Source organism: Camelimonas fluminis (genome assembly GCF_014656355.1).
In the GTDB taxonomy this organism is placed as follows: Bacteria; Pseudomonadota; Alphaproteobacteria; order Rhizobiales; family Beijerinckiaceae; genus Camelimonas; species Camelimonas fluminis.
In genome coordinates this window covers 1-54,132 of the sequence record NZ_BNCG01000006.1, presented here as the reverse complement: position 1 = coordinate 54,132, position 54,132 = coordinate 1, and the positions used below count along the sequence as shown (strand labels likewise).

General features: G+C 67.2%; 43 protein-coding genes. 20 read left to right on the top strand and 23 right to left on the bottom strand.

Annotated features, from left to right (window positions below; genetic code table 11):
• The coding region (locus IE243_RS09370) for an AMP-binding protein (RefSeq protein WP_191319092.1) at positions 1-1,102 on the top strand (1,102 nt) is incomplete at its 5' end.
• Positions 1,103-1,632: 530 nt separating this feature from the next.
• Positions 1,633-2,943: an MFS transporter gene (locus tag IE243_RS09365; RefSeq protein WP_191319091.1), complete on the top strand. Its 1,311-nt coding sequence runs from the start codon at positions 1,633-1,635 to the stop codon at positions 2,941-2,943.
• Between the two features lie 274 nt (positions 2,944-3,217).
• Here the strand turns inward: IE243_RS09365 and IE243_RS09360 are convergent, their stop codons facing one another.
• The 8 genes from IE243_RS09360 to IE243_RS09325 form a co-directional block, all read right to left on the bottom strand.
• On the bottom strand, positions 3,218-4,234 hold the full coding sequence (locus IE243_RS09360) for a cyclase family protein (RefSeq protein WP_244643017.1): 1,017 nt from the start codon (positions 4,232-4,234) through the stop codon (positions 3,218-3,220).
• A 413-nt stretch (positions 4,235-4,647) separates the two neighbouring features.
• The gene (locus IE243_RS09355; RefSeq protein ID WP_373301633.1) at positions 4,648-5,973 is read right to left on the bottom strand and encodes an MFS family transporter; all 1,326 of its coding nucleotides are present in this window, start codon (positions 5,971-5,973) and stop codon (positions 4,648-4,650) included.
• Between the two features lie 276 nt (positions 5,974-6,249).
• On the bottom strand, positions 6,250-7,107 hold the full coding sequence (locus IE243_RS09350) for an ABC transporter ATP-binding protein (protein ID WP_191319198.1): 858 nt from the start codon (positions 7,105-7,107) through the stop codon (positions 6,250-6,252).
• A gap of 205 nt (positions 7,108-7,312) precedes the next feature.
• Positions 7,313-8,641 (bottom strand): ABC transporter substrate-binding protein, encoded by a 1,329-nt coding sequence (locus IE243_RS09345; RefSeq protein ID WP_191319197.1) that lies wholly within the window; start codon positions 8,639-8,641, stop codon positions 7,313-7,315.
• Between the two features lie 110 nt (positions 8,642-8,751).
• A complete protein-coding gene (locus IE243_RS09340) occupies positions 8,752-9,828 on the bottom strand; it encodes a branched-chain amino acid ABC transporter permease (RefSeq protein ID WP_191319090.1) in 1,077 nt (358 codons plus the stop codon).
• 11 nt (positions 9,829-9,839) lie between these two features.
• Complete coding sequence (locus tag IE243_RS09335) at positions 9,840-10,790, bottom strand: branched-chain amino acid ABC transporter permease (protein ID WP_191319089.1); 951 nt, start codon at positions 10,788-10,790, stop codon at positions 9,840-9,842.
• Between the two features lie 111 nt (positions 10,791-10,901).
• Positions 10,902-11,717, bottom strand: coding sequence for an ABC transporter ATP-binding protein (locus IE243_RS09330; RefSeq protein WP_191319196.1), 816 nt, complete (start codon positions 11,715-11,717; stop codon positions 10,902-10,904).
• Between the two features lie 26 nt (positions 11,718-11,743).
• Positions 11,744-13,678, bottom strand: a complete 1,935-nt coding sequence (locus IE243_RS09325; protein ID WP_191319195.1) for an AMP-dependent synthetase/ligase — start codon at positions 13,676-13,678, stop codon at positions 11,744-11,746.
• 451 nt (positions 13,679-14,129) lie between these two features.
• On the opposite strand from IE243_RS09325, the gene IE243_RS09320 reads away from it, so the two are divergent.
• Positions 14,130-14,801, top strand: coding sequence for a DUF1007 family protein (locus IE243_RS09320; protein ID WP_191319088.1), 672 nt, complete (start codon positions 14,130-14,132; stop codon positions 14,799-14,801).
• Positions 14,802-14,825: 24 nt separating this feature from the next.
• The gene (locus IE243_RS09315) at positions 14,826-15,863 is read left to right on the top strand and encodes a nickel/cobalt transporter (RefSeq protein WP_191319087.1); all 1,038 of its coding nucleotides are present in this window, start codon (positions 14,826-14,828) and stop codon (positions 15,861-15,863) included.
• A gap of 177 nt (positions 15,864-16,040) precedes the next feature.
• On the opposite strand, the gene IE243_RS09310 is transcribed toward IE243_RS09315, so the two are convergent.
• Entirely contained in the window at positions 16,041-17,234 is a 1,194-nt protein-coding gene (locus tag IE243_RS09310; protein WP_191319086.1) for an amidase, read from the bottom strand.
• A 495-nt stretch (positions 17,235-17,729) separates the two neighbouring features.
• Between IE243_RS09310 and IE243_RS09305 the strand changes: the two genes are divergently transcribed.
• The gene (locus IE243_RS09305; RefSeq protein ID WP_191319085.1) at positions 17,730-17,987 is read left to right on the top strand and encodes a hypothetical protein; all 258 of its coding nucleotides are present in this window, start codon (positions 17,730-17,732) and stop codon (positions 17,985-17,987) included.
• A 209-nt stretch (positions 17,988-18,196) separates the two neighbouring features.
• On the opposite strand, the gene IE243_RS09300 is transcribed toward IE243_RS09305, so the two are convergent.
• The 5 genes from IE243_RS09300 to IE243_RS09280 form a co-directional block, all read right to left on the bottom strand.
• Positions 18,197-19,153: a 2-hydroxyacid dehydrogenase gene (locus IE243_RS09300; RefSeq protein WP_191319084.1), complete on the bottom strand. Its 957-nt coding sequence runs from the start codon at positions 19,151-19,153 to the stop codon at positions 18,197-18,199.
• A 186-nt stretch (positions 19,154-19,339) separates the two neighbouring features.
• Complete coding sequence (locus tag IE243_RS09295; protein ID WP_244643016.1) at positions 19,340-20,065, bottom strand: MarR family winged helix-turn-helix transcriptional regulator; 726 nt, start codon at positions 20,063-20,065, stop codon at positions 19,340-19,342.
• Between the two features lie 323 nt (positions 20,066-20,388).
• Positions 20,389-21,180 (bottom strand): ABC transporter permease, encoded by a 792-nt coding sequence (locus tag IE243_RS09290; protein ID WP_191319083.1) that lies wholly within the window; start codon positions 21,178-21,180, stop codon positions 20,389-20,391.
• Positions 21,177-21,917: an ABC transporter ATP-binding protein gene (locus tag IE243_RS09285; RefSeq protein WP_191319193.1), complete on the bottom strand. Its 741-nt coding sequence runs from the start codon at positions 21,915-21,917 to the stop codon at positions 21,177-21,179. The genes IE243_RS09290 and IE243_RS09285 overlap by 4 nt, the downstream gene beginning before the upstream one ends.
• 34 nt (positions 21,918-21,951) lie before the next feature.
• A complete protein-coding gene (locus tag IE243_RS09280; RefSeq protein ID WP_191319192.1) occupies positions 21,952-22,938 on the bottom strand; it encodes an ABC transporter substrate-binding protein in 987 nt (328 codons plus the stop codon).
• Between the two features lie 318 nt (positions 22,939-23,256).
• On the opposite strand from IE243_RS09280, the gene IE243_RS09275 reads away from it, so the two are divergent.
• On the top strand, positions 23,257-24,084 hold the full coding sequence (locus IE243_RS09275) for a creatininase family protein (RefSeq protein WP_191319191.1): 828 nt from the start codon (positions 23,257-23,259) through the stop codon (positions 24,082-24,084).
• A gap of 77 nt (positions 24,085-24,161) precedes the next feature.
• Here IE243_RS09275 and IE243_RS09270 read toward each other — a convergent pair whose 3' ends face one another.
• Together IE243_RS09270 and IE243_RS09265 are read right to left on the bottom strand one after the other, a co-directional pair.
• Positions 24,162-24,758 carry a GNAT family N-acetyltransferase gene (locus IE243_RS09270; protein WP_191319082.1) on the bottom strand — a complete coding sequence of 199 codons (597 nt, stop codon included), beginning with the start codon at positions 24,756-24,758 and terminating at the stop codon, positions 24,162-24,164.
• A 189-nt stretch (positions 24,759-24,947) separates the two neighbouring features.
• The gene (locus IE243_RS09265; protein WP_191319081.1) at positions 24,948-26,096 is read right to left on the bottom strand and encodes a type III PLP-dependent enzyme; all 1,149 of its coding nucleotides are present in this window, start codon (positions 26,094-26,096) and stop codon (positions 24,948-24,950) included.
• An 865-nt stretch (positions 26,097-26,961) separates the two neighbouring features.
• Between IE243_RS09265 and IE243_RS09260 the strand changes: the two genes are divergently transcribed.
• Positions 26,962-28,602, top strand: a complete 1,641-nt coding sequence (locus tag IE243_RS09260) for an OpgD/OpgG family glucan biosynthesis protein (RefSeq protein WP_244643015.1) — start codon at positions 26,962-26,964, stop codon at positions 28,600-28,602.
• Between the two features lie 96 nt (positions 28,603-28,698).
• Positions 28,699-30,126 (top strand): MFS transporter, encoded by a 1,428-nt coding sequence (locus IE243_RS09255; protein ID WP_191319080.1) that lies wholly within the window; start codon positions 28,699-28,701, stop codon positions 30,124-30,126.
• 220 nt (positions 30,127-30,346) lie between these two features.
• Here IE243_RS09255 and IE243_RS09250 read toward each other — a convergent pair whose 3' ends face one another.
• Positions 30,347-30,928, bottom strand: coding sequence for a TetR/AcrR family transcriptional regulator (locus IE243_RS09250; protein ID WP_244643014.1), 582 nt, complete (start codon positions 30,926-30,928; stop codon positions 30,347-30,349).
• Positions 30,929-31,012: 84 nt separating this feature from the next.
• On the opposite strand from IE243_RS09250, the gene IE243_RS09245 reads away from it, so the two are divergent.
• Complete coding sequence (locus IE243_RS09245; RefSeq protein ID WP_191319078.1) at positions 31,013-31,468, top strand: VOC family protein; 456 nt, start codon at positions 31,013-31,015, stop codon at positions 31,466-31,468.
• Positions 31,469-31,633: 165 nt separating this feature from the next.
• A complete protein-coding gene (locus tag IE243_RS09240) occupies positions 31,634-33,412 on the top strand; it encodes an ABC transporter ATP-binding protein (RefSeq protein WP_191319077.1) in 1,779 nt (592 codons plus the stop codon).
• 3 nt (positions 33,413-33,415) lie between these two features.
• On the opposite strand, the gene IE243_RS09235 is transcribed toward IE243_RS09240, so the two are convergent.
• The 3 genes from IE243_RS09235 to IE243_RS09225 all read right to left on the bottom strand — a co-directional run bounded on the left by IE243_RS09235 (position 33,416) and on the right by IE243_RS09225 (position 36,112).
• Positions 33,416-34,273, bottom strand: a complete 858-nt coding sequence (locus IE243_RS09235; RefSeq protein ID WP_191319076.1) for a MetQ/NlpA family ABC transporter substrate-binding protein — start codon at positions 34,271-34,273, stop codon at positions 33,416-33,418.
• 74 nt (positions 34,274-34,347) lie between these two features.
• Positions 34,348-35,013 (bottom strand): methionine ABC transporter permease, encoded by a 666-nt coding sequence (locus tag IE243_RS09230; protein ID WP_191319075.1) that lies wholly within the window; start codon positions 35,011-35,013, stop codon positions 34,348-34,350.
• On the bottom strand, positions 35,003-36,112 hold the full coding sequence (locus tag IE243_RS09225; protein WP_373301631.1) for a methionine ABC transporter ATP-binding protein: 1,110 nt from the start codon (positions 36,110-36,112) through the stop codon (positions 35,003-35,005). The genes IE243_RS09230 and IE243_RS09225 overlap by 11 nt, the downstream gene beginning before the upstream one ends.
• Before the next feature lie 554 nt (positions 36,113-36,666).
• On the opposite strand from IE243_RS09225, the gene IE243_RS23755 reads away from it, so the two are divergent.
• From IE243_RS23755 to bluB, 5 genes are all read left to right on the top strand, one after another.
• Positions 36,667-36,798, top strand: a complete 132-nt coding sequence (locus IE243_RS23755) for a hypothetical protein (protein ID WP_280514585.1) — start codon at positions 36,667-36,669, stop codon at positions 36,796-36,798.
• Between the two features lie 73 nt (positions 36,799-36,871).
• Positions 36,872-38,383, top strand: coding sequence for an efflux transporter outer membrane subunit (locus tag IE243_RS09220; protein WP_210319822.1), 1,512 nt, complete (start codon positions 36,872-36,874; stop codon positions 38,381-38,383).
• 11 nt (positions 38,384-38,394) lie between these two features.
• The gene (locus IE243_RS09215) at positions 38,395-39,651 is read left to right on the top strand and encodes an efflux RND transporter periplasmic adaptor subunit (RefSeq protein ID WP_191319189.1); all 1,257 of its coding nucleotides are present in this window, start codon (positions 38,395-38,397) and stop codon (positions 39,649-39,651) included.
• Position 39,652: 1 nt separating this feature from the next.
• Positions 39,653-41,659 (top strand): MacB family efflux pump subunit, encoded by a 2,007-nt coding sequence (locus IE243_RS09210; protein WP_191319072.1) that lies wholly within the window; start codon positions 39,653-39,655, stop codon positions 41,657-41,659.
• Between the two features lie 38 nt (positions 41,660-41,697).
• The gene (gene bluB / locus IE243_RS09205; RefSeq protein ID WP_191319071.1) at positions 41,698-42,498 is read left to right on the top strand and encodes a 5,6-dimethylbenzimidazole synthase; all 801 of its coding nucleotides are present in this window, start codon (positions 41,698-41,700) and stop codon (positions 42,496-42,498) included.
• A 350-nt stretch (positions 42,499-42,848) separates the two neighbouring features.
• Here the strand turns inward: bluB and IE243_RS23750 are convergent, their stop codons facing one another.
• The 3 genes from IE243_RS23750 to IE243_RS09195 are packed head-to-tail and all read right to left on the bottom strand — an operon-like array spanning position 42,849 to position 44,172.
• Entirely contained in the window at positions 42,849-43,322 is a 474-nt protein-coding gene (locus IE243_RS23750) for a MetQ/NlpA family ABC transporter substrate-binding protein (RefSeq protein ID WP_280514584.1), read from the bottom strand.
• A complete protein-coding gene (locus IE243_RS23745; RefSeq protein WP_280514583.1) occupies positions 43,283-43,717 on the bottom strand; it encodes a MetQ/NlpA family ABC transporter substrate-binding protein in 435 nt (144 codons plus the stop codon). Before IE243_RS23745 ends, IE243_RS23750 begins: the two co-directional genes overlap by 40 nt.
• Positions 43,717-44,172 (bottom strand): hypothetical protein, encoded by a 456-nt coding sequence (locus tag IE243_RS09195; protein WP_191319070.1) that lies wholly within the window; start codon positions 44,170-44,172, stop codon positions 43,717-43,719. Before IE243_RS09195 ends, IE243_RS23745 begins: the two co-directional genes overlap by 1 nt.
• A gap of 234 nt (positions 44,173-44,406) precedes the next feature.
• Between IE243_RS09195 and leuA the strand changes: the two genes are divergently transcribed.
• The 5 genes from leuA to IE243_RS09175 all read left to right on the top strand — a co-directional run bounded on the left by leuA (position 44,407) and on the right by IE243_RS09175 (position 53,919).
• A complete protein-coding gene (leuA, locus tag IE243_RS09190; RefSeq protein ID WP_191319069.1) occupies positions 44,407-46,080 on the top strand; it encodes a 2-isopropylmalate synthase in 1,674 nt (557 codons plus the stop codon).
• A 296-nt stretch (positions 46,081-46,376) separates the two neighbouring features.
• Complete coding sequence (gene ada, locus IE243_RS09185) at positions 46,377-47,465, top strand: bifunctional DNA-binding transcriptional regulator/O6-methylguanine-DNA methyltransferase Ada (protein WP_191319188.1); 1,089 nt, start codon at positions 46,377-46,379, stop codon at positions 47,463-47,465.
• A 373-nt stretch (positions 47,466-47,838) separates the two neighbouring features.
• Positions 47,839-48,735: an ImuA family protein gene (locus tag IE243_RS23140; RefSeq protein WP_210319821.1), complete on the top strand. Its 897-nt coding sequence runs from the start codon at positions 47,839-47,841 to the stop codon at positions 48,733-48,735.
• The gene (locus IE243_RS09180) at positions 48,698-50,509 is read left to right on the top strand and encodes a Y-family DNA polymerase (protein WP_244643013.1); all 1,812 of its coding nucleotides are present in this window, start codon (positions 48,698-48,700) and stop codon (positions 50,507-50,509) included. The genes IE243_RS23140 and IE243_RS09180 overlap by 38 nt, the downstream gene beginning before the upstream one ends.
• Positions 50,506-53,919, top strand: a complete 3,414-nt coding sequence (locus tag IE243_RS09175; RefSeq protein ID WP_191319067.1) for an error-prone DNA polymerase — start codon at positions 50,506-50,508, stop codon at positions 53,917-53,919. The genes IE243_RS09180 and IE243_RS09175 overlap by 4 nt, the downstream gene beginning before the upstream one ends.
• Positions 53,920-54,132 lie beyond the last annotated feature (213 nt).

The following is a 54,132-nucleotide window of genomic DNA, read 5'->3' as shown; positions in this document are numbered from 1 at the left end:
GGTGGAGGCGCCTGTGGCGCGCTACTGGAAGGCCATGACCTCCGGCGGCTCCACCGGCCGTCCCAAGGTGATTGTCGACCACATGCCGGCGATCCACGACACCGTGGCGATCCCGCCGCTGGTTCATCAGGATGCGCGCCTGCTCAATCCGGGGCCGCTGTATCACAATGCGCCATTCATCATTTCCCACAGCGCCCTGCTTGGCGGCGGCCTGCTGGTCGGCATGCAGAAGTTCGACGCCGAAGAGGCCCTGCGCCTGATCGCCGAACACCGCATCGACTGGGTGAATTTCGTGCCGACGATGATGAGCCGCATCTGGTCGCTGCCGGAAGACGTCCGCAAGCGCTACGATGTCTCCAGCCTGAAGACCGTGTTCCACATGGCGGCGCCCATGCCGCAATGGCTGAAGGAGGCATGGATCGACTGGCTTGGCGCGGAAAAGATCTATGAGCTTTATGGCGGCACCGAGCGCCAGGCCTCTACCGTCATTCCTGGCACGGAATGGGTGAAGCGCAAGGGCTCGGTGGGTCGCGTCGAGAACGGTCAGGCCAAGGTGGTCGATGAGGCCGGCAATGAATTGCCGCGCGGCGAGGTCGGCGAAATCTTCCTGAAGGCCGCCGACGGTCCCGGAACCACCTACCACTACATCGGCGCTGACGCGAAGCGCGACGCCGGGGGCTGGGAGTCGCTCGGCGACATCGGCCACATGGATGAGGAAGGCTACATCTGGCTGGCTGACCGGCGCTCGGACATGATCCTGCGCGGCGGCGCCAACACCTATCCGGCCGAGGTCGAGGCGGCGCTGATCGCCAATCCGGATATTCGCAGCTGCGCCGTCGTTGGCCTGCCCGATCCGGATCTCGGCGCGCGCATCCACGCCATCATCGAGATCGCGCCGGAAACCTCAGCCGACGCCCTGCTGGCGGGGCTGCCGGCGTTCCTCAGCGAGCGCCTGAGCAAGCCCAAGCATCCGGAAAGCTACGAATTCACCAACGCCACCGTCCGCGATGACGCCGGCAAGGTGCGCCGCACCATGCTGCGCGACGAGCGCATCCGCTGGATGGAGGAAGGCCGCGATTTCCGGATTCCGGCGCCGCGCTAGCATTGCCAGGGCGGCGGACACAGCTTCGCCCGAAGACAGTACGGCTAAACTCTCAAAATGATGCGGGCGCCCCCATGGGGCGCCCGTTTTCATGTCGGCGGCGCGCGTTTGCCGGACGCCGGCGCCCCCGGTTGGGCGTCGCCAGGCATGTCTGCCATGCCATGAACGGGACCCTGCTGCGGCGAAAGCAGTATTGCAGCCGCGAGGCCAGACATTTACGCAGCGTTACGAACAGGTTTCCAGCAATCCGTGATGTTGCGGGCGCCGGCCTTTCAGGTTGAAGCAACGGTCTGCTTTCCAGCCCTGATCAGGCCGGCTTTCCACCCGGAGGCTGTCGCGGGCAAATCGTCAGCGACAATCTGGAGCACGGCCGGCTTTACCGCCGGCGATCTGCAACGGCGACCTGTAAAATCAAATCAGCCGGCGCCGGGCTGGCGCGCGTGTTTCATGCGCGTCGGCCTTGTTCCGGCTTCGCGTCGCCAGGGAGAGCCATCTCCAGACGCGGCGACCTCACCGCCGGAGCCCATCGCGTGTCCAGCTCAACAACACCCCTGCCCGCCGGCAATTCCCCGGCGCGGGTTCTCGCCGCCAGCCTGATCGGCACCACGATCGAATTCTTCGATTTCTATGTCTACGCCACCGCGGCGGTGCTGATCTTCCCGAAGCTGTTTTTCCCCGCCAGCGACCCCACCAGCGCGCTGTTGCAGTCCTTCGCCACCTTCGCCATCGCCTTTTTCGCCCGCCCGATCGGCGCGGCGATCTTCGGCCACTTCGGCGATCGCATCGGCCGCAAGGCCACCCTGGTGGCGGCGCTGATGACCATGGGCGTTTCCACGGTGCTCATCGGGCTGTTGCCAGGGTATGAAACGATTGGCGTGGCGGCGCCGCTGCTGCTGGCCCTGTGCCGGCTGGGCCAGGGCCTCGGTCTTGGCGGCGAATGGGGCGGCGCGGTGCTGCTCGCCACGGAGAACGCCCCGCCCGGCAAGCAGGCCTGGTACGGCATGTTCCCCCAGCTGGGCGCGCCCATCGGCTTTATCCTCGCCAATGGCTCGTTCCTGGCGCTGGACCACATGATGACCAACGAGCAGTTCCTGAACTGGGGCTGGCGCCTGCCCTTCATCGTCAGCGCCGCGCTGGTGCTCGTCGGCCTGTATGTGCGCCTGAAGGTGACGGAGACCCCCGCTTTCAACAAGGCGGTGCAGCATAACGAGCGGGTGCGCGCGCCCATGCTCGCGGTGTTGCGCGAGCACCCTGGCGCCCTGCTGCTGGGATCGATCGGCTCAATGGCCACCTTCGTGCTGTTCTATCTGATGACGGTGTTCTGCCTGAGCTGGGGCACCGCGCGTCTTGGCGTGCCGCGCGATACGTTTCTGCCGCTGCAGATGCTGGCGGTGCTGTTCTTTGGCCTCGGCATTCCGGCTTCAGCCGTGCTGGCCGACCGGCTGGGCCGGCTGCGCGTGCTGATCGGCGTCAGTCTCGCCATCGCCGCCTTCGGCTTCCTCACCGGCCCGATGTTCGGTTCCGGCAATCTGTGGCTGATTGGCCTCTACCTGATCATCGGCCTCGCCCTGATGGGCTTCACCTACGGCCCGCTGGGCACGGCGCTGGCGGAGCTGTTCCCGACCTCGGTGCGCTACACCGGGTCCTCGCTCACCTTCAATATCGGCGGCATTCTTGGCGCGTCACTGGCGCCGTACATCGCCACCTCGCTCGCCACCACCCATGGCCTCGCCGCCGTTGGCTGGTATCTGACCATCGCCGCCCTTCTGACCGCCGCCGCCCTGGCGATCGCGGCGCGGCGCATCGCCAGCTACAACGTCGCTGTCAGCCCGGCGGAGTAAGCCGGAGGTCCTGGCGCGACGCCGCAAACACGGACGAAAGGGCGGCTCTGGCCGCCCTTTCCTGTTTCTGCCCGGGCGTTTCCGGTGAAAGCCAGCTCACCTGAAAACGCTTCGTCCCTTTAACGTGACGCATTTTCTTCACGAAAAGTGGGCTCCACTTTTCTCGAAAATGCTCCAGCCAGCGTCCCCTCACCGGGTCAGGGCGAAACGCCCTCCTCACCAGAACGGCGCTGCGCCACCAGATCCGGCGCGAAACCGGCAAGCCGGTTTGCGACTACCGCACCGCCACGGGCGTGAAGATGGCCTGCACGGAGCCGGTAATGCGCGGCGGCGACAGGATCACCATGAACTCGCTCGCCTTGTCGGCCGCCAGGTCCTTCGTGACGATATTTTCCAGGATGTAGGTGCCCTTGCGCGCCAGCAATTCCTGGTGCACCGGGAACAGATCCTTGGTTTCGCCCGGCAACACTTCGAGCGCCGCCGTATCCGAGCCAATGGCGATAACGCCCTTGCCCGTCAGGTATCTGGCGCCGTCCATGCCAAGACCCGGCTGCACAGCGATGTATTTCTTGTTGTCCTTGCCGATCATGTCGGCCCAGCCGGTGTGCAGCAGCACCACGTCGCCCTGACGGATCTCGACGCCCTGCTTCTTCGCCGCCTCCTCGATTTCCTTGCTGTTGATCGGCGTGCCTTCCTTCAGCATGTCGACGCCCTTCAACGCCGCGATGTCGAGCAGCACGCCGCGCGCCACCACCGGCGGGAACTTCTCAAGGCCGAGCTTCTTCAGGCCCTTGATGTCAGCGAACTCATGGATCTTGTGGCCGTTGTAATAAACGTGGTCGACGCCGAGATGGCCGAGGCCATCGATATGGGTGCCGGCGCCGTTCCAGCCGACGATCATGTCGTCGTTGTAGGTGGCCTTGTTGGGGCCAAAAACGCCGTTCGGACCGGCCTGGGCCGGCTGCACCACCAGGATCTCCATCTTGCGCGGCTCATAAGCCGGCAACGACAGGTTGGATTCCATGGCGAGGTTGTAAACCTTGCCAGTCTTGACCAGATCGGCCGCCTTTTTCACCAGCTCGGGCGTCTGGTAATTGGCCGCGCCCACCTCATCCTTCGGCCCCCACTTGGACTTCGTCCAGTCCTGTTCGGTTTTGCCAGCCGGAGCGGCGTCATCCTTCGCCAGAAGCGCCCCGCCTGGCGCCGCCGCCATGGCGAGCGCCAGCGCCGCCCCCAGACCTGCCCGCCTTGCCGCGGTCATCCGTTCCCTGGCCCCATGCACAACCGTCATGAAATGTCCTCCCCGCAAACCTGCTTGTCCGCCCGTCGCGTCGGGCGGCTTGTGGTTCTTCGAGCCGCCGTGGCGCAGTGCGATTCCCGCCTGCCCCGACGCCGGAACCCGTTGAGCCTGGCTCTTCGGGGACTGGTTCAGGCCAGAGCGGCGCACAGCATGCGCCTTCGCGATCTGGTATGATGCGCCCGGCCCATGAAGTGTGCGGCGCCCGGCAAGCATTAATCAAGCTTCCCACAACCCACAGTTTCGTGTCCGGCAAGGAAAATCCGCCGCTTACATCAGTCGGCGGCGCTCTTTTCCTGCATCAATGAACGAAAGTTCTGCGACCACCGTCAAAACACAACGGGCGCTCCAGCCTGGCCGGAGCGCCCGTTGTCGTTCGTCCATTGTCGCGATGAAGTCCGGCCGGCTCAGTGAATGCCCTCGCCGCGCAGATAACCTTCCTTGCGGTTGTCCGGCATCAGCAGGCCAACCACCAGCACCAGAACGGCCATGGCGGTGACATACCAGCCGAACCAGGACTCGTGACCGGCGTTCTTGAGGGCCAGCGCCACATATTCGGCGGTGCCGCCGAACAGGGCGTTGGCCACCGCGTATGGAAAGCCGACGCCGAGGGCGCGCACTTCCGGCGGGAACAGCTCCGCCTTCACCACGCCGCTGATCGACGTATAGAAGCTGATCATCAGCATGCCGGCCAGCACCAGCGCGCCGGCGATGAACGGGGTCGACGCCGTGGCGATCTGCGTCAGCAGCGGCACGGTGCAGAGGATGCCAAGCACGCCAAAGATGATGATGCAGGTGCGCCGGCCGATCTGGTCCGAGAGCGCGCCGAAGGCCGGTTGCGCGATCATGAAGATGAACAGCACCGAGGTCATCACCACGCTGGTGGCGGCGGCAGGCAGACCTGTCGTGTTGATGAGATATTTCTGCATGTAGGTCGACCATGTGTAGAACATGAGCGACCCGCCGGCCGTCAGGCCAAGCACCAGCAGGAAAGCCTTGGGATGCTGCGCCAGCAGGGCCCGCAGCGAACCCGCCTCCTTGCGCTGGGCGTGATCGTCGGACAGCGTCTCGGTCAGCGTGCGGCGCAGGAACAGGGCGATCAGCGCGGCGATGGCGCCGATGAAGAACGGAATGCGCCAGCCCCAGGCCCGCATGTGCTCATCATCGATCGTGGCGTGAAGGATCAGCACGACCAGCGAGGCCAGCAACTGGCCGCCGATCAGCGTCACATACTGGAAAGAGCTGAAGAAACCGCGCCGCCCGGCCTTGGCCACCTCGCTCATGTAGGTGGCGCTGGTGCCGTATTCGCCGCCAACCGACAGGCCCTGCACCATGCGGGCGAGCAGCAGCAGGGCGGGCGCCAGAACGCCAATGCTCTGATAGGTGGGCAGCAGGCCGATCATCAGCGAACCGCCGCACATCATCAGCACCGCGATGATCATCGAGCGCTTGCGCCCGTACCGGTCCGCGACCATGCCAAACAGCCAGCCGCCGATCGGCCGCATCAGGAAGCCGATGGCGAACACCGCCGCGGCGTTCATCAGTTCAACGGTCGGATTGCTCTTGGGAAAGAAGGCGTGTGCGAAATAAACCGCCGTGAACGCGTAGGCGTAAAAATCGAACCATTCGACCAGGTTGCCGGAAGAGGCGGCGAAAATCGCAAAAATGCGTTTTCCGTCAGACATTCCGCTGTTGTCGGACCCGGTCGCCAGGGGCGTGGCGGCATGACTCATGAACAGCTCCTGCAATTCACCATCAACCCCCGCGCCCGGCATAGAGCCGATCGCGGATAAATCAACAACCCGACCAGGGTTTTCCCGGTCCACCGCCCCAATCCGAAGCAGTTTCCCCGGCCATGTCACAATCTGGCCACAAACCGGACAGCACGGACACCCTCAACACTGCCGGATCGCCAGACGCATCCTGCCGCCGTAACACAGGCGTGGTCCGCATCTTCTTCCCCACGGACCTCCAGGGTCATCGGCATGGCCTGGCGCCCGCCAATTCCCCTACGTTAACCAGCGTTTGCGACGGCGATAACTCTTGACCGCACGGAAGGATTTCCGGTCGCCCTCCGACACGCCCAGATAGAACTCCTTCACGTCCGCATTGGCGCGAAGCATCTCCGCGTCGCCGTCCATCACCACGCGCCCGGTCTCAAGAATGTAGCCGTAGGTGGCGTACTTGAGGGCCATGTTGGTGTTTTGTTCGGCCAGCAGGAAGGATACGTTCTCGCTCGCGTTCAGTTCCTTCACGATTTCGAAGATCTCGCCAACGATCTGCGGCGCCAGACCCATGGATGGTTCATCCAGCAGCACCAGCGCCGGACGCGACATCAGCGCCCGGCCGATGGCGCACATCTGCTGCTCGCCGCCGGAGGTATAGCCGGCCATGGATTTGCGCCTCTCGCGCAGGCGCGGGAAATAGCCGTACACCTTCTCCAGATCCTGACGGATCGCCGCCGCGCCATCGCGACGGGTGAAGGCGCCCGTGAGCAGGTTCTCCTCGATGGTGAGGTGGCCAAAGCAATGGCGACCTTCCATCACCTGAATACAGCCGCGCCGCACCAGTTCGTTCGGGCTCATCCGGTCGACGCGCTCGCCCTGGAACATGATGGAGCCGCGCGTCACCTCGCCCCGCTCCGCCCGCAGCAGATTGGAGATGGCTTTCAGGGTCGTGGTCTTGCCGGCGCCATTGCCGCCAAGCAACGCGACGACGCCGCCACGCGGAACCTCAAGCGAAACGCCCTTCAGCACCAGAATGACGTGGTCGTAGATGACCTCGATATTGTTGACTGCCAGGATAACGTCGCGACCGGCCTCGCGGCTGACCTCCCCTGGCGGCGCGGGCGCCGCGCTGCTGTCCATCGCCATCGCTGTGCTCCCCCGATGGAAAGGCCCGGTCGGGCCGGCGGCTGACGCGGTTCCGGCGAAATCAGTCTTCCCGGAACCGGCTCAGGTCTTTGGTCTGGCGCATTTTGCTAATGAAAAGTGAGTCCACTTTTCCGGAAAATGCTCTGGCGCCCGGGAAGACTGGAGCCAGACCGCCGGCTCCAGCCGTTCAGGCGCGGACCTATTTGCTGTCGCAGGCTTCCGAGCGCTTCGGCCAGCCGGCGTTCTTCTCCACGTAGTCCTTCGCCGCGGCGGCCGCGACCGGACCAACCTTGTCCTCCATGGGTTTGATGGGGCCGCCGATCTTCACATATTTCTCGCCGTCCCACTCCTGCACGAAGGCGGCGCCATGGCCGTTGTGGTCGGCGCAGCCCAGTTTCAGCGGATCGGTGAAGCCTTCCATGCCCAGCTCCTTCAGCCGCTCCGGCGTCAGGTTGATGGCCTCCAGCCCACGGCGCACGTCCTCGCCGGTCACCGCCTTCTTGCCGGTCAGCTTCTGGGCGTTGCGGATGCCTTCAGCGATCAGCATCGAGTTGTAGACGCCGCGATTGTAAAGCACCTCGCCTTCCTTGCCTTTGGCGACCTTGCTCAGCCCCTTGTCGACCACGTGCTTCTGGATGTCCTTCAACACCGGGAAATCCGTGCCGACGCCGTGCCAGTTGAGCTCGCGAAACCCTTTGGCGCCAGCCCCGGCGGAGCGGGCGTCATCCTCGGACGGCCACCAGATCGAGATGAAGCGGTTCATCGGATAATTGATGCGCGTCGCTTCCTTGATCGCGGTGGGATTGAGCGCGCCCCAGCCGTACATCACCATGTAGTCGGGCTTGTCGCGGCGGACGCCGAGCCATTGCGACGACTGGTTCTGCATGTCGGTGGCGGCCACCGGGTACAGCTTCAGCTCGAAGCCGAGGTCTTTGGCGAACTGTTCGAACATCGGGATCGGCTCCTTGCCGAAGCCGGCGTCGAGGTAGATGTAGCCGATCTTCTTGCCTTTCAGCTTGTCCAGCCCGCCCAGTTCATCGGCGATGTGCTTGACGATGACGGAGAGACCGTCCCAATAGGTGTTGGGCGGATTGAAGATCCACGGAAAGGTCTGGCCATCGGCCGAGGCCGACAGGCCGTAGGCCATCGACAGCACGGGGATCTTGTCAACGGCGGCGCGCGGGATCAGCGGCAGGGTAATGCCGGTGGACCAGGGGTTGACCATCACCGGATTGCGGCCCTTCACCGCCTCGTAACACTCCAGCCCCTTCTTGGTGTCGTAGCCGGTCTCGCATTCCTCAATAACGATCTTCGCGCCGCCGACGCCGCCGTCGCGCTGGTTCAGCATCTCCAGATAATCGCGCATGCCGTTGGCAATCGGGATGCCGGAGCCGGAGAAAGGTCCGGTGCGATAGGTGAACAGCGGCACGAAATTGGCGTCCTTGCCGTCCTGCGCCTGAACGGGGCCCAGTTGCCCGCCCAGAAGCATGGCGGCGCCTGACGCTGCCGAAAGCAGAACCTTGCTCATGTAACCCATGGCTGTCGTCCTCCATGTGCGGCGCGGCGCCCTGCCGGTTCTGCTGGCGCTGGCCGGTTTATGTTCTTTCGTTGCGCGTCACTCCCATGTCCGCCCCGCGGTCAATACGGGAACGGCCAGACGCGCAACTTCTGCTTGATGGTCCGCCAGATGCTGGCGAGGCCGTGCGGCTCCACAATCAGGAAACCGATGATCATGGCGCCCACGACCATGAAGGTGATGTGCTCAACGGTGGCGGCGCCGACGCTGAGACCCAGCATGGGAAACAGCGATTTCAACACGATGGGCAGACCGTAGATCAGCGCCGCGCCAAGGAACGAGCCGATCAGGCTGCCGAGACCACCGATGATCACCATGAACAGGATCAGGAACGACTGGCTGATGGAGAACACCTCCGGCTCGGCCGAGCCGTACCAGAGAAACACCATCAGGGCGCCGGCGACGCCGCAGTAGAAAGACGACACGGCGAAGGCCAGCAACTTGGTCGGCAGCAGGCGGATGCCCATCAGCTCGGCGGCGATGTCCATGTCGCGCACCGCCATCCAGCTGCGCCCGATCCGCCCGTGCACCAGGTTCGAGGCGATCCACGTCAGCAGCGCGACGATCGACAGCACCACCAGATAACGCAGCTCCGGCGTGGCGTGCGGCCCGGTGATCGGCATGCCGAACAGGGTGCGCACCGGCGCTTCGATCGCCCCGGACACGTTGTTGTTGTACAGCCACGGAATGCGGATGAAGCACCATTGCAGGAAGAACTGCGCAGCCAGCGTCGCCACCGCCAGATAGAAGCCCTTGATGCGCAGGGACGGCAGGCCAAAAACCACCCCGACCGCCGCCGAGAAGAAGCCCGACGCCAGAATCCAGACGATCAGGTTCACCTCGGGAAAGAACGTGGTGAGCTTGTAACAGGCGTAGGCGCCCACCCCCATGAAGCCGGCGGTGCCCAGCGACAGTTGGCCGGTGTAGCCCGTGAGCAGGTTCAGCCCCAGCGCCGCCAGGGCGAACACCAGCAGCGGAATCATCACCGCGCTGAGCAGGAAGCCGCCGCCAAACAGCGGCATCGCCACGAAGGCGAGCAGCAGGATGATGGCGAGGCCGATCCGGTCCTGGCGGATCGGAAACACCGCCATATCCGCCTTGTAGCTGGTCTTGAACTGGCCGGTTTCGCGATAGAGCATGGCTCGGCCCCTCAGATCCGTTCGATGATTTTTTCGCCGAACAGGCCCTGGGGCCGGAACAGCAGGAAGGCCAGGGCAATGAAATAGGCCAGCCAGGTCTCGATGCCGCCGCCCACCAGCGGCCCCCAGTAGAACTCGCCCAGCTTCTCGCCGACGCCGATGATCAGGCCGCCGACGATCGCCCCCGGCACCGAGGTGAAGCCGCCCAGAACCAGCACCGGCAGCGCCTTCAGCGCCACGATCTCGAGCGCGAACGACACCTCGGAGCGGGCGCCCCACATGATGCCGGCGGCCAGCGCCACCACGCCGGCGGTGAACCAGACGATCACCCAGATCTGGTTGAGCGAAATGCCCACCGACAACGCCGCCTTGTGGCTGTCCGCCACGGCGCGCAGGGCCCGGCCGATGCGGGTTTTCTGGAAGAACACGGCCAACGCGGCGACCATGATGGAGGCGATGATCGCCGCCGCGATGTCGATTTTCTGAAGCGACACCCGCCCGCCCAGCATTTCCACGTCGATGACGCCGCGCGGCAGGCCAAGCTGTTCGGTGATCATCGCCTTGGGATTGCCGCCGAACACCAGTTCGCCGAAACCGATGAGAAAATAGGTCAGCCCGAAGGTGGCCATGAACAGGATGATGTCCGGCTGGTTGACCAGCGGCCGCAGCACCACGCGCTCCACCGCGACCGCCAGCAGGAACATCACAACCAGGGTCAGCGCCAGCGCCACCCAGGCCGGAACGCCCTTCTCATACAGGCCAACCAGGGTCAGCGCCGCGAACACCACCATGATGCCCTGGGCGAAATTGAACACGCCAGACGCCTTGAAAATCAGCACGAAGCCGAGGGCGATCAGGGCGTAGAGCACGCCGGAGACCAACCCGTCCCACAGCGCCTGAACCAGCAGGTCCGGCGCCCCGGCCATCTGGACGAAGGGATCGATGAAGATGTTGTAGAGCATCGTCCCGTCTCCTGATGCATTCCCGCAAAAGTAGGCGCCACTTTTCGTGACAAACAGGCGTCAAACCAAAGACATGGAGCGCTTCCGGCGAGTCCCGCCGGAAGCCGGCCACTAGTGCGCCACGCCGAGATAGGCGTCGATGACGGCCTGGCTGGCCTTGACCTCATCCGGCGCGCCGTCAGCGATCTTGCGGCCGTATTCCAGCACCACCACACGGTCGGAGAGATCCATCACCACGCCCATGTCGTGCTCGATCAGGGCGATGGTGACGCCGAAGGCGTTGTTGACGTCGAGGATGAAGCGGCACATGTCCTCCTTCTCCTCCAGGTTCATGCCCGCCATCGGTTCGTCGAGCAGCAACAGGTCCGGCTCCATGGCCAGCGCCCGCCCCAGCTCCACCCGCTTCTGCAGGCCGTAGGGCAGCTTGCCGACCGGCGTCTTGCGCACCGCCTCGATTTCCAGAAAGTCGATGATCTCCTCGACGACGCGGCGGTGGCGGATTTCCTCGTCCAGCGCCGGGCCATGGCGCCACAGCTGCCAGAAGAAGCCGCGCTTCATGTGCAGGGTGCGGCCAGCCATGATGTTGTCGAGCGTGCTCATGCCCTTGAACAGCGCGACGTTCTGGAAGGTGCGCGATATGCCCTGGGCCGCTGCATGGGAGGGGCGCATGCGCCGCCGCGTCTGGCCGCGAAAGCTGATGCGGCCCTCCTGAGGATGATAGAAACCGTTGATGACATTGAGCATCGAGGTCTTGCCAGCGCCGTTGGGGCCGATGATCGCCCGCACCTCGCCCTTGCGAATATCGAAGGAGACGTCGCTGATCGCCTTGACGCCGCCGAAGCGCAACGAGACGTTCTCCACGGTGAGCAGGGGCTCGCCCTTCGCCACGCTGTCGTCCCTGCGGCTGAACAGCGCCAGACCATTCATGCCCTGACCGCTCATGGTCTGACCGTTCATGGCCGCCCCCCGTTCGCCTGCGCTCGCGCCTGTTGCGGATCGCCGCCCAGATCATGAACCCGCAGCCGCGCCGACAGCCTGCCCTTGCGCCCGTCCTCGAAGGTGACTTCCGTGGTGATGTCGGCCTCGGCGGATCCGTCGTAGAGCGCCCGCACCAGCGGCGCGTAGCGCTCGGCGATGAAACCGCGCCGCACCTTCTGGGTGCGCGTCAGTTCACCGTCGTCCGGGTCCAGCTCCTTGTGCAGGATGATGAAACGCCGCACCTGCGAGGGCACCATCGCCTCCTCCTGCGCCAGCGCGGCGTTGGCGGCGATGATGTCCCTGCGCAGCAGTTCTGCCACCTGCGGATGGGCGGCCAGCTCCTGATAGGAGGCGTAGACCACGTTGTTGCGCTCAGCCCAGGCCGCCACCGCCGCCAGGTCGATGTTGACGAAGCAGGCCACATCGGCGCGGCCGTCGCCGAAGGCCACCACTTCCTTGATGTTCGGATAGAACTTCAGCCGGTTCTCGATGTATTTCGGCGCGAACAGCGCCCCGCCGGCCAGCCGGCCAACGTCTTTGGCCCGGTCGATGATCTTCAGGTCGCCGTCGCCGGTGAAGAAGCCGGCGTCGCCGGTTTTCACCCAGCCGTCCGGCGTTATCGCCTCGCGGGTCTTGTCGTCCTCGCGGAAATAGCCGGTGAACATGCCCGGCGAGCGGAACTGCACCTCGCCATCATCGGCGATGCGCAGATCAACGCCGGGCGCCGGCGGCCCCACCGTGTCGGGCCGCGCCCGTCCGTCCGGCTGGGCGGTAACGAACAGAAACGCCTCCGTCTGGCCGTATAGCTGCTTCAGATTGATTCCCAGCGACCGGTACCAGGAGAACAACTCCGGGCCGATCGCCTCGCCCGCGGTGTAAGCGACGCGGATTTTTGAAAAACCGAGCGTGTTCTTCAGGGGACCGTAGATGAGCGCCTCGCCCAGCGCATACGCCAACCGCCCGCCAGCGGGCGTCGGCCGGCCCTCGAGGATGGCCTCGCCATGACGGCGCGCCACGGCGATACAGCGCCGGTACAACCATTGCTTGAAGCGGCCGGCGTCCTGCATGCGGATGGTGATGCGCGTCAGCAGGCTCTCCAGCACCCGTGGCGGCGCGAAATAATAGGTGGGACCGATCTCGCGCAGATCCTCGCTCACCGTATCGGCGGATTCGGGGCAGCAGACGCAGAAGCCGGCGACCATGGCCTGGGCGAAGGTGAGATAATTGTCGCCCACCCACGCCAGCGGCAAATAGGCCAGCACCTCGTCGCGCTCCGTCAACCTGTCGAATTCGCTCGTGCTGCGGGCGGCGGCGATGGCGCGCTCATGGCTGATCATCACGCCCTTGGAGCGACCGGTGGTGCCCGAGGTGTAAAGAATGATCGACAGGTCGGCCCCGCGCCCGGCGGCGATCTCCGCGTCCAGCCAGGCTTCGCCGCCCTCGCCCTGCCCCGCCAGGCGCTCGCGCCCCCGCGCCATCACCTGGTCGAGGTCATGCAACTGGCCGTGGTCATAGTCGCGCAGACCGCGCGGCTCGTCATAAATGATGCCCCGAAGCTCGGGCAGCTGATCAGCCACCGCCAGCAATTTGTCGACCTGCTCCTGGTCCTGCACCACGGCGAAGCGGGCCTGGGCGTGGGCGCAGACAAAGGCCAGCTCGTCCGCCACCGCGTCGGCGTAGACCGGTGCCGGCGTGGCGCCCAGCGCGTGCGCCGCCATCACCGCCCAATACAGACGCGGCCGGTTGAAGCCGATGATCGAGACGCAGTCGCCGCGCTTCACGCCGAGCGCCGCCAGTCCGCTGGCCATGGCGCGCGCCTCGCGGCGGGTCTCCGCCCAGGTCCACGTCTGCCAGACGCCGCGGTCCTTGTGCCGCCAGGCCGGGCGGTCGCCGCGATGGATCGCGTGCATGTCGAGCAACCGGACAAAGGTTTCGCCGCTGGCAGGCGCGGCCGCCGCCGTTACAGAAGCCTGAACGGATCCCGGCGGGATGTTTCCAGCCTCTGGAACGGCTGTCGACACGCGTTACCTCCAGCCCTGTCGCGACGCGTCATGCTTCACAGAAGATTGCGGTCGCGTTTTTATCCTGTCGGCGCAGAGCCTTGCAGAAATACATACAGGGCACAACACTTCTGGACGCCTGCATTTGCCATACTATCGTCCAATTGCCCCATCGCCCCCACCATGCCCGCGCGCCTGCTTGCGCCGACTGGCGCCGGCAAGTAATCAGCAACAGGTAATCTCATTGATACATTGGCGGAACATTGAAGCGACCGTTGCGCCGCGCCCGCGCCGGCGGTGGATGGCCTGATCGCGAGGACCGCGTTACATCAACCGGATCAAACCAGCGCCGGGGAGCTGCATGAGAGGCAAAACATTCCGATATGGGCGGCGCGTCGCCGGGGCCGCGCTGGCGGCCGCCGCGGCGTTGGCGCTTCAGGCCCTGCCGGCGCTGGCGCATCCGCACGTGTGGGTCACCGCCTCCGCCGCGCTGGTGTTCGACCAGGATGGCCGTCTCGCCGCCATCCGCCATCGCTGGATCTTCGACAAGGCGTTCTCCGCCTACGCCACCCAGGGCCTGGACAAGAATGGCGACGGCAAATTCTCGCGGCAGGAGCTGGCCGGCCTGGCGAGGGAGAACATCGACGGCCTCACCGAATTCGGCTGGTTCACCAACCTGAAGATCAACGGCGCCAAAACCGCTTTCGCCCCGCCCAAAGACGGCGCCATGGATATGGTCGACGGCCAGATCGCGCTCGGTTTTCTGCTGCCGCTCGAAAAGCCCGCCGGCCCCGGCAAGGCGATGATGCTCGACATTTCGGACCCCACCTATTTCGTGGCGTTCTCGCTCGCCGATGGAGACGGCGCCATCGCTCTGGAGCACGCCCCCGCCGGCTGCGTCGCCAGCATCACCCGCCCCAAGGCGCCGCCGCCGCAAACCCAGAACCTGACAGAGGATTTTTTCAATGCCCTCAACCAGGCCTCCGACTATGGCAGCCAGTTCGCCAACAAGGTGGTGGTGGCCTGCCCATAAATCGCATGCGCCAGGGCGCAGTCGATGACTGAAGCGCCGATCGACAGGGCGACCGCCGCCAGCGAGCTGACAGGGGACAGGCTGTGGAGCCGCCTCGCGCGGCGCATCCTGTTTGCGGTGATCGCCGTGGCCATCGTCTGCGGCGGCCTCGCCCTGCTGGCGCTGGCGTTTTCCCAGGCCGCGCCGCCGCCGCCACGCAATCCGTTCGCCGGCGGCATGGCGGAAACCGCCGCGGGCGGGCGCATCGGCGCCGTCGTCATCGCCATGCAGTCAGCGTTTTACCGGGCGCTGACGCAGGGACTACAAACGTTTTCCAGTGGCGGCGCCGGTCTGTGGGGCCTGCTCGGCGTCAGTTTCGCTTATGGGGTGTTCCACGCCGCGGGGCCGGGGCACGGCAAGGCGGTGATTTCGGGCTATCTTGTCGCCAACGAACGCACCCTGGCGCGCGGCGCGGCGCTCAGCTTCGCCGCCGCCATGCTGCAGGCGACCGTGGCCGTGGCCCTCGCCCTCACCCTGGCGCTGGTCTTCAACGCCACCGCCGCCATGGTGAAACTCAGCGTGTCGGTGGTGGAGCTGGTCAGTTTCGCCCTGGTGGCGCTACTGGGGGTGGCGCTGACCTGGCGCAAGGCCGGAGCGCTGGCGAATCCCGGAGGCCCCCAGCCGGCCGACGCCAGTTGCGGAACGGACTGCGGCCACGCCCACATGCCTGGGCCGGAGGCGGTGGACCGCGCCCGCGACCTGCGGGCCATGGCCGGCGTGGTGCTGGCGGCCGGCGTGCGGCCCTGTTCCGGCGCGCTGATCGTGCTGGCCTTCGCCGTGTCGCAACGGGCGCTGGCGGCAGGCATCGCCGCCACCTTCGCCATGGCGGTGGGCACGGCGCTCACCACCGGCGTCATCGCGGCGCTGGCGGTGTTCGCCAAGCGGCTGGCGCTCAGGCTGGCCAGCGGCGGAAGCATGAGCGGCGCCCGGGTGATGGCGGCGCTGGAACTGCTGGCGGCGGCTTTCGTGCTGGTGACGGGTCTTGCCCTGCTCGCCGGCGTCCAGGCCGCCGGGGCAAGCTGACGCCAGGTCGCGAAGATGCTGACGCATCCGCGACCCGCATGGCTCAAACCCGCGTAACGCATGTCCTTGCAGGGCATGCCATGGCCGCCAGGCCTTCACCAGAACATCCCTCCAGAACTCAACGCGTCAGGCGCATTGAGCTCTGGTGGTCTGGCGCGAGGCCTTGCCGCGCCTGCTTCAGGCGATGCGTTCGCGCGCCGCTTCGGCGACGCGGGCGGCGAGCTGGATCAGCGAGCGGTCGGAGCCGGCGGGACCGAGCAGCGACAGGCCGAGCGGCCCGGCGCCGCCGTCGTGCACTGGAATGGTGACCTGGGGGAAGCCGGACAGGCTGGACGGGCACATCAGCCGCAGGGTGCGGTTGCGGAAGTCTTCCATCGACGCTTCCGCCTCGGCCAGGAACGGCGGCGGCGACGGCATGGTCGGCAACACCAGCACGGTGCCCTCGCCAAGCAACTCAGCCAGATGATTGCGGAAGCGCGCCGCCAGCGCGCGCGAATCGGCCAGCAGCGTTTCGGTGACGTCCTTGCCCGAGGCGAACCGCTCAGCCAGCGACGCGTTCATCAGCGGAGCGTGGCGCTCGATAAAGGCCTTGTGGGCTTCCCACGCCTCCCAGGACTGCAGGTGGCGCAGCGCCCAGCACAAATTATCCAGATTGGGCGCCGCCGCTGCAATGTCGAAACAGCCGAGGCGCAGCTCCACGCGCCGCAACGCCACTTCCAGCGCCGCCGCCGCTTCGGGACGCGCCAGACCAAAACAGGCCCGGTCCACCAGAAAGCGCGCCGCGCCCGGCAATGGCGCCGGATCGTCGCCCAGCAGCACGTCGCCAACCACCGCCAGGGTTTCGGCGCTGCGGGCGAACCAGCCAACCGTGTCATAGCTGGGCGACAGCGGCTCCACGCCCGCGTTGTCCACCCGACCCCAGGTGGGGCGTATGCCGAACACGCCGCAATAGGAGGCCGGCGCGCGCAATGAACCAGCGGTATCGGTGCCCAGCGCGAAGTCGACCTGCCCCGCCGCCACCGCCACCGCCGAACCAGACGATGAGCCGCCGGAAATCCGGCCGGGAGCCGCCGGATTGACCGGCGAGCCAAAATGGATATTGCGCCCCAGGATCGAGTAAGCGAATTCGTCCGTCTGGGTCTTGCCGACGAACCGCGCGCCGGCGTCGAGCAACGACTGCACGACCGGAGCCGTTGTCATTCGCACGCCTGACGCCGCCAGTTTCACCGGATTGCCGCACCCCGTTGGGTAGCCGGCCACATTGATCACATCCTTGACGGCGAAGGAAAGCCCCCGGAGCGCGCCATCCGGCGCGAAACGCGGCGGCGCCTCAGGATAGGGCATGAAAGCTTTGAAGGGGTCCTCGCGCATGAGCGGTCCTGGGTTCCTGGCCTTGTCGTCAATGATGGGCGGCGGACAGGGCCCGCCAGGCCTGATGCGTTTCGCGGTCATGCCAGACCGCGGCGATGCTGACGCATCCACGATCTGCAAAGCTCAACCCGGTTTGCCCCCTGTGCCAGCAGGAAACGCCATGCGCCGCCTGGGTCTGACCAGAACCCAATGCGTCAGGCTCATCGGGTCTTGGCGTCAGCCGCCAATCCCGCGATAAACCGGACCCGGCTCCCATGTACAGGATGAGCCCGCCGTTATGACGACCATAAAGCCCTGGACGCTCCAGCTTAAGACCTGACAGTGGGCAACGCCCATGCGTGCGCCGCAATCCAGCGCCCGGCCGCCCCATTGCAGGAGGTGGGGATCAACCCGCCGTTGCAATCGCCGCCCGCGACCAAATATAGACAGCGTGCGGCCGCATGGGGTAATCAGCGCAATGGTTTTGCGCGGATGCGCAGCAACAGGAGGCGACAGGTGGCGAACAGCAACGCGACGGCAGGTTCCGGCGGCGTCAACTGGCGTAATCTGATAACGCTTGGTTCGCTGACCGTGCTGGTGGGCGTCGAGGTGATCGGCGCGGCGATCGCCGGCGGTTGGGCCCTCGCCGGCCTGCTGGATCTCGGCGCGACCATCGAATACGCCTTCATGGTCATTTTCGCCGCCATCGCCATCTGGGGCATGGTGAAGTTTGTTCGCGCCGGCCTCAAGGTCGAACCGGTCATCCGGCGCTAGGGCGCTTTCCGACCAGACGGAATCGTCTGGTCGATCAGAATTCGCTCAAACCGGAAAAACCTGGACCTTTCGCCGGGACGACGGCGCGCGACGCGCCAGTCCAGGAAGCGCGAAAAAATCCGGGCCGCAGCAACGCATCCAGCGCCGGGCCACAGATCTCCAGTTTTACAGACGCATCGGACAGGGCCGCCAGCGCGGCCCCGTGCTGGTCAGGCGCGCCGCCACGGCGTTTCGGGCACGGGCGTCAACGGCCCCGCGCCATCAAACCAGCTGAACAGATTGTCCACCACCAGCTGCGACATGGCGTTGCGGGTGTCGACCGATGCCGAGCCCACGTGCGGCAGCAGCACCACATTGTCCATGGCGACCAGCGCGTCAGGCACGCGCGGCTCATCGGCGAACACGTCGAGACCCGCGGCGGCGATCGTCCCGTCCCGCAAGGCGCCCACCAGCGCCGGCTCATCGACGACCGATCCACGCGCCACGTTGATAAGCACGCCCTGCGGCCCCAGCGCCGACAGCACGTCCGCATTCACCAGATTGCGCGTGCCTTCGCCGCCTGGCGCCACGACGATCAGGATGTCGCAGGCCTGCGCCAGGGCGACCGGGCTCTCGCGCCAGCGCCAGGCGATGTCCGGGCGCTGGCGTCGGCTATGCCATTCGATGGTCAGGCCGAAGGCTTCGCAACGGGCGGCGATGGCCTCGCCGATGCGACCCAAGCCGAGGATGCCCACGGTCTTGCCGCGCAGCGAGGCGGACAGCGGAAAAGCCCCCTGCAGCCATTTGCCCTCGCGCAGGAAACGGTCGGCCTGGGGAATGCGGCGCACCGTGGCGATCAGCAGCCCCAACGTCAGATCAGCCACCTCATCGGTCAGCACATCGGGCGTGTTGGTGACGACGACATTCCGCGCCGCCGCCGCCGCCACGTCGACGCCATCATAGCCAACGCCGATATTGGCGATGATCTCCAGCGCCGGCAACCGCCCGATGAGCCCGGCGCTGACGCCGCCGAAGCCGGCGACGCCGCGCACGCGCGGCCCCACCTCCGCCAGCAGGGCCTCCGCGTCTGCCGCGGCGCGCAAATCATGCACCTGGCACCGCTGCTGCAGCGCCTGTAGCGGCGCGGGCATCATGGGGCTGACCAGCAGAACGTCGGGACGGGACATGACATCTCCAGATATGGCGCTTCAGCTCCAGGGTTCTGAAGCGGCCTGTGGCGTTTGTTGGCGCGGCGGTCGCGCGCCCGGGAAGCGGCGTTGCCGGCCCTGCGCTTCGCCGGGTCAGCCAGTCAAGCAGGGCTGGATGTTGCGGAAGCGCTCCAGAATAGCGACCGCCAAAATATCGAGCGCGCGTCAGACCGCGCGACTGTCGGGCGGCGCGCCCTGGCCATTGGCCGGCGCGTCGCCTTCCGGGCCATGCAGGAAATTGTCGGCGGCCCGCCGCAGGAACTTGCGGAACTTCTTGCGTTCGCGCGGGTCGAAGCCGGCCAGCAACCGCTGCTCGGCATCGCTCCAGATTGACGCCAGCGTCGCCGCCCGCCGGTAACCCTCATCGGTCAGGCGCACCCGCACCAGCCTTCCGTCGCCCGTCGCGCCGTCGGCGCGCTCCACCAGGCCCTGGGCCGTCAGCCGCGCCACCGCCTTTGAGGCTGTCGGCGGCCGCACCCGCATCAGCTCAGCCAGCGCCCCCATGGTCATGGTCTGATGATCGTGCAGCGCCTGCAGCAACTGCTCCTGTCCCGGAAACAGACCGAGCGCCGCCAGCCGCTCCCCAAGCTCGACCCGGTGCACCCGCGCCAGCACTGTTAACGCCCAGCCGACGCTCTTGTGCATGGCCTGGCCGGTCGCGGGCGCGTCTTCACGCTCCGGCTCAACAACGGTGGAGGATTGCCGGCTTTCGACCTGGAGAGCCGCTTTCGCCAAAGGCTTGCCGATCGGGCGGGTCGCGGGCCGGCTCTCCCCATCCGGGAGCCGCCCCGGCTGCGTGGCCTTTGCTTGCAAAGTCCTGGGCTTGCCGGACTTTTTCCGCGATGCGCCGCTGGCCGGCGCGCCGGCGGCTGTTTTGGCTGTCTTGCTCACGGCCATAACGCCTCCAGAAACCATGTCCGGCGAAGCGGCTGGGCTCCGCGCTTCAGAGCGGTTCCGGTCAACATGGATCGGAAGCCCCTCCAGGTTTTCCCGTTTTGAGCGATTTCTGATCGACCCGACGTCTCCGTCCGGTCGGAAAGCGCTCTCATGCGCCCGGTTGATCCGGCGCCATCCCCTGTGCCGATGCAGGATCCCCGGCCATGAAGCCGCAGCCTGACCTCATGGCCGGGGATCCTGCTCCACCGGTCGGCTAATATGAACATATTGATGGTGCGGTGAAAACGCCGGCGGCAACGAAAATTTGGTTGCAACCATCACATTTGTCGCGCCGCGACCCGCTGGCCCGGCAGCAGCCGCGTCAGCAGGGACAGGCCGGCGTGGATCAGCACGCCGCTGACCGAAATCAGCAGCAGGGCCGCGAACATGCGCGGAATGTTAAGCCGGTAACCGGCCTCGACGATGCGCCAGGCCAGACCGCTGCCCTGCCCGGCCGCGCCGGCGGCGATCTCCGCGACGATGGCGCCGATCAGCGCCAGGCCGCCGGCGATGCGCAGGCCGGCGAGAAAATGCGGCGCGGCGGTCGGCGCCTCCAGCCGGACAAGCCGCTGCCAGCGACTGGCGCCATAGAGCCGGAACAGCTCATCGAGCCCCGGGTCGATCGCCTGCAAACCGGCGGCGGTGTTGGACAGCACCGGAAAAAACGCGACGAGAAAGGCGCAGACCAGCACGGCGGAACCGGGCTCCAGCCAGACCAGCAGCAGCGGCGCGATGGCGATCACCGGCGTCACCTGCAGCACCACCGCGAACGGATACAGCGCCGCCGACAACAGTCGCGACCTGGAGAACAGCAGCGCCAGCGACGCTCCGCCGGCCACGGCCAGCGCCAGGGCTTCCAACGTGGTCCACAGCGTCACGCCAAGCGCCGGCAGCAGGATCGCCCGGTCGCTCCACAGGGTCTGCAACACCTGCACCGGGCCTGGCAGGATATAGGGCGGTATCGCCCCCCAACGCACCGCCAACTCCCACAGCGCCAGCGCGGCGAGGCCGGTCAGGAGCGGCGTCAGCAAGGGCAAAGCCGGCGAAAACCTGGACGTGCGGCCGTTCATGCGGCGGCCCCGCTAGCGGCGGCGGCCATGGCCAGCACGGCGGCGCACTGGCTGGCGTAGGCGGCGCTGGCGCGAAACGGCGCGCCCCGGCCCGGCGGCGCCGTCACCCTGACCTCGTCCAGCACCCGCCCGGGCCGCGCCGTCATGATCACGATGCGGTCGGCCAGATAGACGCTTTCCCAGCTTGAGTGGGTGACGAAGGCCACGGTGAAGCCGAGCCGCGCCCGCAACGCCAGCAGATCGTCGTTCAGCCGCGTGCGGGTGAACTCGTCGAGCGCGGCGAACGGTTCGTCCATCAGCAGCAGGTCCGGGTGGGTGGCGAGCGCCCGGGCGATGGACACCCGCATGCGCATGCCGCCCGAAAGCTCATGGGGCCAGGCCCGTTCAAATCCGGCCAGCCCCACCAGCGCCAGCATCGCCGCCGCGCGGTCATTGGCCTCGGCCCGGGCGACGCCAGCCAGATCGAGCGGCAGGCGCACATTGGCGAGGGCGCGCGACCACGGCGTCAGCGTCGGGTCCTGAAACACGAAGCCGACGCGGCCGGCCCCCGCGAGGCCGCCGTCACGCCAGACCTGGCCGCGCGTCGGCGCCAGCAGCCCGGCCATCAGCCGCAGCGCCGTCGACTTGCCACAGCCGGAAGGGCCGAGGATCGCCAGGAACTCCCCGCCGCGCACGTCCAGCGTCAGCCCATCCAGCGCCGTGACGCCATTGCCCCAGGCGAGTCCCACGTCCTGCATCCGCACCAGCGCCGCGCCAGTCCCGGCGTTTTGCTCATGGTCTGGTTTCAAGCCCGACGCCCTTGTTGACGAATTGCAGGGTGTAGCTGGCGCGCCAGTCGAGGTCCGGCTTGTAAAGCCCCGCCTTCGCCATGCGCCGGAAGAAGCTCTCCATGCGCGTGTCGGTCATGGCGCCAATGCCCAGCTTCAGGGCGTCGCCCGATTCCACAAGGCCATACTGCTTCATCCGCGCCCGCGAAAAATCGATCTGCTCCTGGGTCATGTCAGGATTGTCTTTCAAGATCAGTGCGTTGGCGGCCGACGGATCGCCGTGCAGGTAATTTCGCCAGCCAAGGATCGAGGCGTCGACGAAACGCTGCGCCAGGTCGGCGTTGCTGGCGATGACGTCGGCGCGCGTCTCGATGGTGGTGGAATAGGTGTCGAAGCCGTGGTCGGCCAGCAGGAAAACATTGGGCTTGAAGCCGCCCTGTTTTTCCACCGCCAGCGGCTCGGACGTGACGTAGCCCTCGCTGACCGAGCCGCGATCGGCGAGGAACGGCGCCAGATTATGGGTGTAGGGGCGGGTGTTTTCCTCCCGGAACCCATGCTCGGCCTTCAGCCACTGGAAATAGGAGGCCAACCCCTCGCGGCCGACGAAAATCCGCGCCTTCTTCAGGTCATCCCAGGCATCCAGCCCCTGTCCCGGCCGCGACATCAGCACCTGCGGATCTTTCTGGAAAATCGCCGCGATGACCTTGACCGGAATGCCTTCGGCGACCGCCGAGAACGGCTGCAACATATTGCCGCCCATGTAAAAATCCATCCGCCCGGCCGCCAGCAACAACCGGTTGTTGTGCTGTGGCCCGCCAGGAATGATGCTGACGTCGAGGCCATGCCGGGCGTAGGTCCCATCGGCCAACGCCTGATAGAAGCCGCCGTGCTCGGCCTGGGCCAGCCAGTTGGTCCCAAAACGCACCTTTCGCAGCTCGGCCGCCGCTGCCGGCGCCTGGCTGGCAAGACAGGCGACCGCCAGGGCGAACATGGTCAGAACGAACCGGACCGGACCCGGCGGAGCCAGAACGACGCCGGCGTGAAGCCGCCACATGCCGGAAGCGGCCGCCATCCCGAACGCGCCCGTCCGGCGACGATCCGCGCCAGGCCCGGCCATGCATGAATGTCCAGACGCCATGTTATCCCCGCCCCCTGTCCAGTCCGGCCTGTTTCCCGCCGCGCGGCCGATACGGTATCCTGCCGCCCGACGCGGCGCCCTCGCAGGACCGCCGCAGAATGCGCCGCGCCGCCGGCGCCCGCAACACTGATGAAGGAAAGCCCCGCCGTGTCCCACACCCGCGCCGCGCCCATGGTCCGCAGCCGCCTCTGGCGTGAGACGCCGGCGGAAGCCTTCGGAGCCGCCCACATGGGCGACGCCGTCGCCGTGCTGCCGCTGGCGGCGGTGGAGCAGCACGGCCCGCACCTGCCCACCGGCGTCGACGCCATGATCATGGACGGCATGCTCGAGCGGGTCCGCGCCCGCATCGAAACCGCGCCGGCGGGAACCGTTCCGCTGACCGTATTGCTGCCGGTGCAGGAAATCGGCCTGTCCACCGAACACATCGCCTTCCCCGGCTCGTTGACCCTGGCGCCGGAAACCGCGATCCGCGCCTGGCGGGAACTGGCCGTCGGCGTCAGCCGCGCCGGCTTTCGCAAGCTGGTTCTGGTGTCCTCCCATGGCGGCAACAGTCCGGTGATGGACGTGGTGGGCCGCGCCATGCGCGCCGAGGCCAACATGCTGGTGATCCAGACCTCCTGGCAGCGCTTCGGTTACCCGGAAGGTTTGTTCGACGCCCGTGAGGTCCGCCACGGCATCCATGGCGGCGAGATCGAAACCTCGCTGATGCTGGCCTTCCGGCCTGATCTGGTGCGGATGGAGCGGGCGGAGAACTTTGCTCCGGCCAGTCTGGCGCTTGAGCAGGACTACGAATTGCTGCGCGCCGACCGCCCCGCCGGCTTCAGCTGGCTGGCGCAGGATCTGCACCCATCCGGCGCCATGGGCGACGCCAGCCGCGCCACTGCGGACAAGGGCGAAGCGGCGGCGGCGCATGCGGCGGCGGCCTTTGTCAGACTGCTCGGCGAAATCGGCCGCTTCGAACTGGGCGACGGAACCCGCAGCCGGCCAGGATTTTTGTAAGCGCCTGCACGCGAAAACGGGCGCGGAATATCCGCGCCCGTCGTCAGAAACGTTTGCCGGCGACGGCGCCTGACACGTCAGGCTGCGTGGGGAAGCAGAGCCGCGCCCCATCGAAGCGCGCCGCTTTCACCGGCGGCGACGCCCGCCTCCAGGGCGCCATTGGTCGCCACGGCAAGCGGCGCGGCGATCATGCCGGCCGCGCCGGCCAGGGCGCCGGGAACCAGCTCCAGCGCCAGCAGGCGGCGCTGCTCATAGGCGCCCGGCATGGCGAGACCAGCGGTCACTGACGCCGAGAAACCGAAACGCACGTAATATTCAGGGTCGCCGACCAGCAGGATGGCGCCGTGGCCAGCGGCGTGGGCGCGGGCGATGGCCTCGCGCATCAACGCGCCGCCGACGCCATCGCCCTGCCGCCCGGGCGCCACGGCCAGCGGGCCGAGCAGCAAGGCGGGAACCTCACCGGCCAGCACACGCCACAGGCGCACCGTGCCGGCGAGCCGTGCCGGGCCGTCGTCGGCCATGTCGCGGGCGACCAGCGCCAGTCCATCGGCCGGGGTCTGGCCCTCGCGCAGCCGCTCGCTGGATTTGAGCTTGCGGTCGGGGCCCATGGCGACGTCGAGCAACGCCTCGCGCGCCGCCACGTCGAAGGGGGTTTCATCGCCGATGCAGATCATGGCGCCATTCCTGGACATGCCGCCGGCGTGGGCCGGACGGAAAAGTGGGCATGCCGCGCCAACGGGCGCGTGTGAAAAACCCACAGCGCGAGATGGCGCTGCGGGCAGGAACAGCCGGTTGTCCGGCGGGATGGACCAGACGTGGCGTCCATCCCTGTCGGCAGGCCAGGACCCGCCGCGAGATCCGCGTCAGATGACGTAGGATTTCAGGGGCGGGAAGCCGTTGAACGCCACCGCCGAATAGGTGGTGGTGTAGGCGCCCGCGCCCTCGATCAACAGCTTGTCGCCGATCTCGATGCTGACCGGCAGCATGTAGGGCTGCTTTTCGTAGAGCACGTCAGCCGAATCGCAGGTCGGGCCAGCGAGGATGCACGGCGCCTTCTCCCCGTCCTGATCCCGCTCGGAGCGGATCGGATAGCGGATCGATTCGTCCATGGTTTCGGCCAGGCCGCCGAACTTGCCGATGTCGAGATAGACCCAGCGCACCTCGTCGGCGTCGCTTTTCTTCGACACCAGCACCACTTCCGTCTCGATCAGGCCGGCGTTGCCGACCATGCCGCGACCAGGCTCGATGATCGTCTCGGGGATGCGGTTGCCGAAGTGGCGTCGCAGCGCGTTGAAAATCGACGCGCCATAGGCCTCCACAGCCGGCACGTCCTTGAGGTAGCGCGTCGGGAAACCGCCGCCAAGATTGACCATCGACAGGACAATGCCGCGCTCGCCGCAGGCGCGGAACACGTCGGCGGCCATGGCCAGCGCTGCATCCCACGCCTCGGTATTGCCCTGCTGGGAGCCGACATGGAACGATACGCCATAGGCTTCCAGCCCCTGACGATGGGCGTGCTCCAGCACATCCGGCGCCATCCGCGGATCGCAGCCGAACTTGCGCGACAGCGGCCATTCGGCGCCGGCGCCGTCGCACAGCACGCGGCAGAACACCTTCGCGTCCTCGATGCCGGCGGCGCCAGCGGCGCGGGCGATCTTGTCGACCTCAGCCTGGCAATCGACCGCGAACAGGCGCACGCCGAGGGCGAGGGCGCGGGCGACGTCGCGCTCCTTCTTGATGGTGTTGCCAAAGGAGATGCGGTCAGCGGCGGCGCCGGCCGCCAGCGCCATTTCGATTTCCTGCACCGATGCGGTGTCGAAGCACGAGCCAAGGGTGGCGAGCATGTGCAGCACTTCTGGCGCCGGATTGGCCTTCACCGCGTAGAACACGCGTGCGTCAGGCAGGGCCAGGGCAAATTTGGCGTAATTGTCGCGCACGACTTCCAGGTCCAGCACCATGCACGGACCATCTTCGCGGCGGTTGCGCAGGAACTCACGAATACGCTGGGTCATAAGCGTATCTCCCCACAAAGCTGATGGAACGCCTGGAGCGTCGGCTTCCTGAAGCGTCTGCTCTTGCGGCGTTCGGCAAGATGCGGATGAAGAATCGCTTTCCGGGGCGCTGTGGAGACGCGACCAGAACTGCTGTTCTCTACCGACCGTGCTGCCTTGGTTCGGACTGGGAGATTCCCGGCCCGCACGCGCGGCAATGATGGACAAGCCTCTTCGGCGCCAACCGTTGGAGAGTCGGCGAGACCAAAAAAGCCCGTTCCGTCGTTGCTTTAAGCTGCGTCCCCCGTGGAGAGCGGGGTTCGCCGGTTTCGCCTCCGGCTGCCGGTTTGATGTTGGGGTCCGGTCGAAACCGGGGTCGGCAACGCAGGTTTCCCACCTTTGCGTCGGTCGACCCTTTCAACCCCGGGCGGCTGTCCGGCCTCTTGTCCGGATACCCACCAACCGACACGCGGCCACAGGCACGTGCGAAATTGGGCAAGGGGTGAGATAGGACTGCTGGTCCGGGGTGGCAAGGCTTTTTTGCCCTCTGGCCGCCAGGATCGGCAAAAAAACACAAAACTGACGCGAACGGCGGTCATCAGGCGAAAAAACACCCATCCGGGTGGCGCCAGAGGGGCTCCAGAGCCCCGCTTCGGCCCCGGAATTGCGTCACGCCCCATATATAAGGCCGTCTTGCGCCGAATCGCGCCACACGGGAGCCAGAGGAGACGGGATTGCCGTTCACATGAACCGACGCCGCCATTCCGCCGCGTGAGGAAGCGGCTATGAACGCCGCACAACATCACGCATCATCACGCATCGTTACGCGTCGCTCCGGACACAGGACCGGATTCCGGACGGAATGCTTCTCCGTCCGGCTCGCGATATGAACCAGTGGGTCAGTATGTCGACATTCTCGCGCAGAAGTTTCGTTGAAGGTCTCGTCGCCCTGGCGACGTTCGCCGCCACCGCCGCCACGGCGAAGGAAGCCGCCAGTGCGCGGCCCGCGGCCGGCGGCCAGCCTGCGGACGATCCGGCGCGCGCTGATGCGGCGATGAAGGAGGCCGGCTTCTCGCCCTTCGGCTATGGCGACGTCATCAAGCGGGCCCGGGAGCTGGCGGCGCTGCCCTTCGTCGAGAAACCCTCCCAGGCGCCGGAGGCGCTGGCCAAACTCGGCTTTGACCAGTGGCGCGACATCCGTTTCCGCCCGGACAAGGCGCTGCTCGGCAATTCCGACACGAACTTCCGCATGCAGATGTTCCACCTCGGCTTCCTGTTCCAGCACGCGGTCACCGTGAACATCATCCGCGACGGGGTCGCCACGCCGGTCCCCTATTCGCCGCAGATGTTCGATTTCGGCCAGAACAAATTCGCCAAGCCGCTGCCGGTGAACGTCGGTTTCGCCGGCTTCCGCCTGCACTACCCACTCAACGATCCGACCGTCCGCGACGAGTTGATCTCCTTCATCGGCGCCAGCTATTTCCGCTTCCTCGGCCAGGGGCAGGTTTACGGCCTCTCAGCCCGCGGCCTCGCCATCAATGCCGGCGGCCAGGAGGAGTTTCCGGCGTTTCGTGAGTTCTGGGTCGACGTGCGCAAGGGCGACGACAGCCGCGTCACGGTTTTCGCCCTGCTCGACAGCCCGTCCGTGTCGGGCGCCTACCAGTTCAATATCTATCCGGCAAAGCAGACCGTGGTCGACGTCGAGGCGACGCTGTTCCCGCGCAAGACCATCGAGAAGATCGGCGTCGCGCCGCTCACCTCGATGTTTTTCATCGGCGAAAACGACCGCCGCTTCACCGATGACTACCGGCCGGAGGTGCACGATTCCGACGGCCTGCTGATCCATTCCGGCTCTGGTGAATGGATCTGGCGCCCGCTGCACAATCCCCGCGCGCCGTCGACCTCGTCGTTCACCGAGAACAATGTGCGCGGCTTCGGCCTGATGCAGCGCGACCGGGTGTTCGAGCATTATGAGGATCTCGACATCGCCTATGAGCGCCGCCCGGGTTACTGGGTGGAGCCCCGCAACCCGTGGGGCGAAGGCCGCGTCGAACTGATCGAACTGCCGACGACCGATGAGACCAACGACAACGTCGTCGCCGCCTGGGTGCCGAAGGAAGCGGTCGGGCCGGGCCAGCAGCTGATCTACCGCTATTCCATCACCGCCGTCGGCGCGACCGACGGCATGCACGCCGGCGGCCAGGCCATCAACAGCTTCCAGTCGGCCCCGCGGGCGCTTGGTTCGTCGGAGCCGCTGCACCCCAACACCCGGCGTCTGATGGTGGATTTCGCTGGCGGCGAACTGCCCTACTGGCTGAAGGCGCCGGACCGGGTGAAAGTGGACGCCTCCGCCTCCAGCGGCCGCATCCTGCGCACCTTCATCGCCCCCAACCCGAAGATCGGCGGTTTTCGCGCTGGCGTCGACGTGGAGGCGCCCCCCGGCCAGACCGTGGACGTGCGCGTGTTCCTGCGCGCCGACAACAAGGCGCTGACCGAAACCTGGATCTTCCCCTGGCGCGCCGAATGACGCCTGCTGGCGTCGCCCGCCACGGCGGTCCAATCAAACAAAAAACCACGCCGCGCGTTGCCTGTTTTCAGGAAAAACCGCGCCGGGACAGAGTTCATGACTGATATCGATGCGCCGGCGCCCGGCTGGGGCGCGCTGCTGGGCGGCCGCAATGGCGTTCTGGCGCTGGCGCTGGCCGGCGGCGTCGCCCTGCACGCCATCAACGTTTACATCACCACCACAATCCTGCCGTCGGTGGTCGCCGACATCGGCGGCATCGACTATTACGCCTGGAACACCTCGCTGTTCATCGTCGCGTCGATCCTGGCGGCGGCGGTTTCGCCTGGCCTGCTGGAGCGGTGCGGCCCCCGCGCCGCCTATCTGCTCAGCGCGGTGATTTTCGCAGCCGGGTCGCTGGCCTGCGGCTTCGCCCCTTCCATGGCCGCCATGCTGGCCGGGCGCGTTGTCCAGGGCATAGGCGGCGGCTTCCTGCTCGCCCTCTCCTACGCCATGATCCGCATCGTGTTCGATGAAGCGTTGTGGCCGCGCGGCATCGCGCTGGTGTCCGGCATGTGGGGCGTGGCCACCCTGGTCGGCCCGGCGGTTGGCGGCGTGTTCGCGGAATACGGCCTGTGGCGCGCGTCGTTCTGGGCGCTGGCCCCGGCGGCGATCATCTTTGGCGTGATGGCGGCGCTGGCGCTGCCGTCCCGCAACGCCGTGTCCGGATCGTCGGGCGCCGGCGGCGCGCCGATGCTGCAGATCCTGCTGCTGACCGCATCGGTCATGGCGATTTCAGCCGGCAGCGTGATGGAAGCCACCTGGGCCAATGTGGCGGGCGCGCTCGCCGCCATGACCCTGGTGGCGCTGATCGCGGTTATCGAGAAACCGGCCTCACGCCGCCTGCTGCCCACGGGCTCTTTCAGCCCACGCGGGGCGTTGGGGGCGGTTTACGCCTCGATGATGCTGCTGAGCATCATGGTGACCAGCAGCGAAATCTTCATCCCGCTGTTCCTGCAAACCCTGCATGGCCAGACGCCGCTGGTCGCCGGCTATCTGGCGGCGGCGATGAGCGCCGGCTGGACCCTCGGCTCGATCGGCGGCGCCGGCGCGACGGGCGCGCGCATGCGCCGCCAGTTGCGCTTCGCCCCCCTTCCTGGCCTCATCGGCATGGTCATGCTGGTAATCCTGGTTCCCCCTGGCAGCACCGGATCATGGCTGGCGCTGGCCCCGTTGTGCGCGGCCATGCTGATGGTCGGCGTTGGCGTTGGCCTCGCCTGGCCGCACCTGCTGACGCGCGTGCTGCAACTGGCGCCTGAAGGCGAGGAAGCCGTGGCCTCGGCTTCGCTCACCACCGTGCAGTTGTTCGCCACCGCCACCGGCGCGGCGCTCGCCGGCATGGTCGTCAACCTCGCCGGGCTGACCAACCCAGGCGGCGCGGCCGGAACCGCGGCCGCTGCGTTGTGGCTGTTCGGCGTGTTCGCCGTCGCGCCCCTGTTGTGCCTGTTCACCGTGCGCCGCGCCGCGCGCAGCAACGGCGATCGCTGACCAGGCGGTCTGATTCCAGCCGTCGCCTCCAGCTATGCAGAGCGGTGCGGCGAAGGCCGAATCAACCAGCAACTCATTGTCTCTCTAATAGAACTGATGGGTTTGCCATTTGCCCGCCGCGTGACGCCAAGGCGGATGCAAATGGCAAATTCGCCCTGTCTGGACCTGTTCTCCCGCGTTGCCCGGCGCCGGCCATCGCCTTCCCCGAAACGCCAACGCCCTAACGCCGGTTGGCCAGCCCCTCCAGCAGGGCGTCCATCACGGTGATCCAGACGTCGACGTCAGCGCCGCCCGCGATGGCGAGAGCGGCGCGGTCATAGCCGGCCGACAGCGCCTGCGCCGTCTCGTCGGCCGGCAAAGACCGCAGCAAGCCCCTGGCCATGGCCTCGATCAGGCCATCGCGCAAGGCGCCGCCGCCACTGGCCGCGTCGATGGCCGCCATCGCCTCCGGCCCCAGCACCGCCGGCCCATCCACCAGCAGCAGGCGGGCGCGTCCCGGAGCGGTCATTGCCTGCAAAAACGCCCGTCCGCCCGTGCGCAACGCCTCCAGCGGATCGTCGCAGGCGGCGGTCGCCGCGTCGATCGCCGTCGCAACGGCTCCGGCCTCCGCTTTGATGATCGCCTCAAACAGCGCCGTCTTGTCTGCGAAATGGTGATACAGCGCGCCCCGCGTCACGCCAGCGAGCGCCACGATGGCCGGCGTTGTCGCGGCGGCGAAGCCTTCGCTGACAAAAATCTCCCGCCCCGCCGCCAGCAGCGCCGCCTGCATTGCTCCCGAGCGCGCCTCATTGCTGCGCCGCATGGCTGCTCCTGTCATTTACAAACATTCTGCATGTATGTTATTGATAGCCATCACGACCGCCGCCGTCCACCAGGAGAAACCGCCATGAATCCCGTCACCAGCACGCCCCCTTCCATTGACGCGTCGTTCGCGATCACCAGCTTCTATCCGGTGCTGATGACCGGCGACGTCGCCGCGACCGCTGCATTCTATCAGCAGATGTTTGGTTTTCGCCCCCTGTTCACCACTGACTGGTACGTCCACCTTCAGGCCCCCGGCGACAGCAATGTCAATCTGGCCATCCTGCGCGGTGATCACGACACCATCCCCGCGGCGGGGCGCGGGCGCGCCGCCGGCCTGCTGCTGAATTTCGAAGTTCCCGACGTCGACGCCGTCCACGACCGGCTGGCTGCCTCCGGCGCCGACATCGTGCTTCCCCTGCGCGACGAGGATTTCGGCCAGCGCCATTTTATCATGGCCGCGCCAGACGGCGTCCTGGTCGACGTGATCACGCCGATACCGCCGTCGGAAGCGTTCGCGGCGCTGTATCAGGAGCCGTGAACCGGGCAACGTTGCGTCTAAACGGTTTGTGACCTCGGCCCCGGCGAAAAATTGCATTAAATTGCCCGGATTCGCCTGCTGACGCATGTTGCGGCCAGCGGGCTGCGCGCCTGACGGAAAGGCCGCCCCGAACCGGAACGCCGGCGAAGATACTCCAGAGGTCGCATGGAAACCCAACGTCGCGGAAATGACGCCGCCCTGCGTAGCGTCCTCAGCTTCACCTTCGCCCACTGGCGCCGGCAGGGCTGGCTGGCCGCCAGCCTGGGCCTCTCCGTCTGTCTCGCCACCCTCACCGAGATCTTCGCCCCCGTTTACGCGGGGCGGATGATCGACGCCCTGACGGCCGGTGAAGGCGCGACGCAGGCGGCGGTTTACGCCTTCGCCGTCATGACCCTGCTTGGCCTCGCCACCGTCGGCCTGCGCCATCTGGCCTGGTGGGGCGTGGTGCCGTTCACCCTGCGCATCATGCGCGACGTGGCCGGCGAGAGCTTCGCCCGCGTGCAGCGGTTCTCGTCGAACTGGCACGCCAACAGCTTCTCCGGCTCGGTGGTGCGCAAGATCACCCGCGGCATGTGGGCGCTGGATTCGCTCAACGACGTGCTGCTGATGTTCTTGCTGCCGTCGGTCGTGGTGCTGGTCGGCGCCGTGGCGCTGCTGGCCTGGCGCTGGCCGCTGATTGGCCTGCTGATGGGCGTGGGCGCCGCCGTCTATATCGGCGCCACCGTGGCGCTGGCGACGCGCGTCATCGCGCCAGCGGCGCGACTGTCCAACGCCTGGGACACGCGCATGGGCGGCGTGCTCGCTGACGCCATCGGCGCCAACGCCGTGGTGAAGGCCTTCGGCGCCGAACACCGCGAGGACGCCCGTCTGGCCCATGTGGTCGGCAAATGGCATCGCCGCACCTGGCGCACCTGGATGCGCTTCACCTGGATCGGCACCGGCCAGATGGCCATGCTGTGGCTGCTGCGCGCCATCGTCACCGGCGGCGCCCTGTGGATGTGGCATACGGGCAAGGCCACGCCCGGCGACGTCGCCTATGTGCTCACCACCTATTTCATGCTCAACGGCTATCTGCGCGACATCGGCCAGCACGTGAACCATTTCCAGCGCGCCGTGAATGAAATGGAGGAAATGGTCCGCCTGTACGACCTGCAGCCGGATGTGAAGGACCGGGCAGGCGCCCAGGCGCTGAGCGTGCCCCATGGCGAAATCCGCGTCGAGCACGTCGATTTTCGCTATGGCGACCACGTCACGCCGCTCTACCAGGACCTCAATGTGGTCATCGCCGCCGGCGAGCGCGTCGGCCTGGTTGGTCGCTCCGGCTCCGGCAAGACCACCTTCGTCAAGCTGATACAGCGGCTGCACGACGTGACCGGCGGGCGCATCGTCATCGACGGCCAGAACGTCGCCGACGTCACCCAGCAGTCACTGCGCGCCCAGATCGCCATCGTGCAGCAGGAGCCAATCCTGTTCCACCGCAGCATCGCCGAGAACATCGCCTACGGCCGTCCCGGCGCGTCCATGGCCGCCATCGAGCGCGCCGCGGAACTGGCCAACGCCCATGACTTCATCATGCGGCTGCCGCGCGGCTACGCCACGCTGGTGGGCGAGCGGGGCGTCAAGCTCTCCGGCGGCGAGCGCCAGCGCGTCGCCATCGCCCGCGCCTTCCTCGCCGATGCGCCGGTGCTGATCCTCGACGAGGCCACCTCCAGCCTCGATTCGGAATCGGAACTGATGATCCAGCAGGCGATGGAGCGGCTGATGCAGGGGCGCACGTCGCTGGTCATCGCCCACCGCCTTTCCACCGTGCGCGAGATGGACCGGATTCTGGTGTTCGATCGCGGGCGCATTGTCGAGGAAGGCCGTCACGACGATCTGATCGCCCGCCCCAACGGCGTCTACCGCGCGCTGTTTGAACACCAGAGCGGCGGCGTCATCCGCTAGGGCTCACCAGGCCGGGATATAGACGCCTTTATAACGCTCAAGGATGAACTGGCGGATTTCGTCGCTCCGGTAAGCGCCGACCAGCGCGCTGACCCAGGGTTTGCCAGCGTCGGCGGCGCGCACCGCGATGATATTGACCCAGGGACCGTTGCTGTCCTCGCGGGCAAGGCCGCCCTTCACCGGATCGAGACCCGCCTCCACGGCGTAGTTGCTGTTGATCGCCGCCGCATCGACATCCGGCAGGCTGCGGGCGATCTGCGCCGCGTCCAGCTCGATGATCTTCAGCTTTTTCGGGTTGTCGCTGATGTCGCGCACGGTGGCGGCGACGGTTTCGCCGTCTTTCAGACGGAAAAGACCGCGATCCGCCAGCAGGCGCAACGCCCGGCCGCCGTTGGTGGGATCGTTGGGAATGGCGATGCTCCCGCCAGCCGGAATGGCGTCGAGGGATTTGTGGCGGGTGGAATACAGCGCCATGGGCGAGGTGATGGTTTCGCCCGCCTTCACCAGCTTCCAGCCCGTGCTGGCGGTCTGCGCCTGCAGATAAGGCTGATGCTGGAAGGCGTTGGCCTCGATCTCGCCATTGGCCAGCGCCTGGTTGGGAATGATGTAGTCGCTGAACTGGATCAGTTCGATCTTCAACCCGCGCCCTGCGGCGACCTTCCTGACCTGCTCCAGGATCTCCACGTCCGGCCCCGGAACGACGCCGACGCGCACCAGGGCTGGCGCATCCGTGGCTGGCGCATCCGTGGCGGCGCCCACCCCGCCGGCCAGCGCCAGCGGCAGGACGCATGCGGCGAACAGCGTGAGCAGGGCGCGGCGGGTTTTTCCGGCGTCGGGCGCCGTCCGGGTTGATGGATGCATGTAATTATCTCCAGACATCGAAACCGCCCAGCCTTGGGCGCCCCAGGACAGGCAGGACATCAGACGACGACATCTCAGCTCTGGCGCAGCCGCCTGTTGAGGCGCCTGGCCAGCCGGTCGCCGATGCTCTGCACCCCCTGCACCAGCACGATCAGCACGATGACCACGGCGGCCATCACGTCGGGCATGAAGCGCTGGTAGCCGTAGCGTATGCCGAGATCGCCGAGACCGCCGCCGCCCACGGCGCCGACCATGGCCGAGTAGCCGATCATCGACACCACGGCGAGCGTCAGCGACAGCACAATTGCGGGAATGGCCTCGGGCAGCAGCACCTTGCGAACGATCTGCAGCGGCGTCGCCCCCATGGCGCGGGCCGCCTCCACCAACCCTTGGTCGACCTCGCGGATCGCCGTCTCGATCAGGCGGGCGATGAAGGGCGTGGCGGCGATGGTCAGCGGCACGATCGCCGCTTTCGTGCCAATGGACGTGCCGGCGACGAGCCGGGTGAACGGAATGATCGCCACCACGAGGATGATGAATGGCGTCGAGCGCGTGGCGTTGACGATCAGCCCAAGCACCCGGTTCAGCAGCGGCGCGGCCAGCAGTTCGCCCCTGCCGCTGGTGGCGAGGAACACCCCGAGGGGAATGCCGATGAGCGTGGCGATGATCATGGCGATCGCCACCATCCACATGGTGTCCAGGGTGGCTTCCCAGATGAGCCAGGCGATATCAGCCGACATGACCAAGCACCTCCGCGTCGAGTCCGTGGCCCGCAAACCAGGCCAGCGCCAGCGTCAGCGTCGCCGGATCGGCCGGCAGGCCCAGCACCAGGGCGCCGAACGGGCGGCCGGCCACCTCATCCACCGCGCCTGACAGAATGTTCACGTCGACGCCGTGGGTCTTCACGAGGCCGGACACCAGCGCATCGGTGGCGATCGGCCCCCGGAACACCACGCGCACCACGGTCTGGTCGCCGGGGCGCGCCTCCGCCCGCAGGCGGCCGGCGAGCCAGCCGGGCAGTTTCTGGCCGCTGACGGCGCCCAGAAACGACCTGGTCGTCGCGTGCTGCGGACGGGTAAACACGTCATACACGTCGCCCTGCTCGACGATGCGGCCGGCGTCGAGCACGGCCACCTGGCGGGCGATGCGCGCCACCACCGACATTTCATGGGTAATGAGCAGGATGGTCAGGCCCAGCTCCGTGTTGATCGACCCCAGCAGATCGAGGATGGAGCGGGTGGTTTCGGGATCGAGAGCCGAGGTCGCCTCGTCGGACAGCAGCGCCTTGGGCCGGGTGGCGAGCGCCCGGGCGATGCCGACGCGCTGCTTCTGGCCGCCAGACAGCTCGGCCGGGTAGCGGTCGCGCTTGTCGGCGAGGCCCACCAGCTCCAGCAGCGGCTCCACCCGCCGGCGGATGTCGGCGGCGGCGACGCCGGCGATCTCCAGCGGCAACGCCACATTGTCATAGGCGGTCCGCGACGACAGCAGATTGAAGTGCTGGAACACCATGCCGATGGCCCGGCGCACGCCGCGCAGGTCGCGCTCGCTCATGCCGGTAATGTCGGCGCCATCGACGATGACCCTGCCGGCGCTGGCCTTCTCCAGCCCGTTGACCAGGCGGATCAGCGTTGACTTGCCGGCGCCGCTGCGGCCAATGACGCCGAGCACCGAGCCGCGCGCCACCGACAGGTCGATGTGATCCAGCGCCACGAAGGAGGCGTTGCCAGCGCGGGGCGGATAGACCTTGCGCACGCCCTCGAAGCGCACCAGCGCGTCCCCGGGCGGCGGAGACGGCGTGACGCCCCGCTCCAGCGGGGCCGTTGGCGACAGCATGTTCATCCGATCCTCGCAGAAGACGCGCCTGGCGGCCGGCGCTGGCGCGGTTCCCGGAACAGGCGCGCCGCGCCTCGGGAAAATTCAGAAAAGCCACCGCATCCGCAGCCCGCACTGTCCATAACGGCGACCTGCGGGAACCTCAGGCGCGCCGGAACTGGGCGCCGGACGATTGCTCCCAAATGCAGACTGGCGCGCGACGCCCCTGACCGTCAGAAATGGCCCGACGGTTGCGCCGGCGGCGACGCCCCGCAAATACACTTTATTTATTGTTATTTGTCAATAAATACATTCTGAAATGTTATTTTTAGATGGCGACATTCGGGGAATAATTTTCTCCGCCAGCAACAGGCGCGACAGGTTTCCCCAGGATGCATGGCAAGATGCGCGCCGGAATATGCGCGCTTGCCCGCTCCAAATGGCGTCGCCCGGCGCTTCCGGTTAACAATGGCTGAATCATCGGGCTGATTCCCGTCAAACGGCCTTGCCGGTTGCGTGAGAAACTGGCGCGGGAACCTGTAGCCAGTTGCAATGGGAAACATTCCAGCCACAGAAACGCCATGGCGAAACTTCAGACCATGAACACCCAGCCGGGCGCCCACGGCGTCGCCCCGATAAATTCCATCATTCCAACGCCATGGGGCGAGATCCCGATTCGGCTGATCGTGATGTCCCCGGAGCGGCTCCCGTGAAAATGGACCTCGCCCCGTCACACAGGCTCTGCATCCGCCTCATGCCTGTCCCGCCTGTTTGTGAAAGATGTTCATGGCGTTAACCGCCCCGTCTCCGTCAGTCACACGCCCGCGCCGGCGCCGCGCCCTTGTGGAGCGCGCGGTCGTGATCGCCTGCGCGGCGATGCTGGCCGGCTGCGCCGTCGGCCCTGACTACAATGGCGCCGGCATGGCGCTGCCCGCGTCCTGGAGCGGGGCTGGCAAGTCCGGCGCCACTGTCGCGGGAACGCCGCAACTGGCCGAATGGTGGACGCGGCTTGGCGACCCCACGCTCAACCGCATGATCGACGGCGCCGTCGCCGGAAACCTGGATGTCGCCGCCGCCAAGGCGCGCGTGCGCGAAGCCCGGGCCAGTTATGACCAGGCCGTCGGCGCGCTGTTCCCCGAAGTCAACGGCGCAGGCGTCGCCGGCCGCAGCCAGGTCGGCGCGACGCGACCGGTCAACAATGTGCGCGGCGCCGCCAGCGCCAGTTGGGAGATCGACCTGTTCGGCGCCAATCATCGCGCCGTGGAGGCGGCCCGGTATGGCCTCGACGCCGCGACCGACGATTTGCGCAACAGCCTGCTGGTCCTGGTGGGCGATATCGCCTCCAATTATGTGCAGGCGCGCGGCTATCAGGCCCGCATTGCCCTGGCGCAACGCACCGCCAGATCGCAGCGTGAAACTGAAGCCCTGACGCGCACGCGGCTTGCGGCGGGCGGCGCCACCGCGCTCGACGTCGCCAACGCCGCCGGCCAGGCGGCGAGCACGGAGGCCTCGATCCCGACGCTCGAGACGGGTCTGACCCAGACCATCAATCGCCTGTCGGTGCTGTCGGGACAGCCGCCGTCAGCGCTGGCCGATGCGTTCCGCAAGATCGCGCCGATCCCCTCGCCGACATGGCGGGTGCGGCGCGGCATCCCGGCCGACGTGCTGGTCAACCGGCCGGACGTGCGCCTCGCCGAACGGCGTTTCGCCCAGGCGACGGCCCGCATCGGCCAGGCGACGGCGGCGCAGTACCCGTCCGTGAGTCTGACGGGCGACATCTCCACGTCGGCGGCGCGCCTCGGCGATCTGGGGCGCAACTCGTCCATCAGCTGGGCCTTTGGCCCGACCCTGTCCGCGCCGCTGTTCAACGCCGGCAAGCTGCGCGCCGCCGTGCAGATCACGGAAGCGCAGCGGGACCAGAACTTCATCGCCTGGCAGGCGTCGGTCCTTGGCGCGCTGGAAGAGGTGGAGAACGCCCTCGTCACCCTGAACCAGGAGGGCGTGCGCATCGCCAAACTGGTCAGTTCCGCCAGCAATTACGGGGAGGCGCTGCGCCTGTCCCGCAATCTCTATCAATCCGGCAATGTGAGCTTCCTCGACGTGCTGACCGCAGAACGCTCCGCCTACAGCGCGGAAAGCGCCCTCGTCGACAGCCGCGTGACCCGCGCGCTGGCCTGGGTGAGCCTCAACAAGGCGCTCGGCGGCGGCTGGAACGGCCTGGTCGACGCCTCGCGTCCGGTCATCGTCGACCACAACACCGGCCCCCACTTCATCAACGTCAACGGGAGCCGCCCGTGAGCCAGCCCGACATGTCGCAGCCGGCGGCGCGCAGGGCGCAACCGTCGCGCTCCCGCCGCCGCATCAAACAGGCGCTGGTTCTGCTGGTCCTGCTGGCGCTCGCGGTGCTGGCCTGGCGTTATTTTTTCCCGGCGAAGGCAGAGACGCCGAAATATCTCACCTCGCCGGTGACGCGCGGCGACGTGGATGAAACCGTGCTCGCCACCGGCACGCTGAAGCCGGCGCGGCTGGTCGCGGTCGGCGCCCAGGTCAGCGGCCGCGTGCTTTCGGTGAAATTCAAGGTTGGCGACCGGGTGAAGAAGGGCGACCTTGTCGCCCAGATCGACTCGATTACCCAGGAAAACAAACTGCGCACCGCCGAGGCCGACCTCGCCCGCCTGCGCGCCCAACGCGACGAGAAGGTCGCGATCCTGAAGCTCTACGGGCAGAACCTGGCGCGCCAGCAGACCATGGTCGCCAGCAACGCCGTGTCGCGCATCGACTACGACACGGCCGTGGCCAACGTGGACACGACGAAGGCGCAGATCGCCGCCCTGGAGGCCCAGATCCTCTCCGGCAAGGTGGCCGTGGACGACGCCCGCGCCAACCTCGGCTACACCCGCATCATCGCGCCGATCGACGGCACGGTGCTGGCGGTGGTCACCCAGGAAGGCCAGACGGTCAGCTCGATCCAGACCGCGCCCACCATCGTAATCCTCGGCCAGCTCGACACCATGACGGTGAACGCCGAGATTTCAGAAGCGGATGTGGTCAAGGTGCAGCCGGGCCAGAAGGTGCAGTTCTCGATCATCGGCGCGCCGGACCGGCGCTATGACGCAACGCTGGAATCGATCGATCCGGCCCCGGATTCCATTCGCTCCGACGCGAGCATCAGCACTTCCAGCACCGCGTCGTCGTCCAGCACGTCCAACACCGCGATCTACTATAACGGCGTCTTCAACGTGCCCAATCCGGACGGCAGCCTGCGCACCTACATGACGGCCAACGCCCACATCGTGCTGGGCCAGGCCAAGGGCGTGCTGACGATTCCCTCCTCGGCCATTCATGGCTCGGCGGAGCGCGGTTTCATCGTGCGCGTGCTGGGCAAGGACGGCGCCGTGGAGCGCCGGCGCGTCAGGATCGGCCTTAACGACAAGGTCACCGCCGAAGTTCGCGACGGCCTGAAGGAAGGCGAGCAGGTCATCGCCGGCGACGCCGCCGGCGCCACGGCCACGCGCCAGGGCGCTGGCGGCCCCGGCTCCCGGCGCCGCCCGCCCATGGGGCTGTGAGATGGCGCGCGATACGGCTCCCAACGCGGGACCGCTGATCCAGCTCAGCAGGCTGCGCCGGGAGTATCCGTCCGGCGACGGCGTTCTCGCCGTGCTCAAGGATGTCGATCTCACCATCGCCGCCGGCGAAATGGTGGCGATCGTCGGCGCTTCCGGCTCCGGCAAGTCGACGCTGATGAACATCCTGGGCTGTCTCGATACGCCCACCTCCGGCAGTTACCGCATCTCCGGGCGCGAAACCGCCGCCCTGGCGCCGGATGAACTGGCGCAACTGCGCCGCGAACACTTCGGCTTCATTTTCCAGCGCTACAACCTGCTGCCTGAACTCACCGCCGAGGGCAATGTCGAGGTGCCGGCCATCTATGCCGGCCGCACGCCCGCGGCGCGGCGCGACCGGGCCGCGGCGCTGTTGCAGCGGCTCGGCATGGAAGACCGCCTGGAGCATCGCCCCGGCCAGCTTTCCGGCGGCCAGCAACAACGCGTCTCCATCGCCCGCGCCCTGATGAACGGCGGCGAAGTCATCCTGGCCGACGAGCCGACCGGCGCCCTCGACAGTCACAGCGGCCAGGAAGTGCTGCGCATCCTCGATGAGCTGCACGCCGAGGGCAAAACCGTCATCATCGTCACCCACGACATGGGGGTGGCGCGCCGGGCCGAACGCATCATCGAGATCAGCGACGGCGTCATTCTCTCTGATACGCGCAACGACGCGCGCCGCGATGAACCCGTCGCGCCGGCCCCGGCGGGCTCCCGGCTTGAGGCGCGCAGCGCCCCGCCCGGTCGCGCCATGTCGCCGTTGCGCGCCGCGGTCAGCCGGCTGGGCGAGGCTTTCCGCATGGCGGTGCTGGCCATGGCCGCCCATCGTCTGCGCGCCTTTCTCACCATGCTCGGCATCATCATCGGCATTGCCTCGGTGGTCTGCGTGGTGGCGCTCGGCGAAGGCTCGCGCCAGAAGGTGCTGGCCAATATTTCCGGCCTCGGCACCAATACGCTGGAGATCTTCGCCGGCCGCAGTTTCGGCGACACCCGGTCCGGCAAGGTGACCACGCTGGTGGTCGACGACGCGGAGCAACTCGCGCGCCAGCACTATGTGGCGGCGGTGACGCCCACCGTGTCCTCGTCGCAGAACACCCGCTTCGCCTCCTCCGAGGCCAGCGCCCTCATCAATGGCGTGAACGAGCAATATTTCGCCGCCAAGGGCGCGAAACTGGTGGAAGGCGCGCTGTTCGACGCCAGCGCGGTGCGCGCCTACGCCCAGGACGCGGTGATCGACGAGAACACCAGAACCGCCCTGTTCAAGGACTTCGGCCGCAGTCCGGTCGGCCAGGTCATCATCGCCGGCAAGACGCCGCTGCGCGTGGTCGGCGTGGTCGCCCGCCAGCAGGGGGGCTTCGGCTCGTCGCAAAACCCGTCGATTTTCGCCCCGTACACGACGGTGCAGGCGCGTATTGTCGGCGGCCACTCGCTGCGCAGCATCACCGTGCGGGTGCGCGACGACATCAGCACCGATCTGGCCGAAAAGGCGGTGACCGAATTCCTCGAGCGCCGTCACGGCCAGCAGGATTTCTTCATCATCAACACCGACGACATCCGCCAGACCATCACGGCGACGACGCAGACCCTCACCCTGCTGATCGCCGCCATCGCGGTGATTTCGCTGATCGTTGGCGGCATCGGCGTGATGAACATCATGCTGGTGTCGGTGTCGGAGCGCGTCTCGGAGATCGGCGTGCGCATGGCGGTCGGCGCGCGCCAGAGCGACATCCTGCAACAGTTCCTCATCGAGGCGGTGCTGGTGTGCCTGATCGGCGGCGTGCTCGGCATTACCCTCGCGCTCGGCTTCGGCGTGCTGTTCGCGCGGTTCAGCTCGGATTTCCAACTGATCTATTCGACCAGTTCGATCATCGCCGCCGTCGCCGTCTCGTCGATCATCGGCATCGTCTTCGGCTGGCTGCCGGCCCGCAACGCCTCCAGGCTAAATCCGGTGACGGCGCTGGCCCAAGCCTGATGTATCATGGTGAAGGACACCGATTTGCGGAGGCCATCATGACGGACGAGCCAGCCCGGTCCGGATTTGCCGGCGCACCGCCTGACGCGACGACCGGAACGCGCGACGCCACATCGTTGCGCGCTCCGGCAGGCCCGTTTTCACAGGCGGATCGCGACGCCCTGTGGCGCGCCATCATGGGCCGGCGCGACGTGCGCAACGAGTTCACCGCGCGGCCGGTGCCCGACGACGTGCTGGCGCGCATCCTGACGGCGGCCCATTGCGCCCCGTCGGTCGGCCTGTCGCAACCGTGGAATTTTGTCGTGGTGCGCGACGAGGCCAAACGGCGCGAGGTGCATGAGCTGTTCAGCCACGCCAACGCCGAGGCCGCCGGCATGTTCGACGGCCAGCGCCAGGCGCTGTATCGCAGCCTGAAACTGGAAGGCATTCTCACAGCGCCGCTCGGCGTTTGCGTCACCTGCGACCGCACGCGCGGCGGCAGGGTGGTGCTGGGCCGCACCCACCAGCCGGACGTCGATCTCTACAGCGTCGCCTGCGCCATCCAGAACCTCTGGCTGGCGGCGCGGGCGGAAGGTCTCGGCGTCGGTTGGGTCAGCATTTTCGATACGGAAGAGCTGAAGCCGCTGCTTGGCGTCCCGGAGCATATCGTCATCATGGCCTGGCTGTGCATCGGCTATGTGGACGAGCTGTTCACGTCGCCGGAACTGGAAGCCCGCCGCTGGGCGCGCCGCCTGCCGCTGGAAGATCTGGTGTTCGACGGCGTCTGGGGCGAACCTGCCGGCGACCTGGCGCCCGCCCTGCGGGCCGCGGCGCCGGATCAGGGACAGGCGAAAGGCTGACGCCTTCCCAGCGCTCCAACAGGCCATATAGCTGCGATGTAACGCCATGTCGCGGCCGACGGCCCAGCCGCTTGCTTGCGCCATGCGCCCGCGCGCTCGCGCCCCTCCACGGCGCCATCCCTCTGCTCCTCCGCTCTCCGCCGTCATGCCCGCGCGTGATGCGGGCATCCGCGTCTTTGCCGCCGCTCCAGAACACTCCCTTGCACGGCGTGGTTCTCGTGGATGGCCGGAACAGGTCCGGCCATGACGGTCGGGCAGGTACGAACGGGCAGGTACGAACGGGCAGGAGCGCAACAACGATGCGCCCCACCCGGTGAACGCCCACACCAACGGGGCCCGGCCCGGGCGTCTCAGAACGCCGGCAAAATCGCCCCGTTGAATGTCCGCGTGATGTACTGGCGCACCGGTTGCGAGCGATAGGCGGCGATGTATTGCCGGATTGCCGGATCGTCCTTGCGATCGGCGCGCGCGGCGAACACCAGCACCCAGTCGTTATCGGCCCCTTCGGCCTTCAGGGCGTCTTTCAGCTTCAGCCCGGCGAGATGGGCGTAGTTGCTGGAGACCCAGGCCACGTCCACGTCATCCAGCGAACGCGCCAGTTGCGCCGCGTCGATTTCGCGGAAGCGCAGTTTCTTCGGGTTGTCGACGATATCCCGGGTGGTGGCGCTCGCTCCGGCGCCGTCGCGCAACCTGATCAACCCCGCCTGCTGGACAAGAAACAGCGCGCGGGCGCCGTTGGACGGGTCGTTGGGAAGGGCGACGCTGGCTCCATCAGGGATGTCCTTCAGCGATTTGTGCTTCGCCGAATACAGGCCGGCGGGCACGGCGATGGCGGCGTCCAGGGCACGATGTCATAGCCGCGCGCTTTCACCTGAGCGGCGAGATAAGGCCGGTGCTGAAAGGCGTTGAGGTCGATATCGCCGGATTGCACGGCGGCGTTCGGCAGGTTCCAGTCCGAGAACTCGACGACCTCGACCTTGACGCCGTCCTTCGCGGCCAGCTTCGCCGCCTCACGCAGGATATCGCCATAGGGCCCGGCGGAAACGCCGACTTTCAAGGTTTTCTGCTGGGTCTTCTGCGGGTTTTCCTGCGCGGCGAGCGCAGCGCCAGATATGCCCCCGGCCGCCAACGCCAGCCCCGCGCCCAGCAGGACCGCCCGCCGCGACAGCCGCCGGAGCATTTCAGATGTATTGCCGCCCGTCATGGCTGTTCCCCTCATCACAATATGTCCTGGTAAGCGACCTTGCCGCGCGCCGGACTGTCCGGGTCTCGCAAAGGTCCCGCAAGGTCTTTCGCTCCTGAGGGTAGGGAGTGCGGCGCCAGACCGGCAACAGCGCTGGAACAGTTTGGAACAAAGCCCTCCGGAAGACAGGTCAGGCCTGGATTTGCAGTGGAATTCAGCGCATTTTCTGGAAAAATATTCTCCGCCAGCTTCCCCGCTCGCCAGTCGAGCGCCTGCCGCAGCGTGGCGACCGGGCCAACCCAGGCCTGTTGCGCCAGGGCGTTGACGCGCGCCATCGCCTGTGACAGTCTCCGGCCATGATCCACGTCACTGGCCTCACGCTTCGACTTTCCGGCCCGTCCTTCTGAGGAAGGCGGGGTTTGTCGCGTGTCATGTAAAGCGCCAGCGGATTGTGTGATGTTTTCTGAAAATTTTATCTGGTCGACCGCCATTGTGACTGGCGTCGTGAACCGCGCGCCGGGCGTGCGCGCATGTGCGCGCCGACTTTCCGGCGGTCGCCGGGACTGACGGCTGCCCGGCGGCTGTAGGAACGGACCGGACGTTTCCCCGTCCCGCGTCCGAGGCCAGCACGCTTCTTCCCCATGATGTATTTCTGACGCGCGCATGCGGCTGAACCGCGCCTGAAACTGGCGCCCGCCGCCCCGTCTGACACCGGATGACGACCCATGCTGAACAACCCGCAGAGCAAATATCAGCCCTACGCCCCCGGCTTTGACCTGAACGACCGCCAGTGGCCGTCGAAGCGCATCACCAGGGCGCCCCGCTGGCTGTCGAGCGACCTGCGCGACGGCAACCAGTCGCTGGCCAACCCGATGAACGTCGAGAAGAAGACCCGGTTCTACAACACCCTGGTCGACATCGGCTTCAAGGAAATCGAAGTCGGCTTCGCCTCGGCCTCGCAGACCGATTTCGACTTCGTGCGCAGCCTGATCGACAACAACATGATCCCGCCGGACGTCACCATCCAGGTGCTGACCCAGTCGCGCGAGGATCTGATCAGCCGCACTTTCGAGGCGCTGGAAGGCGCCCACAGCGCCATTGTCCATCTGTACAACGCCATCGCGCCGCTGTTCCGCCGCGTGGTGTTCGGCATGGAGAAGCAGCAGATCATCGATCTGGCCATCGCCGGCGTCGCCCAGATGAAGGCCGAGGCGGCGAAGCGGCCGGAAACCCGCTGGACCTTCGAGTATTCGCCCGAAACCTTCAGCATGGCCGAACCGGAATTCGCCCTGGAGATCTGTGAGCGCGTGCTGGACGTGCTGCAGCCGACGCCCGACAACAAGGTCATCCTCAACCTGCCGGCGACGGTCGAGGTCGCCCTGCCCAACGTTTACGCCGACCAGATCGAGTGGTTCTGCCGGCGCATTTCGCGCCGCGACAGCGTCGTCATCTCGGTGCATCCGCACAACGACCGCGGCACCGGCGTTGCGGCGGCGGAACTGGCCCTGCTGGCCGGCGCCGACCGCGTCGAGGGCTGCCTGTTCGGCAATGGCGAGCGCACCGGCAACGTCGACCTGGTGACGCTGGCCATGAACATGTACACCCAGGGCGTCGATCCTGAGCTGCGCTTCGAAGACATGCGCGCCGTGGTGAAAACCGCCGAGCATTGCAACGAACTGCCGGTGCACCCGCGCCACCCTTACGCCGGCGAACTGGTGTTCACCGCCTTCTCCGGCTCGCATCAGGACGCCATCAAGAAGGGCTTCGACGCTCACGCGAAGCGCAACGACGGCGTCTGGGAAATGCCCTATCTGGCGCTGGACCCCGCCGACATCGGCGAGAGCTATGAGGCGGTGATCCGGGTCAACAGCCAGTCCGGCAAGGGCGGCGTCGCCTGGGTGCTGGAGCAGGACCACGGCCTGAAGCTGCCGCGCCGTTTGCAGGTGGACATGAGCCGCCGCGTCCAGGCCCGCGCCGACGAGACGGCCCGCGAGATGACCTCCGCCGATATCTGGGAGATTTTCCAGGACGCCTACCGGCTGGAAGGCCCCCAGCGTTACGAACTGCTGGAGTATGAAGGCGGCGGCGTGCGCCGGGGCGGCGGCGAACGCGCCTTCACCGGCCGCATCCGCGTCGACGGCGAGGAAATCCAGATCGCCGGGCGCGGCAACGGCCTGATCTCCAGCGCTGTCGACGCCATCAACGCCCGCTTCGGCGCCGGCATCGAGGTGGTCAATTACGACGAGCACGCCCTGCGGCGCGGCGCCGACTCCCAGGCCGCCGCTTATGTCGAATGCCGCACGGCCGACGACCGCAGCGTGTTCGGCGTCGGCGTCGACCCGGACGTGGCCACCGCCTCGCTGAAGGCGCTGGTCAGCGCGCTGAACGGCGCGCAATAACCAGAAGCAATCTCCGGTTTTCCGGACCGGCGCGATGCGGATCGCGCCGGTTTTGCTTTTTGGAGCAGCGCGCATGGCGGAACGACGCCATGCTCCATATGTTGGGGGGGATTGATCGCCGGATTTGCCTTCGCAGATTTGAAAGCAGCCCCCGGAGTGTGCGGCCGGAGCCGGGGCGCCAGAGTCAGCGTCGACAAGGGGCCATCGACGCGATGCCCCTCACCGACAACGGGATGCACGCCATGACCGACGCCCGCAACATCGACGCCACCCGCGAGGGCATTGCCCGCAAGGATATGGCCCGCAAGGATATGGCCCCCGCGAACGACGACGCCCGCTGGCGCGCCGTGCTGGCCCGAGACGCAGCCAGGGACGGCGCCTTCGTCTATGCGGTGCGAACCACGGGCATTTACTGCCGCCCCTCCTGCCCGGCGCGCCACGCCCGGCGTGAGAACGTGCGCTTTTTCGCCGATGGACCGGCGGCCGAGGCCGCCGGATTCCGCGCCTGCCGCCGCTGCCGCCCGGATGGCCCCTCCCTGGCGGAGCGCCATGCGGCGGCGGTCGCCCACGCCTGCCGGCTGATCGCCGGAAGCGAGACGCCGCTGACCGTGGCGCAACTGGCCGCCGCGGTCGGCATGAGCCCCTTCGCTTTCCACCGGCATTTCAAGACCATCGCCGGCCTGACGCCGGTCGCCTGGCGCGCTGGCCTGCAGGCCCGGAAGATGCGCGAAAGCCTCAGCGCCGGCGGTGGCGTCACGGCGGCCATCTATGACGCCGGCTTCGGCTCCAGCAGCCGCTTCTACGAGAAATCAGACGCCATGCTGGGCATGACGCCGACGGCCTTTCGCGAGGGCGGCAAGGACGCGCGCATCCGCTTCTGCATCGCCCGGTGCACCCTGGGCGCACTGCTGGTCGGCGCCAGCGACCGGGGCGTCTGCGCCATCAGCATGGGCGATGACCCGGAGGCGCTGATCCGCGTCTTTCAGGACCGCTTTCCCAACGCCCGCCTGGTCGGCGACGACCCGGATTTCGACGCCCTCGTCGCCCGGGTCGTCGCCCTTGTGGAGAACCCGGCGGCGCCGGTCGATCTGCCGCTGGACATGCGCGGCACGGCTTTCCAGCAGCGGGTCTGGCAGGCGTTGCGCACGATTCCCGCTGGCGAGACGGCCACCTACGCCGATATTGCCCGCCGCATCGGCCAACCCAAAGCGGTGCGGGCCGTAGCCCAGGCCTGCGGCGCCAATCCGGTGGCGGTGGCGACGCCCTGTCATCGCATTATCCGCACTGACGGCGACGTTTCCGGCTATCGCTGGGGCGTGGCGCGCAAACAGGCGCTGCTGGCGCGTGAACGCGCGGCGACGGCGGCGGAAACCAGCGCCGGCTAGAGCGCTTTCCGACCAGACGGAATCGTCTGGCCGATCAGAATTCGCTCAAAACAGGGGAAACTGGAGCAATCCCCGATCCATGTAGATCGGGAATTGCTCCAGCGCATTTTCGGGAAGTGTGGGGCCTGCTTTTGGTGAAGAAAAACGTTGGAGCGCTTCCGGTGAGCCAGATCTCTTCCGGAACGCTCTCGCATTTGCTCTCCAACGCAGGACACATGCCGCGACACGCGCAAACTGCCGGAGCCGCTTTATATCGCCCGGACATCGCGGGCCCTGACCGGCCTGGCGCCCATCTGGCGCGGCGGCCGGACAAGCCCCTGCCGCCCGACTCTTGTGCTTGACTCACGCCCGGCAGACGGTGCTATAAGAACAAATGGAGAACAATCTCGCCTCATGCCTGTCCGGGACACAGCCGCCCGCAACGCGGGGAGCCGACGGCGACAGACGTCTGCATGACGTGAAGGCGCAGGGCGAGGCTCTGGCGCGGCTGAAGGCGGACATGGCCCAGCGTCACGCCGTCACCTCGCCGCCAGCGCGCCGGCTTGCCCGGGCCACGACGCATTCCGGCGACGCGGACATCAGCGCGCGACAGACGTATCCGCCGGCCGCAAATGCCGGCGCCATATCCCGGTCTGGCCCGGCCACATCTGACCCGGTTGCGCGCGACGGCCATCCGGCCTGGCTGCTTCCCGGAGCGCTGCATGACGTGTTCGCCGCCAGCGTCGCCGACGGGCCCGCCGTCCATGGCTTCGCCGCCGGCCACGCCATTCGCATCGCCGCGGGGCGGCCGGTGGTCTGGGCGTTTCACGACATGGCGGGACATGAACTCGGTCGCCCCCACGGCGAGGGCCTCGCCGATCTTGGTCTCGATCCCGCCGCCCTGCTGCTGGTCCGCGCCCGCACGGTTCCGGAATTGCTTGGCGCCGCCGAGGAAGCCGCCCGCTACAGCGCTGTCGGCGTTGTCATCATCAGCGCCTGGGGCGCGGCGAAGGCATTCGACCTCACCGCCAGCCGTCGCCTTGCCCTCGTCTCGGCGCGCAGCGGCGTCGCCATCCTGTGCGTGCGCATCGCGGCAGCCCCGACGCCGGGAGCTGCCTGGAGCCGCTGGTCGGTGCGGGCGGCCGCCTCGCGCCGGCTGGAAGGCGACGCCCCCGGCCACCCCGCCTTCTCCATCACCCTGCTGCGCCACCGCGGCGGCGCGGCCCCCGCCACATGGATACTGGAGTGGGATCGTGCGCAACGGACGTTTCGCGAACGCATCTTCAGATAAAGCGGCCGCCGCGTTTCGGGAGAACCATGCGGCAAGCGAAAGGACGCTTTTCCACGAAGCAGACGCCGCTTCTCATCATGGCGGGCGCCCTGCCCGGCGCCGCTATCTGGCCCTGTGGTTTCCATTCCTGCCAGCCGATCGTCTGCGCCGCCAGACCAGCGCATCCGCCCACACGGGCGCGAAGGCTTCCGGCGTCGCCGTTGATGCTCCGGCTCCGGCTCCGGCTCCCGCCCCCGCCGCGCCTCCGCTGGTCTTCGTCGCGCCGGTGAAGGGCGCCATGCGCCTCGCCGCCGTCTCGCCGGAAGCGCTGACCGCCGGCCTGCGGCCACAGATGGCGCTGGCCGACGCGCGAGCCCTGGCGCCGGCCCTGCGCGCCGTTCCGGCGCGGCCGGACCTGGACGACGCCTTCCTGGCCCGCCTGCGCGATGATTTCGAGCGCTTCACGCCCTTGCTCGCCATCGATCCGCCGCACGGCATGGTGCTGGACGTCACCGGTTGCGCCCATCTCGCCGGGGGCGAGGCGCCGCTGGCCGCCCGGGTGCGCCAGCGCGCCCGCGCCGCCGGCCTGCACGTGCATTGCGCCCTGGCGGCGACGCCCCAGGCCGCCCGCGCCCTAGCCAGGTTCACTCTGGCGGCCGGAGATGCGCCGCTGGTCGTACCGGAGGGCGAGGATCGCGCCGTGACCGCCCGCCTGCCCGTCGCCGCGCTGGAGCTGTGCGAACGTCACCATATGACATTGCAGCGCGCCGGGCTGAAGCGCCTCGCCGATATCATCGACCGCGACAGCGTCAGTCTCGCCTCCCGCTTCGGCGCCGATTTTCCGGCGCGGCTGGCCCGCATCACCGGCGCCGAGGATGCGCGCATCACGCCGGAGCGTCCGTCGCCACCCTGCGTCATTGACCGCGTCCTGCCCGAGCCGGTGGCCCGCCAGGAGCACGTGGAGGCGCTGCTCGCCGGCCTGCTGCGGGATGCGACGCAACGCCTCGAACAGGCCGGGCAAGGCGGCCTGCGCTTCACCGCCCTGTTCTACCGGACGGACGGCGTGACGCGCGCCGTCACCGTGGCCGTCAGCCAGCCGACGCGCGATGCGGCGCTTGTCGGCGTGCTGTTGCGCGAACGGCTGAACGCCCTGGATGATCCGCTGGATCCCGGGTTCGGCTTCGACCAGATCCGTCTCAGCGTTGGCGAAGCGGCCTTGCTTCCGGCCACGCAATCCGGTCTCTCAACATGTCTATTGCCGGCAAAAAATAAACTGGAAGCCGGCCAGGAAAGCATCCACCGTCTTGCCGACCGGCTGGCGGCGCGGTTGGGCTCCGAAGCCGTGCTGAAGTTGTGCCCACGCGACTCGCATCTGCCGGAGCACGCCGCCATCCTGCTCCCCGCTCGCCTTGCCAGCGCGGGGGCCAGCTGGCGCGCCTTCCTGCCCGAAGACCCGCCGTTGCGGCCGCTGCATCTGTTTCGCACGCCGCAGCCGGTGGAGGCCATCGGCGAGGCGCCGGACGGCGACCTGCTGCGCTTTCGCTGGCGACGCATGGTGCACGATGTGGCGACGGCGGAAGGGCCGGAGCGACTGTCGCCGGAGTGGTGGCGAACCCTGCCGGAAACGATGGCGCCGGAGCGGAGCGCCACCCCGGTCGATGATGCCAAAAGCCTCCGGTGCGAACGGGACTACTACCGGGTTGAGGACCACGAGGGACGACGGTTCTGGCTGTTCTGCTGCGGGATTGCTGATGCGCCAGCCCCACGCTGGTTCATACACGGACTGTTCGCATGAACGCCGACGCCCCAGGTCTTGGCCCAACTCTTGGCCCAAGTCTTGCCCCAGGTCTTGCCCCGGCTTACGCCGAGCTGGCGACCACCAGCAATTTCTCGTTCCTGCGCGGGGCCTCGCACCCGCGCGAGCTGGTGCTGGCCGCCCTGTTGCAGGGCTATGGCGGCCTTGGCCTTGCCGACCGCAACACCGTCGCCGGCGTGGTGCGCGCCTGGAGCGCGCTCCGCTCGCTGCGCGAGGAAGGCCTCGACGCCGCCAGCACCTCCGAAGACCTGCCCAATAATCCGCTCCTGGCGGCCGAAATCCGCCGCCGCGCCGCCAACTTCCATCTCATCACCGGCGCCCGGCTGGCCTTCAGCGACGGCGCGCCAGATGTGCTGGCCTATCCTGAGAATCTCGCCGGCTGGAGCCGTCTGACCCGGCTGCTGACCCTGGGCGCCCGGCGCGCCCGCAAGGGCGGCTGCGACCTGACCCTTGACGACCTGCTGGCGGATGTCCGCTGCCTGCAACTGATCGTCATGCCGCCGGCGCGGCTGGGAGAACTTGAGCAGTCATTACAACGGATCGCCGGCGCCGCGCCGGGGGCTGTGTGGCTGGGCGCCAACATGTGGCGGCGCGGCGACGACCGGCGCCGGCTGTTTCGCCTGCGCGACATGGCCGCGCGCACCGGCGCCCGGCTGCTGGCGGTCAATGACGTGCTGTATCACGCGCCGGCCCAGCGCGACCTGCATGACGTCATCACCTGCATCCGCGAAAAAACCAATGTCGCGGCAGCCGGGCGGATGCTGGAGGTCAACGCCGAGCGCTGGTTGAAGGCGCCGGAGGCGATGGCCCATCTGTTTCGCGACGCCCCTGAGGCCATCGCCGCCACCGGCGATTTTCTGCAACGCATTCATTTCGATCTGTCGCAGATCGCCTACCAATATCCGGATGAGCCTGTTCCGAAAGGCTATGAGCCGCAAGGCTGGCTGGAAAAACTGGTGCGGGACAAGGTGAAAACGCGCTATCCGCAGGGCGTCACAGAAAAGGTGCAACGCCTGCTGGATGAGGAGCTGGCGTTGATCCGCCAGCTTGGCTTCGCCACCTATTTCCTCACTGTTCATGACATCGTGCAGGAGGCGCGGCGGCGCGACATTCTCTGTCAGGGGCGCGGTTCGGCCGCCAATTCCGCCGTCTGTTACGTGCTCGGCATTACCAGCGTCGATCCGGACAAACATGTGCTGCTGTTCGCCCGCTTCCTGTCCTCAGACCGCGGCGAGCCGCCGGACATTGACGTCGACTTCGAGCATGAGCGCCGCGAAGAAATCATCCAGTATATTTATCAGCGTTATGGTCGCCACCGCGCCGGCATCGCCGCCACCGTCATCCGCTATCGTCCCCGAAGCGCCATTCGCGAAGTTGGCAAAGCGCTTGGGCTGACAGAGGACGTCACCGCCCGCATCGCCAGCAGCCAGTGGGGCAGCTATGGCGAGGATATTCCTGACAGCCACATCGCCCAGGCCGGCCTCGACGCCAGCAACCCCGCCATCCGCCGCGCCGTGGCGCTGGCCTCGCGGCTGATCGGCTTTCCCCGGCATCTGTCGCAGCACGTCGGCGGCTTCATCCTGACCCGCGGCCGGCTGGATGATCTGGTGCCCATCGGCAACGCCGCCATGGCGGACCGCACCTTCATCGAATGGGACAAGGACGACATCGACGCCCTGCACCTGCTCAAGGTCGACGTGCTGGCGCTCGGCATGCTCACCTGCATCCGCAAGGCCTTTGACCTGATCCGCCAGCACACGGGCGAGGCGCATGATCTGGCCAGCGTCGCCCTGACCAGTGAACAGAAGGAAAACGGTTCGCCTGTCTACGCCATGCTGCAAACCGGCGATTCCATCGGCGTGTTCCAGGTGGAAAGCCGGGCGCAGATCAACATGCTGCCGCGTCTGAAGCCGAAGGAGTTCTACGACCTCGTGATTCAGGTGGCCATCGTCCGTCCCGGCCCGATCCAGGGCGACATGGTGCACCCATACCTGCGCAGGCGGGCCGGCGTTGAAAAGGTTGATTATCCTTCGCCGCGACCGCCGCACCCCCCGAACGAGTTGCGGAGTGTTCTGGAGCGGACCAAAGGCGTGCCGCTTTTCCAGGAGCAGGCCATGCAGGTCGCCATGGTCGCCGCCGGCTTCACCGGCGCCCAGGCCAACGGCCTGCGCAAGGCCATGGGCACGTTTCGCGGCGACGGCACGTTGCACCGTTATGAAGACATGATGGTTGAGGGAATGACTGCGCGCGGCTATAGCCGGGATTTCGCCGAGCGCTGCTTCGCCCAGATCAGGGGCTTTGGCTCCTATGGATTTCCCGAAAGCCACGCCGCCGCCTTCGCCCTGCTGGTCTACGTGTCTGCGTGGATCAAGCGCTACCATCCGGCGGCCTTCGCCTGCGCTTTGCTCAACAGTCAGCCCATGGGGTTCTACGGACCGGCCCAGATCATCGGCAACGCCAAGGACAATGGCGTCACCATCCTGGCGGTCGACGTGGCCTACAGCCACTGGGACAACACCCTTGAGCCAGTTGAGAACGGCCTTGCCCTGCGCCTCGGCTTTCGCCAGATCGACGGCTTCCGCGAGGAATGGGCGGAAGCGATCATGCGCTTCCAGGCCGAACAGAACGCCATCGCCAGCGGCGCGCTCCCCCTTCAGCCAACGCCCGTCCGCCCGAAAAGCAACAACCCGCCGCCGGATATGCAGATGCTCAAGCAACGCGCGCTCCTGCCCAGGCTGGCCATTCTGCGCCTTGCCGAGGCGGACGCCTTCCGCTCCATGGGGCTGGACCGACGCGCAGCCCTGTGGGCGGCCCAGCGCCTGCCCGACGATGCGCCGCTGCCCCTGTTCCTCGCCACGGCGACGCCGGAGCAGGCCGAGGAAATTGCCCAGCAATTGCCCGGGATGACGCTGGGCGAACAGGTCGCCGCCGATTACCAGACGCTGCGGCTGTCGCTGAAGGCCCATCCCATGCAGATCCTGCGCCCGCTGCTGCCGCGCAGCCTGACGTGCGACCAGTGCAACAAAAGTCTTCAGGGCGCCTGGGTGCGCGTCACGGGCGTCGTGCTGGTGCGCCAGCGCCCCGGAACCGGAAACGCCATTTTCATCACCCTGGAGGACGAAACCGGCGTCATTAACGCCGTGCTCTGGGCCCGCATGTTTGCACGCTTCCGGCGCGAGGTCATGAGCGCGCGAGTCATGGAGATCACCGGCGTGATCGAGTGCAGCCCGGAAAAGGTGGTGCATGTGATGGCAAAACACATCACCGACAGGAGCGAACTGCTCGGGCGCCTCAGCGGCGACGTCCGGACCGGCGACCACGGCGCCCTCCTGATGCACCGCCATCCGCGCGACGTCCGCATCTTGCCCGGCTCGCGGGATTTTCACTGACGGCGCAAGCTCTGGCGTGAGGGGGCGACGCAGAAATTCGCGGCCGCCCTTGTTCGGGGGGTTATCCTGATTGTCTGGCCATTGGGGATGCGTTGTGACGTGGGTGTTTTCCTGAACGCAAAAACCCGTCGCTTTGAGCGACGGGTTTTATGGATTGGTTGCGGGGGCTGGATTTGAACCAGCGACCTTCAGGTTATGAGCCTGACGAGCTAC

Excerpts from the sequence above, each read along its gene's own strand:
- IE243_RS09360 (WP_244643017.1), bottom strand. The coding sequence starts at position 4,234 with ATGACGGTTGTGCATGGGGCCAGGGAACGGATGACCGCGGCAAGGCGG.
- IE243_RS09355 (WP_373301633.1), bottom strand. The coding sequence starts at position 5,973 with ATGAGTCATGCCGCCACGCCCCTGGCGACCGGGTCCGACAACAGCGGA.
- IE243_RS09350 (WP_191319198.1), bottom strand. The coding sequence starts at position 7,107 with ATGGACAGCAGCGCGGCGCCCGCGCCGCCAGGGGAGGTCAGCCGCGAG.
- IE243_RS09345 (WP_191319197.1), bottom strand. The coding sequence starts at position 8,641 with ATGAGCAAGGTTCTGCTTTCGGCAGCGTCAGGCGCCGCCATGCTTCTG.
- IE243_RS09340 (WP_191319090.1), bottom strand. The coding sequence starts at position 9,828 with ATGCTCTATCGCGAAACCGGCCAGTTCAAGACCAGCTACAAGGCGGAT.
- IE243_RS09335 (WP_191319089.1), bottom strand. The coding sequence starts at position 10,790 with ATGCTCTACAACATCTTCATCGATCCCTTCGTCCAGATGGCCGGGGCG.
- IE243_RS09330 (WP_191319196.1), bottom strand. The coding sequence starts at position 11,717 with ATGAATGGTCTGGCGCTGTTCAGCCGCAGGGACGACAGCGTGGCGAAG.
- IE243_RS09325 (WP_191319195.1), bottom strand. The coding sequence starts at position 13,678 with ATGCACGCGATCCATCGCGGCGACCGCCCGGCCTGGCGGCACAAGGAC.
- IE243_RS09320 (WP_191319088.1), top strand. The coding sequence starts at position 14,130 with ATGAGAGGCAAAACATTCCGATATGGGCGGCGCGTCGCCGGGGCCGCG.
- IE243_RS09315 (WP_191319087.1), top strand. The coding sequence starts at position 14,826 with ATGACTGAAGCGCCGATCGACAGGGCGACCGCCGCCAGCGAGCTGACA.
- IE243_RS09310 (WP_191319086.1), bottom strand. The coding sequence starts at position 17,234 with ATGCGCGAGGACCCCTTCAAAGCTTTCATGCCCTATCCTGAGGCGCCG.
- IE243_RS09300 (WP_191319084.1), bottom strand. The coding sequence starts at position 19,153 with ATGTCCCGTCCCGACGTTCTGCTGGTCAGCCCCATGATGCCCGCGCCG.
- IE243_RS09290 (WP_191319083.1), bottom strand. The coding sequence starts at position 21,180 with ATGAACGGCCGCACGTCCAGGTTTTCGCCGGCTTTGCCCTTGCTGACG.
- IE243_RS09285 (WP_191319193.1), bottom strand. The coding sequence starts at position 21,917 with ATGCAGGACGTGGGACTCGCCTGGGGCAATGGCGTCACGGCGCTGGAT.
- IE243_RS09280 (WP_191319192.1), bottom strand. The coding sequence starts at position 22,938 with ATGTTCGCCCTGGCGGTCGCCTGTCTTGCCAGCCAGGCGCCGGCAGCG.
- IE243_RS09275 (WP_191319191.1), top strand. The coding sequence starts at position 23,257 with ATGGTCCGCAGCCGCCTCTGGCGTGAGACGCCGGCGGAAGCCTTCGGA.
- IE243_RS09270 (WP_191319082.1), bottom strand. The coding sequence starts at position 24,758 with ATGATCTGCATCGGCGATGAAACCCCCTTCGACGTGGCGGCGCGCGAG.
- IE243_RS09265 (WP_191319081.1), bottom strand. The coding sequence starts at position 26,096 with ATGACCCAGCGTATTCGTGAGTTCCTGCGCAACCGCCGCGAAGATGGT.
- IE243_RS09260 (WP_244643015.1), top strand. The coding sequence starts at position 26,962 with ATGAACCAGTGGGTCAGTATGTCGACATTCTCGCGCAGAAGTTTCGTT.
- IE243_RS09255 (WP_191319080.1), top strand. The coding sequence starts at position 28,699 with ATGACTGATATCGATGCGCCGGCGCCCGGCTGGGGCGCGCTGCTGGGC.
- IE243_RS09250 (WP_244643014.1), bottom strand. The coding sequence starts at position 30,928 with ATGCGGCGCAGCAATGAGGCGCGCTCGGGAGCAATGCAGGCGGCGCTG.
- IE243_RS09245 (WP_191319078.1), top strand. The coding sequence starts at position 31,013 with ATGAATCCCGTCACCAGCACGCCCCCTTCCATTGACGCGTCGTTCGCG.
- IE243_RS09240 (WP_191319077.1), top strand. The coding sequence starts at position 31,634 with ATGGAAACCCAACGTCGCGGAAATGACGCCGCCCTGCGTAGCGTCCTC.
- IE243_RS09235 (WP_191319076.1), bottom strand. The coding sequence starts at position 34,273 with ATGCATCCATCAACCCGGACGGCGCCCGACGCCGGAAAAACCCGCCGC.
- IE243_RS09230 (WP_191319075.1), bottom strand. The coding sequence starts at position 35,013 with ATGTCGGCTGATATCGCCTGGCTCATCTGGGAAGCCACCCTGGACACC.
- IE243_RS09225 (WP_373301631.1), bottom strand. The coding sequence starts at position 36,112 with ATGAACATGCTGTCGCCAACGGCCCCGCTGGAGCGGGGCGTCACGCCG.
- IE243_RS23755 (WP_280514585.1), top strand. The coding sequence starts at position 36,667 with ATGGCGAAACTTCAGACCATGAACACCCAGCCGGGCGCCCACGGCGTC.
- IE243_RS09220 (WP_210319822.1), top strand. The coding sequence starts at position 36,872 with ATGGCGTTAACCGCCCCGTCTCCGTCAGTCACACGCCCGCGCCGGCGC.
- IE243_RS09215 (WP_191319189.1), top strand. The coding sequence starts at position 38,395 with ATGTCGCAGCCGGCGGCGCGCAGGGCGCAACCGTCGCGCTCCCGCCGC.
- IE243_RS09210 (WP_191319072.1), top strand. The coding sequence starts at position 39,653 with ATGGCGCGCGATACGGCTCCCAACGCGGGACCGCTGATCCAGCTCAGC.
- bluB (WP_191319071.1), top strand. The coding sequence starts at position 41,698 with ATGACGGACGAGCCAGCCCGGTCCGGATTTGCCGGCGCACCGCCTGAC.
- IE243_RS23745 (WP_280514583.1), bottom strand. The coding sequence starts at position 43,717 with ATGAGGGGAACAGCCATGACGGGCGGCAATACATCTGAAATGCTCCGG.
- IE243_RS09195 (WP_191319070.1), bottom strand. The coding sequence starts at position 44,172 with ATGGCGGTCGACCAGATAAAATTTTCAGAAAACATCACACAATCCGCT.
- leuA (WP_191319069.1), top strand. The coding sequence starts at position 44,407 with ATGCTGAACAACCCGCAGAGCAAATATCAGCCCTACGCCCCCGGCTTT.
- ada (WP_191319188.1), top strand. The coding sequence starts at position 46,377 with ATGGCCCGCAAGGATATGGCCCCCGCGAACGACGACGCCCGCTGGCGC.
- IE243_RS23140 (WP_210319821.1), top strand. The coding sequence starts at position 47,839 with ATGGAGAACAATCTCGCCTCATGCCTGTCCGGGACACAGCCGCCCGCA.
- IE243_RS09175 (WP_191319067.1), top strand. The coding sequence starts at position 50,506 with ATGAACGCCGACGCCCCAGGTCTTGGCCCAACTCTTGGCCCAAGTCTT.